At 71.0% G+C, this 56,820-nt stretch carries 50 protein-coding genes, 1 tRNA gene, 1 pseudogene and 1 riboswitch (1 of these 53 only partly in view); of the genes and pseudogenes, 30 read left to right on the top strand and 22 right to left on the bottom strand.

What is annotated here, in order from left to right; genetic code table 11:
- Positions 1–297: 297 nt before the first annotated feature.
- Both ABZ896_RS08280 and ABZ896_RS08285 read right to left on the bottom strand, forming a co-directional pair.
- Positions 298–951, bottom strand: a complete 654-nt coding sequence (locus ABZ896_RS08280) for a hypothetical protein (RefSeq protein ID WP_360923845.1) — start codon at positions 949–951, stop codon at positions 298–300.
- A 56-nt stretch (positions 952–1,007) separates the two neighbouring features.
- Entirely contained in the window at positions 1,008–1,673 is a 666-nt protein-coding gene (locus tag ABZ896_RS08285) for a bifunctional DNA primase/polymerase (protein ID WP_360923848.1), read from the bottom strand.
- A gap of 455 nt (positions 1,674–2,128) precedes the next feature.
- On the opposite strand from ABZ896_RS08285, the gene ABZ896_RS08290 reads away from it, so the two are divergent.
- From ABZ896_RS08290 to ABZ896_RS08305, 4 genes are all read left to right on the top strand, one after another.
- Entirely contained in the window at positions 2,129–3,754 is a 1,626-nt protein-coding gene (locus ABZ896_RS08290) for a PP2C family protein-serine/threonine phosphatase (protein WP_360923851.1), read from the top strand.
- An 83-nt stretch (positions 3,755–3,837) separates the two neighbouring features.
- Positions 3,838–5,307: an aminopeptidase P family protein gene (locus ABZ896_RS08295; protein WP_360923854.1), complete on the top strand. Its 1,470-nt coding sequence runs from the start codon at positions 3,838–3,840 to the stop codon at positions 5,305–5,307.
- Between the two features lie 9 nt (positions 5,308–5,316).
- Positions 5,317–6,654: a PLP-dependent aminotransferase family protein gene (locus tag ABZ896_RS08300; RefSeq protein WP_360923857.1), complete on the top strand. Its 1,338-nt coding sequence runs from the start codon at positions 5,317–5,319 to the stop codon at positions 6,652–6,654.
- 55 nt (positions 6,655–6,709) lie between these two features.
- On the top strand, positions 6,710–7,936 hold the full coding sequence (locus ABZ896_RS08305; RefSeq protein ID WP_360923860.1) for an MFS transporter: 1,227 nt from the start codon (positions 6,710–6,712) through the stop codon (positions 7,934–7,936).
- On the opposite strand, the gene ABZ896_RS08310 is transcribed toward ABZ896_RS08305, so the two are convergent.
- The 3 genes from ABZ896_RS08310 to ABZ896_RS08320 form a co-directional block, all read right to left on the bottom strand.
- The gene (locus ABZ896_RS08310) at positions 7,911–8,750 is read right to left on the bottom strand and encodes a triphosphoribosyl-dephospho-CoA synthase (RefSeq protein ID WP_360923863.1); all 840 of its coding nucleotides are present in this window, start codon (positions 8,748–8,750) and stop codon (positions 7,911–7,913) included. The genes ABZ896_RS08305 and ABZ896_RS08310 overlap by 26 nt on opposite strands.
- Before the next feature lie 9 nt (positions 8,751–8,759).
- Positions 8,760–9,698, bottom strand: coding sequence for an intradiol ring-cleavage dioxygenase (locus tag ABZ896_RS08315; RefSeq protein WP_360923866.1), 939 nt, complete (start codon positions 9,696–9,698; stop codon positions 8,760–8,762).
- 88 nt (positions 9,699–9,786) lie between these two features.
- Positions 9,787–10,224 carry an ATP-binding protein gene (locus ABZ896_RS08320; RefSeq protein WP_360923869.1) on the bottom strand — a complete coding sequence of 146 codons (438 nt, stop codon included), beginning with the start codon at positions 10,222–10,224 and terminating at the stop codon, positions 9,787–9,789.
- Positions 10,225–10,455: 231 nt separating this feature from the next.
- Here ABZ896_RS08320 and ABZ896_RS08325 point away from each other — a divergent pair, with 231 nt between their 5' ends.
- The 9 genes from ABZ896_RS08325 to ABZ896_RS08365 all read left to right on the top strand — a co-directional run bounded on the left by ABZ896_RS08325 (position 10,456) and on the right by ABZ896_RS08365 (position 20,480).
- On the top strand, positions 10,456–11,283 hold the full coding sequence (locus ABZ896_RS08325; protein WP_360923872.1) for a hypothetical protein: 828 nt from the start codon (positions 10,456–10,458) through the stop codon (positions 11,281–11,283).
- Between the two features lie 93 nt (positions 11,284–11,376).
- Entirely contained in the window at positions 11,377–12,111 is a 735-nt protein-coding gene (locus ABZ896_RS08330; protein WP_360923875.1) for a YcnI family protein, read from the top strand.
- 78 nt (positions 12,112–12,189) lie between these two features.
- Positions 12,190–12,843 carry an SCO family protein gene (locus ABZ896_RS08335; RefSeq protein ID WP_360923878.1) on the top strand — a complete coding sequence of 218 codons (654 nt, stop codon included), beginning with the start codon at positions 12,190–12,192 and terminating at the stop codon, positions 12,841–12,843.
- The gene (locus ABZ896_RS08340) at positions 12,840–13,295 is read left to right on the top strand and encodes a copper chaperone PCu(A)C (RefSeq protein WP_360923881.1); all 456 of its coding nucleotides are present in this window, start codon (positions 12,840–12,842) and stop codon (positions 13,293–13,295) included. The genes ABZ896_RS08335 and ABZ896_RS08340 overlap by 4 nt, the downstream gene beginning before the upstream one ends.
- Positions 13,296–13,309: 14 nt before the next feature.
- The gene (locus ABZ896_RS08345; RefSeq protein ID WP_360923884.1) at positions 13,310–15,256 is read left to right on the top strand and encodes a copper resistance protein CopC; all 1,947 of its coding nucleotides are present in this window, start codon (positions 13,310–13,312) and stop codon (positions 15,254–15,256) included.
- 8 nt (positions 15,257–15,264) lie between these two features.
- The gene (gene efeB, locus ABZ896_RS08350; protein ID WP_360923887.1) at positions 15,265–16,722 is read left to right on the top strand and encodes an iron uptake transporter deferrochelatase/peroxidase subunit; all 1,458 of its coding nucleotides are present in this window, start codon (positions 15,265–15,267) and stop codon (positions 16,720–16,722) included.
- A gap of 190 nt (positions 16,723–16,912) precedes the next feature.
- Positions 16,913–17,845 (top strand): prephenate dehydratase, encoded by a 933-nt coding sequence (gene pheA, locus ABZ896_RS08355; protein ID WP_360923890.1) that lies wholly within the window; start codon positions 16,913–16,915, stop codon positions 17,843–17,845.
- A gap of 530 nt (positions 17,846–18,375) precedes the next feature.
- On the top strand, positions 18,376–19,665 hold the full coding sequence (gene serS / locus ABZ896_RS08360; RefSeq protein ID WP_360923893.1) for a serine--tRNA ligase: 1,290 nt from the start codon (positions 18,376–18,378) through the stop codon (positions 19,663–19,665).
- The gene (locus ABZ896_RS08365) at positions 19,662–20,480 is read left to right on the top strand and encodes an HAD hydrolase family protein (RefSeq protein ID WP_360923896.1); all 819 of its coding nucleotides are present in this window, start codon (positions 19,662–19,664) and stop codon (positions 20,478–20,480) included. The genes serS and ABZ896_RS08365 overlap by 4 nt, the downstream gene beginning before the upstream one ends.
- A gap of 89 nt (positions 20,481–20,569) precedes the next feature.
- Here the strand turns inward: ABZ896_RS08365 and ABZ896_RS08370 are convergent.
- The 6 genes from ABZ896_RS08370 to ABZ896_RS08395 all read right to left on the bottom strand — a co-directional run bounded on the left by ABZ896_RS08370 (position 20,570) and on the right by ABZ896_RS08395 (position 24,830).
- Positions 20,570–20,657, bottom strand: a tRNA-Ser gene (locus ABZ896_RS08370).
- A gap of 268 nt (positions 20,658–20,925) precedes the next feature.
- Positions 20,926–21,162, bottom strand: coding sequence for a hypothetical protein (locus tag ABZ896_RS08375; protein ID WP_360923899.1), 237 nt, complete (start codon positions 21,160–21,162; stop codon positions 20,926–20,928).
- Between the two features lie 141 nt (positions 21,163–21,303).
- Positions 21,304–22,023, bottom strand: a complete 720-nt coding sequence (locus ABZ896_RS08380; protein WP_360923902.1) for an ABC transporter permease — start codon at positions 22,021–22,023, stop codon at positions 21,304–21,306.
- 26 nt (positions 22,024–22,049) lie between these two features.
- A complete protein-coding gene (locus tag ABZ896_RS08385) occupies positions 22,050–22,961 on the bottom strand; it encodes an ABC transporter ATP-binding protein (RefSeq protein WP_360923905.1) in 912 nt (303 codons plus the stop codon).
- On the bottom strand, positions 22,958–23,866 hold the full coding sequence (locus ABZ896_RS08390) for an ABC transporter permease subunit (RefSeq protein ID WP_360923908.1): 909 nt from the start codon (positions 23,864–23,866) through the stop codon (positions 22,958–22,960). Before ABZ896_RS08390 ends, ABZ896_RS08385 begins: the two co-directional genes overlap by 4 nt.
- Complete coding sequence (locus tag ABZ896_RS08395) at positions 23,856–24,830, bottom strand: ABC transporter ATP-binding protein (protein ID WP_360924113.1); 975 nt, start codon at positions 24,828–24,830, stop codon at positions 23,856–23,858. Before ABZ896_RS08395 ends, ABZ896_RS08390 begins: the two co-directional genes overlap by 11 nt.
- Positions 24,831–25,029: 199 nt before the next feature.
- On the opposite strand from ABZ896_RS08395, the gene ABZ896_RS08400 reads away from it, so the two are divergent.
- The 8 genes from ABZ896_RS08400 (at position 25,030) to ABZ896_RS08435 (ending at position 32,689) form a co-directional block, all read left to right on the top strand.
- The gene (locus ABZ896_RS08400; RefSeq protein ID WP_360923911.1) at positions 25,030–25,872 is read left to right on the top strand and encodes a M24 family metallopeptidase; all 843 of its coding nucleotides are present in this window, start codon (positions 25,030–25,032) and stop codon (positions 25,870–25,872) included.
- Positions 25,869–27,626 carry an SDR family oxidoreductase gene (locus tag ABZ896_RS08405; protein ID WP_360923913.1) on the top strand — a complete coding sequence of 586 codons (1,758 nt, stop codon included), beginning with the start codon at positions 25,869–25,871 and terminating at the stop codon, positions 27,624–27,626. Before ABZ896_RS08400 ends, ABZ896_RS08405 begins: the two co-directional genes overlap by 4 nt.
- Complete coding sequence (locus ABZ896_RS08410; protein ID WP_360923916.1) at positions 27,623–28,498, top strand: metal-dependent hydrolase; 876 nt, start codon at positions 27,623–27,625, stop codon at positions 28,496–28,498. Before ABZ896_RS08405 ends, ABZ896_RS08410 begins: the two co-directional genes overlap by 4 nt.
- Positions 28,495–28,644, top strand: coding sequence for a hypothetical protein (locus tag ABZ896_RS08415; RefSeq protein ID WP_360923918.1), 150 nt, complete (start codon positions 28,495–28,497; stop codon positions 28,642–28,644). The genes ABZ896_RS08410 and ABZ896_RS08415 overlap by 4 nt, the downstream gene beginning before the upstream one ends.
- Before the next feature lie 275 nt (positions 28,645–28,919).
- Entirely contained in the window at positions 28,920–29,858 is a 939-nt protein-coding gene (locus ABZ896_RS08420) for a MerR family transcriptional regulator (RefSeq protein ID WP_360923921.1), read from the top strand.
- A gap of 121 nt (positions 29,859–29,979) precedes the next feature.
- On the top strand, positions 29,980–30,528 hold the full coding sequence (locus ABZ896_RS08425) for an RNA 2'-phosphotransferase (RefSeq protein WP_360923924.1): 549 nt from the start codon (positions 29,980–29,982) through the stop codon (positions 30,526–30,528).
- Positions 30,529–30,791: 263 nt separating this feature from the next.
- Positions 30,792–31,694 carry an LLM class flavin-dependent oxidoreductase gene (locus ABZ896_RS08430; RefSeq protein WP_360923927.1) on the top strand — a complete coding sequence of 301 codons (903 nt, stop codon included), beginning with the start codon at positions 30,792–30,794 and terminating at the stop codon, positions 31,692–31,694.
- 110 nt (positions 31,695–31,804) lie between these two features.
- Positions 31,805–32,689 (top strand): Cof-type HAD-IIB family hydrolase, encoded by an 885-nt coding sequence (locus tag ABZ896_RS08435; protein ID WP_360923930.1) that lies wholly within the window; start codon positions 31,805–31,807, stop codon positions 32,687–32,689.
- Positions 32,690–32,706: 17 nt separating this feature from the next.
- On the opposite strand, the gene ABZ896_RS08440 is transcribed toward ABZ896_RS08435, so the two are convergent.
- The 6 genes from ABZ896_RS08440 to hisC form a co-directional block, all read right to left on the bottom strand.
- On the bottom strand, positions 32,707–33,774 hold the full coding sequence (locus ABZ896_RS08440; protein ID WP_360923933.1) for a M23 family metallopeptidase: 1,068 nt from the start codon (positions 33,772–33,774) through the stop codon (positions 32,707–32,709).
- A 78-nt stretch (positions 33,775–33,852) separates the two neighbouring features.
- A complete protein-coding gene (locus ABZ896_RS08445) occupies positions 33,853–35,502 on the bottom strand; it encodes a GAF domain-containing protein (protein ID WP_360923936.1) in 1,650 nt (549 codons plus the stop codon).
- Positions 35,503–35,565: 63 nt separating this feature from the next.
- The gene (gene cydD, locus ABZ896_RS08450) at positions 35,566–39,060 is read right to left on the bottom strand and encodes a thiol reductant ABC exporter subunit CydD (protein WP_360923939.1); all 3,495 of its coding nucleotides are present in this window, start codon (positions 39,058–39,060) and stop codon (positions 35,566–35,568) included.
- 12 nt (positions 39,061–39,072) lie between these two features.
- Positions 39,073–40,080: a cytochrome d ubiquinol oxidase subunit II gene (cydB, locus tag ABZ896_RS08455; RefSeq protein ID WP_360923942.1), complete on the bottom strand. Its 1,008-nt coding sequence runs from the start codon at positions 40,078–40,080 to the stop codon at positions 39,073–39,075.
- Positions 40,081–40,098: 18 nt separating this feature from the next.
- On the bottom strand, positions 40,099–41,607 hold the full coding sequence (locus tag ABZ896_RS08460) for a cytochrome ubiquinol oxidase subunit I (RefSeq protein WP_360923945.1): 1,509 nt from the start codon (positions 41,605–41,607) through the stop codon (positions 40,099–40,101).
- Between the two features lie 153 nt (positions 41,608–41,760).
- Positions 41,761–42,840, bottom strand: a complete 1,080-nt coding sequence (hisC, locus tag ABZ896_RS08465) for a histidinol-phosphate transaminase (protein WP_360923948.1) — start codon at positions 42,838–42,840, stop codon at positions 41,761–41,763.
- Between the two features lie 415 nt (positions 42,841–43,255).
- Here hisC and ABZ896_RS08470 point away from each other — a divergent pair, with 415 nt between their 5' ends.
- From ABZ896_RS08470 to ABZ896_RS08480, 3 genes are all read left to right on the top strand, one after another.
- Positions 43,256–44,368: a LacI family DNA-binding transcriptional regulator gene (locus ABZ896_RS08470; protein WP_360923951.1), complete on the top strand. Its 1,113-nt coding sequence runs from the start codon at positions 43,256–43,258 to the stop codon at positions 44,366–44,368.
- Between the two features lie 340 nt (positions 44,369–44,708).
- A complete protein-coding gene (locus ABZ896_RS08475) occupies positions 44,709–45,779 on the top strand; it encodes a metallophosphoesterase (protein ID WP_360923954.1) in 1,071 nt (356 codons plus the stop codon).
- Positions 45,780–45,972: 193 nt separating this feature from the next.
- A complete protein-coding gene (locus tag ABZ896_RS08480; RefSeq protein ID WP_360923957.1) occupies positions 45,973–46,830 on the top strand; it encodes a hypothetical protein in 858 nt (285 codons plus the stop codon).
- Between the two features lie 133 nt (positions 46,831–46,963).
- Here ABZ896_RS08480 and thiC read toward each other — a convergent pair whose 3' ends face one another.
- Complete coding sequence (thiC, locus tag ABZ896_RS08485) at positions 46,964–48,718, bottom strand: phosphomethylpyrimidine synthase ThiC (RefSeq protein ID WP_360923960.1); 1,755 nt, start codon at positions 48,716–48,718, stop codon at positions 46,964–46,966.
- Positions 48,711–48,900: riboswitch (TPP riboswitch) on the bottom strand. (Overlaps the previous gene by 8 nt.)
- A 614-nt stretch (positions 48,901–49,514) precedes the next feature.
- Here thiC and ABZ896_RS08490 point away from each other — a divergent pair.
- Positions 49,515–50,915: pseudogene (locus ABZ896_RS08490) on the top strand (YibE/F family protein); the annotation flags it as partial.
- A gap of 309 nt (positions 50,916–51,224) precedes the next feature.
- Here ABZ896_RS08490 and ABZ896_RS08495 read toward each other — a convergent pair.
- From ABZ896_RS08495 to ABZ896_RS08510, 4 genes are all read right to left on the bottom strand, one after another.
- Positions 51,225–51,662 carry an SsgA family sporulation/cell division regulator gene (locus tag ABZ896_RS08495; protein ID WP_360923963.1) on the bottom strand — a complete coding sequence of 146 codons (438 nt, stop codon included), beginning with the start codon at positions 51,660–51,662 and terminating at the stop codon, positions 51,225–51,227.
- Between the two features lie 99 nt (positions 51,663–51,761).
- Positions 51,762–52,559, bottom strand: a complete 798-nt coding sequence (locus ABZ896_RS08500; protein ID WP_360924116.1) for a helix-turn-helix domain-containing protein — start codon at positions 52,557–52,559, stop codon at positions 51,762–51,764.
- Between the two features lie 229 nt (positions 52,560–52,788).
- Positions 52,789–53,001: a DUF5326 family protein gene (locus ABZ896_RS08505; protein ID WP_360923966.1), complete on the bottom strand. Its 213-nt coding sequence runs from the start codon at positions 52,999–53,001 to the stop codon at positions 52,789–52,791.
- A gap of 145 nt (positions 53,002–53,146) precedes the next feature.
- The gene (locus ABZ896_RS08510) at positions 53,147–53,464 is read right to left on the bottom strand and encodes a cupin domain-containing protein (protein WP_360923969.1); all 318 of its coding nucleotides are present in this window, start codon (positions 53,462–53,464) and stop codon (positions 53,147–53,149) included.
- 57 nt (positions 53,465–53,521) lie between these two features.
- Here ABZ896_RS08510 and ABZ896_RS08515 point away from each other — a divergent pair, with 57 nt between their 5' ends.
- The 5 genes from ABZ896_RS08515 to ABZ896_RS08535 all read left to right on the top strand — a co-directional run.
- Complete coding sequence (locus tag ABZ896_RS08515) at positions 53,522–53,899, top strand: phage holin family protein (RefSeq protein ID WP_360923972.1); 378 nt, start codon at positions 53,522–53,524, stop codon at positions 53,897–53,899.
- A gap of 7 nt (positions 53,900–53,906) precedes the next feature.
- A complete protein-coding gene (locus ABZ896_RS08520) occupies positions 53,907–54,398 on the top strand; it encodes a low molecular weight protein-tyrosine-phosphatase (protein WP_360923975.1) in 492 nt (163 codons plus the stop codon).
- A complete protein-coding gene (locus ABZ896_RS08525) occupies positions 54,395–55,534 on the top strand; it encodes a cystathionine gamma-lyase (protein WP_360923978.1) in 1,140 nt (379 codons plus the stop codon). Before ABZ896_RS08520 ends, ABZ896_RS08525 begins: the two co-directional genes overlap by 4 nt.
- Before the next feature lie 219 nt (positions 55,535–55,753).
- Positions 55,754–56,668, top strand: coding sequence for a LysR family transcriptional regulator (locus tag ABZ896_RS08530; RefSeq protein WP_360923980.1), 915 nt, complete (start codon positions 55,754–55,756; stop codon positions 56,666–56,668).
- A gap of 112 nt (positions 56,669–56,780) precedes the next feature.
- Positions 56,781–56,820 carry the beginning of an NUDIX hydrolase gene (locus ABZ896_RS08535; RefSeq protein WP_360923983.1) on the top strand. The gene runs 443 nt beyond the window's last position, so 40 of the gene's 483 nt are visible here — the first part of the coding sequence; the start codon lies at positions 56,781–56,783; its stop codon lies off the right edge, out of view.

The following is a 56,820-nucleotide window of genomic DNA, read 5'->3' on the forward strand; positions in this document are numbered from 1 at the left end:
GTGCACCAGGTACAGGCCCATGCCGCCGATGAAGAACGGCGCGTACTCCGGCATGAGCACGATGGTCAGCAGCGGCTGTCAGCCGCCTCCGCCGCGCGGTCCACCGATCAACTCCCGCCAGAACAAGCCGAATCGGTGTCCGAATCGGTCGGGAAGGGCCGTGGTCGAATTTGCGAACGGCGGATCTCTTGTTACCGTTCGAGTAGCCCGGTTGCTGGTGCATCCCCCGTCGCCAGCAACCGGGTCTTTCTGTGTCCGGAGACCGTGGGCGTTTTCTTTACGGAACGGCGCCGACCGTCAACTGCCCGTGTCCGCACCGGAGTTGCTCCCGGACCTCAGCAGCAGCGGCCCGTCGTCGGCGCGGCCGGCGAACTCCGCGACCGCCGTGTACGCGTCCAGGTCGCCCCGGGTCCGCTCCCGGGTCGTCTCGCAGAGGTCCGGCTCGTCGTCGGCGCCGATCGCGCAGTGCATCTGCAGGGTGCGGTCGCGCGGCCCCATCAACGTCAGTACGGCGTCCAGCGCGCCGCCAGTGGCATTGCGGTAGTAGGTGCGCGCCCAGGTCTCCGCGCCCTGCGTGAGCACACAGGTCTGCGCCTCGATGCCGTCGGGGGAGGTCAGTTCGGGGCCGCAGCGGGCGGCGGTGGCCAGGCCCAGGCCGAGCAGCAGCGGGGACCGGCTCACGTCGGCGACGGGCTCCTTGTGGTCCTCGCCGCTCACCGACCGACCGTCGTCACCGGTCCCGGACCGCCCGTCCTCACGCTCACGCTCCCGCGCCGAGCGCGCGGACGGTCGTACGGAATCATCGTGGGCGAGCGGACCCGCCGCGGGGTGCACCAGATCGCGTACGACGGCGCGGCCCCCGTCGCCCACCTGTCCCGCGGAGGCCACGGCGAGCGGAAGCGCGACCGCGCACACCACGACGCCGGACAGGGCGAGCAACCGTAGGTTCATGCACCGGACGATAGCCAGGGGAGGCGGGCGGCCGGTTCCGCCCGCGCCCGACACCCCTAGAACTCGGGGGCGCTCACACCCGTACGAGTGAGGGCCTCGACGACGGCGTCCACCACGGCCTCGACGTCGGGCACCCAGGGGGAGGCCGAGCCGGGCAGCGGCGCGCGCTCCCAGGCGATGTCGCCGGAGCCGGTCTCGGAGGGCGGCAGGGCGAGGTAGCCGCCCTCGCCGTGGAAGCGGAGGGAGCCGGGGACGAAGTCCTTGGCGTACAGCAGTTCGCCCAGCTGCTCCATGGAGTACGGCTTGACGAGGATCGCCCAGCGGGTCGGCGAGGAGATCACCGGGCCCAGGCGCATGCCCTGCTGGTCGAGGGCGGCCAGGGCGTGGGCGGCGGGGCCGGCCGGCAGGCTCACCGCGCAGGGGGCCTTGCCGCCGGTGGCCAGGACGATCGGCGCGGCCGGGCGGTTGGTCCACCACCAGCGCACCATGCGCTCGTCGGTGGTGGCCGCGAGGAGGCCGGGGTCGAAGGGGTGGGCGCCGGGGACCGTGCACTCCGGGTCGGGGCAGCCGCAGCGGGCCCGGCCCTCGGGGTCCGGTGCCACGCCCGGGAGTACGGGCCACTGCCATTCCTTCGCGAAGGTCAGGGCCGCGCTGATCAGTTCAGGCCTCCCGTCGCTCTGCTGGGACAGGAGCCTGCGTCGCCTTCCGAGGATCTCGCGCATGAGCGCTCGTTCCTTTCCGTTGCACCGCTGGCAACACCGTGGACCACATCACACCATGTGTCGATCACTTCACTGTGCGTACCTGTTGGCGCATCACACCCTTGTCCCGGACAAGGGGAACCCCATACTGCTGCGTCTATCAAAAGCATGGGCGTGGCGCGGGGTGGCGAAGTCTGGCGTTTTTCCGTCCCGCGTATTTCTCTTCGCCGCCGCCACGAGAGGATGGGGCCCGGTCGTCGGTGGCTAAGACGCCCGGGTCGGTCACCAGGTTCCGGGTGGATGTACACCACCCCTGGCCCTTACCGAGTACGTACCCATCACGACCGCTGTGACGCTCTGTGGAGCAAGGCCAGTCGACCTCAATACACCGTAACCCGAGTCAGTTTTAAGCCAACTTTGCCCTACGCCACGAACGGCACTGGTGGCCCACGGACACCAGGAATCCCGGCAGGACAATGCTGGACATCCCCTCACGAGTGCGTGTACATGTGGAGACAGTGCTAGCGGCGCGGAATGACATGGGGGTTTGCGATGCTTTTGAGCAATACGCACCGGTCGGAAAGCCGGACGCCATGAACGCCCCCCACCCTCCGAAAGTGGCTGGAATCGATTCAACGGTTCCCGCACCCGCACACACTGTCGCGCCCGCGCCCCCTGTCCCGGGGACCCCGTCCGTGGCCACCCCCACCCCTCCCGGCGCCCTGCTCCAGGACCGTCTCGCCGGCTGGGTCTCGGATCTGACGACCCTCCACGAACTCACCGAACGTCTGAATCGCACGGCCGCACTGGACGAAGCGCTCCAGGAACTGCTGCGCGCCGGATCCGCCCTCGTGGGCGCCCGGCGCGGACTCGTCGTGCTGGAACCCGGCGACGGCCTCGGCCCCGACACCACCATCGGCCTCGGCCTCGCGCGCGCGGACCTCGGGCACATCGAGACGGTCCCGCGCAGCGCCATGTCGTACGGCAGGATCCTGGACGGACTCCCCGGCGGCGACGGCGAGATCGCCCAGCCCGACCTGCTCGCCGAGGACGCCCTCGACCCCCGCCACCGCGAGGTCGCCGCACGGCTGGGCTACGCGGCGAGCTACGCGCTCCCGCTGGTCGCGGAGACGGCCGGAAACGCCGGGGGTACGGGAGTCGCCGGTACGGCCGGGACCATCGGGATCGCCGGGGCCGTCGGGAACGCCGGAATCAGCGGGACCGCCGGGCTCGCCGGCACCGCCAGGACCGCCCGGCTCGGTGCCGCCGTCTGGCTCTACGACGAGCCCGCCGAGCCGTCCGAGCGGCAGCGGCACCTCGTCGGGCTGTACGTCCGGCACGCCGGCGAGCACCTGGCCCGGCTCCTCGAAGTGGAGCGCACGCGCGCGTGCATGGCGACGATGGCGGAGGAGCTGCTGCCGTCCCGGCTCCCCCGTGTCGCCGGCGTCCGGCTCGCCGCCCGGCACCGCACCGGCCCGCGCGGCGGCGGCGACTGGTACGACGCGCTGCCGCTGCCGGACGCGGCCCTCGGCCTCGCCGTCGGTTCCGTCACCGGCTCCGGCCCGAGCGCGATCGCCGCGATGGGACGTCTGAGAGCGTCGCTGCGGGCGTACGCCGTGATGGAGGGCGAGGACCCGGTCGCGGTCCTGTCCGACCTGGAGCTGCTGCTCCGCCTCACCGAGCCCGCCCGCTCCGCCACCGCACTGTTCGCCTACTGCGAGCCCGCGCTGCGCAAGATCACGCTGGCCGGGGCCGGGCACTGCCCGCCGCTGCTGATCGGAGAGCGGCGCACCGAGTTCGTGGAGACGTCCGTGTCCGCGCCGCTCGGCATGCTCGCGTGCTGGGAGGCGCCGAGCGTGGAGCTGCTCGCCGAACCGGGAGAGACGGTTCTGCTGTACACCGACGGGCTGCTGCACCGCACCGGCGACGCCACCGACCGCGCCTTCGCGCGGCTGCACGCGGCGGCCGCCGGGGTGCCGAAGGGGCTGCGCGACGACCCGGGCGCGATCGCCGACCACGTCCTGCGGACCGTGCTGCCGGACGGGCTCGACGGAGCCGACTCCGACGAGGACGTCGTGTTGCTCGCCGCACACTTCGAGTAGCAGGGTGTAACAGGTCCGACGCCCCTGGGCCCCCTTCCGTACGACCGTACGATGGAGGGGGTCCAGTGCCGTTTCGTAGGAGGATGACCGTGGCCGAAGAACTCACCCCGGAGACCCCGGAAGATGAGTCCGAAGAGCCCATCAAGCAGCGGAAGAACGGCCTGTACCCGGGCGTGACCGACGAACTCGCCGAGAACATGAAGTCCGGCTGGGCCGACACCGAGCTGCACGACCTGGAGCCGATCGCCCAGGCCACCGAGACCGCGGCCCGCCGTGCGGCGCTCTCCGCGCGCTTCCCGGGCGACCGGCTGGTGATCCCCGCCGGCAACCTGAAGACGCGTTCGAACGACACGGACTACCCGTTCCGGGCCTCCGTCGAGTACGCGTACCTCACCGGAAACCAGACCGAGGACGGCGTGCTCGTCCTGGAGCCGGTCGCCGCCGGCGGTCACAAGGAGACGCTGTACCTCCTGCCGCGCTCCGACCGGGAGAACGGCGAGTTCTGGCTGTCCGGTCAGGGCGAGCTGTGGGTCGGACGGCGGCACTCGCTCACCGAGGCGTCGACGGTGTACGGCCTTCCCGTGTCCGATGTGCGTGAGTTGGCGGACGCGTTGCATGAGGCCACCGGGCCGGTGCGAGTCGTACGTGGGTACGACGCGGGCATCGAGGCGGCGCTGACCGACAAGGTCACCGGCGAGCGGGACGAGGAGCTGCGGGTCTTCCTCTCCGAGGCGCGGCTGGTCAAGGACGAGTTCGAGATCGGGGAGCTGCAGAAGGCCGTCGACTCGACGGTCCGCGGCTTCGAGGACGTCGTGAAGGTCCTCGACAAGGCCGAGGCGACCTCCGAGCGGTACATCGAGGGCACGTTCTTCCTGCGGGCGCGGGTGGAGGGCAACGACGTCGGCTACGGCACGATCGCCGCCGCCGGGCCGCACGCGTGCACGCTGCACTGGGTGCGGAACGACGGGGCCGTGCGGTCGGGTGAGCTGTTGTTGTTGGACGCCGGGGTCGAGACGCACACGTACTACACCGCCGACGTGACGCGGACGGTGCCGATCAACGGGCGGTTCAGCGAGATCCAGAAGCGGATCTATGACGCGGTGTACGACGCTCAGGAAGCCGGGATCGCCGCCGTGAAGCCCGGTGCGAAGTACCGGGACTTCCATGACGCGGCTCAGCGGGTGTTGGCTGAGCGGCTTGTGGAGTGGGGGCTTGTTGAGGGGCCGGTCGAGCGGGTGCTGGAGCTGGGGCTACAGCGGCGGTGGACGCTTCATGGGACCGGGCACATGCTCGGGATGGACGTGCATGACTGTGCTGCGGCGCGGGTGGAGTCGTACGTCGATGGGGTGCTTGAGGCGGGGATGGTGCTGACCGTTGAGCCCGGGTTGTACTTCCAGGCCGATGACCTCACCGTTCCCGAGGAGTATCGGGGGATCGGGGTGCGGATCGAGGACGACATCCTGGTGACGGGTGAGGGGAACCTGAACCTCTCGGGTGGGTTGCCTCGGCAGTCTGATGAGGTCGAGGCGTGGATGGCCGGCCTTAAGGGTTGAGCAGGTCTCGTGGACCTTCATCTGGAAGCTGACCCTGGTGAAGGGCTTCGGGCTGGGCTTGAGCGGGCCCTTCGTGATGCTGTTCGCGAAGGGCGGCTTGTTGAAGGGGCTCGGCTGCCCGCTACTCGGGAGCTGGCCCGTGAGTTGGATGTTTCACGTGGAACAGTCAAGGCTGCCTATGACCAGTTGGTCGCTGAGGGGTATCTGACCGCTCGGCAAGGTTCCGGGACCGTTGTCGCGCCTCTGTCCATCGTTGGCAGTGCGCCGCGGGACGACCAGGCCCGCGCGCGTGTGCCGCTCTACGATCTGCGGCCCGGTAGTCCGGATGTGGGGGTCTTTCCCTCTGCCGCCTGGCTCCGGGCCGTTCGACGGGCCGTTGCCGACGCGCCCTCCTCGGCGTACGACTACGGCGACCCCCGGGGGCACATCGCTCTGCGAACCACCCTGTCCGACTATCTCGGGCGGGCCCGTGGAGTCGTCGCTCCGCCCGAGCGGATCGTGGTTGTCTCCGGGGCCGTGCAGGGGCTCTCCTTGCTTGCTCGGGTGCTCGACGGGGGGACCTTCGGTATGGAGGATCCCGGGCTGCCGTTTCATCGGGATGTCGTGCGGCGGGCCGGGGGGCGGGTCGTGGCCGTGCCGGTCGATGAGTGGGGGGTCGATGTCGACGGGGTTCAGAAGGTCGACGCGCTCGTCGTCACGCCCGCGCATCAGTACCCGACCGGGGTGACACTGCATCCCGCGCGGCGGCGGGCCGTCGGGGAGTGGGCACGCGCGTGTGGGGCGTTGGTCGTCGAGGACGACTACGACGGGGAGTTCCGGTACGACCGGCAGCCCGTCGGGGCGCTCCAGGGGATGACGCCGGGGCAGGTCGTGTATCTCGGGACCGCCTCCAAGACGCTCGGGCCCGCGCTGCGGCTCGGCTGGATGGTGCTGCCGCCGCACCTGGTCGACGCCGTCGTCGACGCCAAGCTGCACAGCGACCACAGCACCGAGGTCGTCGGACAGCTCGCCCTCGCCGACCTCATCACCAGTCATGCCTACGACCGTCATGTGCGCGCCTGTCGGCTGCGCTACCGGCGCCGCCGGGACCGGCTCGTGGCGCGGCTGGGAGAGCGGTGGCGGGTGCGGGGGATCGCCGCCGGGCTGCACGCGCTCGTGGAGGTCGACAGCGAGGAGCGGGTGCTGGCCCTCGCGGAGGCCGAGGGGCTCGCCGTGGGACGGCTCGGGGACCACTGGCACGGGGAGGCCAAGGGGCAGGGGCTCGTCGTGGGGTACGGGACGCCTCGGGAAGGCACGTATCCGGAGGCGCTGGAGATGCTCGCCCGGGTGCTCGAATTGGGTCACTGAACGGCCCCCTTATTGGGCCTGTCTCGCGGCCCAATGGCTCCCTAGTGTCGTTCTCATGACCTCCTCCCTCGTCCCGCCCGCGGGGCCGCAGCGGGTACTGGCGCTGGCCCAGCTGAGCAACTCCGTCGGTGACGGCGCCTATTACGTGACGTCGGCGCTCTACTTCACCCATGTCGTGGGGCTCGCCCCCGCGCGCGTGGGGCTCGGGCTGACCGTGGCCTGGGCGGTCGGGTCGCTGGTGGGGGTGCCGCTCGGGCGGCTCGCGGACCGGCGCGGGGCGCGGGGTACGGCCGTACTGCTGGCGTTGGCCACAGCGCTGGCCGTGGCGTCCTTCCTGGTGGTGCGGGGGTTCCTGCCGTTCCTGCTGGCGGCCTGCGCCTATGCCTCCGCGCAGTCGGGGCTCGCGGCGGCCCGGCAGGCGCTGCTCTCGGGGCTGGTGTCCGCCGGGGAGCGGACCGGGCTGCTGGCCCACCTCCAGTCGACGCTGAACGCCGGTCTGGCGGTCGGCGCCGGGCTCGGCGGGCTCGCGCTGAGCGCCGGGACGAGGGCCGCGTATCTCGGGGTGTTCGCGGTGGACGCGGTGAGCTTCCTGGTGTGCGCGGGGCTGTTGCTGAGGCTGCCCGCCGTGCGGTCCGTCGCAGCCGTCCCGGGGAACAGCAAGGGTGTGCTGCGGGACCGCCCGTACGCCGTGATCACCTTGCTGAACACCGTGCTGCTGCTGCGGATGCCCTTGCTGAGTCTGGGGATCCCGCTGTGGATCGCCGAGCGGACGGCGGCTCCCACCTGGGTGGTGTCCGCGCTGTTCGTCCTCAACACCGGGGCGGTGATGGCCTTCCAGGTGCGCACGGCCCGCGGGGTGACCGGGCTCGCGTCGGCCACGCGCGCGGTGCGGCGGGCGGGGTGGGTCATGCTGGCCGCGTGCGCGGTGTTCGCGCTGTCGGCGGGGGCCTCGCCGTGGGTGGCGGTGGGCGCGCTCGTCGTCGGGGCGGTGCTTCAGGTGGTGGCCGAGATGGGGCAGTCGGCGGGCTCCTGGCAGCTGTCCTTCGACCTCGCTCCGGAGGGACGGGTCGGCGAGTACCAGGGGTTCTTCGGGACCGGGGTGACCGTGGCGCGGACGCTGGGGCCGCTGGTGCTGACCACGCTGCTGGTGGAGTGGGGCACGCCCGGGTGGCTGCTGCTGGGCGCGGTGACGCTCGGGGCGTCGTACGCGATGGGGCCGGCGACCCGTCGGGCCGTCGGCCGGAGTGCGGCGCCGGTCAGGCGGCCTGCGCTCGTGAACTGACCGCCGTCGGAAGGGCGTCCACGAACAGCGCCCCCGCGAGCAGCCCCGCGCTGCCGCGGGGGCTCCACGCGCGCGCGTGCAGGTCGGCGTCGAGGGCGAGCAGGGCCTCGCGGCCCGCCTCGGTCGTCGTACCGCCCGCTTCGAGGACCTCGCGGGCGCCGGCCTGGACATGGCGCAGGCCCAAGGGGCCCGCCGTGTAGAGGAGTTCGGTGTCCTGGAGGGTGGACATCACCGTCAGGAGGGCGTCCAGGCGGGCCTCCGGCTCGGTGGCGCCCTTGCGGCGGGCTCCCGCCAGTGCGTCCAACGCCCGTCGTACGTGCGGGAATCCGGCCCGTGCCTCGCCGCGGGCGCCCGCGGCGCCGTACTTCGCGGACACCGAGGAGCCCCGGGAGGCCCGGCGCGGGGCGCGCTTGTCGGTGTGGGCGGCGATGCGCTTGGCCGCCGTACAGACGTCCTTCGAGCGGGCCGCCGGGTCCAGGGCCGAGGCGGCGACCAGCAGACCGAGGGTCCACAGGGCGCCGCGGTGGCCGCCGCCGGCCAGGCCCACCGAGTGCTCGGTGGACCGGCCGATCGCGCCGAGTTCGGCGCGCAGGGCGGGGGTGGGCTCGCCGGTGCGGCGGGCGGCGGCGGCCATCGCCGCGAGGCCGGGTGCGAGCGCCTTGGCCGACCAGCGCAGGGAACAGTGGTCCGTGCGGGTGGCGCGGGCGCCCAGGTCACGCGGATCGGGCAGGCCCGGCTTGGGAGCCAGGGCCAGCTGACCGGTCAGCGCCTGAACGGCGGCATGCGCCAGCGTCTCGTCCTCGCGGCTGCTCATGGCCGTACCCTACGAGGACGCGGAGGCCGAGGGACTGGCACTTTCGGACGGAGCGTCGCTCGGCGGTTCGCCCGTGGGAGCGCCGCTCGGGGGCGTGCCACCGCCGCCGCTGCCGGCGCCCGTGTTCTCGGCGTCCGGGTCGATGCCGAGGGTCAGGAAGCCCTTGTAGCCCTTGGACGGGTCGGCCTTGTGCACGGCCTTCAGGGTGAGCAGACCGCTGGAGGCGCCGCCGCCGTCGTACACCATGTCGTTGTCGAGGGTGGTGTAGCTGCCGGTGTGCTTGGAGTAGGGGTCGAGGGTGAAGATCTCCTCGGCGATGTCGTCGGCGAAGAAGAGCTGGCCGGTGTAGTTGACGATGCCGCCCTCGTAGGTGCCGTCCTCCTTCTCGCCGCCGGTGTGCACCTTCACGTGGATGTGGCAGGTGCGCGGGGTGTACCAGCCGGGGAAGATCGTCTCGAACTTGACGACCCCGTTGGCGTTGGCGATCTGGTAGCCGCGCAGGTAGGTGTTGTCGTTCGCGGAGTCGCCTTCCTCGCTCTCCGCGGGGGCCGAGCCGCCGGGGTTGGCGGTGGTGTAGCCCGAGTAGTAGCCCCAGGCGTCGCAGTGCCAGATCTCCACGGCCGCGCCCTTGACCGGGGTGCAGCCGTCGGTGGCGTCGACGACGGTCAGGCGCAGGGTGAGCGGGACGCCGCTCTTGCCCTCGGTGATGTCCTTTCTGACCAGGGCGCCGTCGAGGTAGTAGGGGCCTTCGGTGACGCTCGACATGAGCGTCATGCACTCACCGGTGCTGGTCGCCGAGGCGGTGGCCGTCGCGTCGGCGGCCGTCTCGGTGTCGGCGAAGGCCGACTGGTAGCCGGCGACCGCGATACCGCCGGCCGCGACCGTCCCGCCGGCGACCGCTATGGCGCGGCGCCGGGTGATGTTCGAATTCCTGTGGTTTCCCGTCATGATCAGGAAATTAGGAGCGTTGTCCGTCAGGACCTTGGGCGGACGCTGTGGACGGGCTGGGAATGCCCAGAAACCTGAACCGCGCGGCTCACACCGCCATCAGCGGGGCGTCCTTCTTCCACTTGAGCATCTTGTCGAAGCTCACCACCGCGCCCCGGCGGCCCGGCTTGTTGCCGATGTGGACGTGGTCGGCGAGCTCCTCGATGAGACAGAGGCCGCGACCGTGCTCGGCCTCCTCGGAGACGGGGCGCACGGACCGGGCGCGGGCGAACCCCGGTCCGGAGTCGGTGACTTCGATCCGGCACTTCTCGCCGTCGAGGTAGGCGGTGACCCGGTACGCCGTCGAGGAGTCCTGCCGGCCGCCGTGCTCCACGGCGTTGGCGCAGGCCTCGCTCAGGGCGAGGGAGAGGTCGTAGGAGACGTCCGGATCGACACCCGCGGTCTCCATGGTGCCGAGCAGCAGACGCCGGGCGAGCGGCACGCTCGCGGCTTCGCGCCTGAGATGGAGTGACCACCAGATGCTCATGCTCCAGCCTCCCGGCCGCGGCTCGACATACCGTTACCTATTGCCGCCCGTGCCGGGGTGTAAGCACACTGTTGACGTGATGCCGCCCATAAGGGGGATGTGCCGGGTGCGGTGATCGGTGTATGTGGGGTCACTTGTGGCAGATGGTGACCTTCCGGTCGTACCCCTCGTACGTCATCTTGTGGACCTGCCGTATGGCGGTCATAAGGCCAGTGCGATGATGAGCCCGCCATGACTGCCCCCCACGCACGCTCCGGAGCCGGTCTCCAGGTTCTGCGGGCCGCGGTGTTCGCCGCGGTCTGCGTCGTGCTGGCCGCGGCCGGTCACTCCATCGCCTCCTGTGTCGCCGTCCCGCTGTGGACGCTCGGCGCCGGGTTCGCGGGGGCCGTCCTGGTCGTGGCACCGCTCGCCGGACGGGAGCGCTCGCTGCCGGGGATCGCGACGCTGCTCGCGGCCGGACAGACCGTGCTGCACGTCCTCTTCGGGCTGGGGCAGCACGGGAGTTCGGTGAGCGCCGCGAGCACGGCCTCCGACGCCGCGCTCGTCGCCCGGGCCGCGCGGCTGCTGTGCGGGACGACCGCGGCGGCGATCAGTCCGGCGCAGGCGCAGAAGGTGCTCACCGACGCGCGGCTGTACTCCGGTACGGCGCCGGTGTACTCCGGTACGGCGCCGCACTCCGCGGATGCCATGACCTCCATGTCGATGCCCATGAGCGACACCGTGCCGCCGCTCCCCTCGCTGCCGATGGTCCTCGGGCACGTCCTCGCCGCGGTCGCGGCCGGATGGTTGCTGCGGCGCGGGGACCTGGCGCTGCTGCGGCTCGTGGAGCTCTCGCAGTACTCGGCGCGCACGGTCGCGGAGGGGGCGTTCGTACGGTCCCTGCGCGCGGCCTTCGCTCTGGTGCGTGCCCTGCGCGCCGGGCTGCCGGGGGCGCGTGCGGCCGGGCCGCGCGTTCTCTGTGCGCGGGAGCCCGTCGTGGCCGCCCCGCGCACCACCGCACTCCAGCACACGGTGATCCGGCGGGGCCCGCCGGTCGACGGGTTTCTCCTCGCCGCCTGACACGACGCCCCCTCTGGTGAGGGTCGCCGTCGTGCGGCACGCGCGCGTGCGCGTATCCCTCACCCGTCTCCGTCCAAGGGGAGTGCTCCTGCCATGAAGGCTTCTCGTCTCGCCGTCTCCGGCGCTCTGGCCGCCTCGGCCGTTGTTGTTCTGTCCTCGCCCGCCTTCGCCCACGTGAGCGTGGCCGCGGAGGGCACCGCCGCCAAGGGCGGTTACGCGGTCGTGGACTTCAAGGTCCCCAACGAGCGCGACAACGCCTCCACCACCAAGCTGGAGGTGAACTTCCCGACCGACCACCCGCTGGCCTCCGTGATGCCGGAGCCGATGGCGGGCTGGAAGATCGAGGTCACCAAGTCGAAGCTGGCCAAGCCGCTGACCCTGCACGGCGAGCAGATCAGCGAGGCCGTCTCCAAGGTCACCTGGACCGCCACGAGCGCCGCGAACGGCATCCAGCCCGGCTACTTCGAGAAGTTTCCCGTCTCCATCGGCGCCCTCCCCGAGGACGCCGACGAACTCGTCTTCAAGGCGATCCAGACGTACTCCAACAAGGAGGTCGTGCGCTGGATCGAGGTCCAGGAGGACGGCGCCGAGGAGCCGGAGACGCCCGCGCCGGTGCTCGCGCTGTCCGCCGCGTCCGAGGACGGGCACCACGGTGCCGCGGCGGCCGACGACGCCTCCGACACGACCGAGAACGCGGCCGCCGCGACCGCCGAGCCGGCCGACAGCAGTGACACCACCGCCCGCGTCCTCGCCGTGGTCGGCATCGTCGTGGGCGCGCTGGGCGTGGCGTACGGCGTGCTCGCCGGGCGTCGGCGCACCGAGGCCTGACCTTTTTAGCCAGGCGCGTGCCGGGGCCCGTACGGTCCCGGTGCGCGCCGGAACCCCTTACATCTGGGACATTTCGCTATGCGCAAGAAGACGTTCGCCGCGGCCGCGCTGCTCGCCGCCGCCACCCTGACCCTCTCTGCCTGCGGCAGCAGCGACAGCGGCTCACCGGTCTCCGTGGTCTCGGAGGAGGCCGGCGCGGACAAGGCCGCCACCGTCCTCGACCAGCCGTTCGAGAAGCCGGACCTGGTCCTCACCGACACCAAGGGCCAGAAGTACGACCTGCGGGCCGCGACCAAGGGCAAGCCGACCCTCATCTACTTCGGCTACACCCACTGCCCCGACATCTGCCCGCTGACGATGAGCAACATCGCCGTCGCGAAGAAGGCGCTGCCCAAGGCGGAGCAGGACGAGCTGCAGGTCGTGTTCGTCACCACCGACCCGGCCCGCGACACCCCCGCCGAACTCGGCAAGTGGCTCAAGGGGATCGACCCCCAGTTCATCGGCCTGACCGGCGACTTCGCCACCATCCAGGCGAGCGCCCGCACCCTCGGCATCTCCATCGAGCCGACCCACAAGGACAAGAAGACCGGCAAGACCGTCTCGGTGCACGGCACCCAGGTCGTCGCCTTCTCCCCCAAGACCGACGCCGGGTACCTGCTCTACGGCGAGGACGCGACCGTCGACGACTACACCAAGGACCTGCCGAAGATCATCAAGGGGCAGAACCCGTGAGGCGTACGGCGGTGTCGGCGGCCCTGGTGGCCGGGGCGCTGGCCCTCGTCGGCTGCTCGGACTCCGGCTCCGGCGGCTCCTCGGGAGGCCTCTCCGTCTCCGACGCCTACATCCCGCAGCCCGTCTCCGCGGACATGGCCGCCGGGTTCCTGACCATCTCCAACTCCGGCTCCTCGAAGGACGACCTGACCTCCGTCACCAGTGACGACGGCGAGGTCACCATGCACGAGACCAACGGCGGCGCGATGGAAGAGGTCTCCCGGCTGCCCGTCCCGGCCCACGGTCAACTCGTGTTCAAAAGCGGCGCCAACCATCTGATGTTCGACAAGCTGAAGCGCAAGCCGACGCAGGGTGAGACCGTCACCGTCGAACTGCACTTCGCCAAGGCCGACCCCGTCGTCGTGAAGATGCCGGTGAAGTCGGCCACCTACGTCCCGAAGACCGGACACTGAGGGAGGGGACCACCTTGACGCAGACCATCGCCCCCCGCGTCCGGACCCTGGTACTGCTGCTCCTGGCCGCCTGCGGCCTGCTGCTGACCACGGCCGGACCGGCCTCCGCCCACGCCGCGCTCACCGGCAGCGACCCCCAGCAGGGGGTGGTGGTCGACAAGGCACCCGACCAGGTCTCCCTGACCTTCTCCGAGAAGGTCGCCCTGTCGGACGACTCGCTGCGCGTGCTCGACCCCAAGGGCAAGGCCGTCCAACAGGGCAAGCCGTTCGAGGTGAGCGGCACGACGTACGGCGTGAAGCTGCACAGCGGCCTCGCCGACGGCACCTACACCGTCACCTACCAGGTCGTCTCCGCCGACAGCCACCCCGTCGCCGGCGCCTACACCTTCTCCATCGGCAAGGTCTCCGTCACCTCGGTCTCGGTCTCCGGGGAGACCGCGGGCGGCGGGGTCGTCGGCTGGCTGTACGGGTTCGGGCGCTACCTGTCGTACGCCGGGTACATCGTGCTGGTCGGCGGGGCCGCGTTCGTGCTGGCCTGCTGGCAGCGCGGTGCCGGGGTACGGCCGATGCAGCGGCTGGTGGTCGGCGGATGGCTCGCGCTCACCGCGTCCACCCTGCTGCTGCTCCTGCTGCGCGGCTCCTACACGGGCTCCGGGAAGGTCGGGGACGTCTTCGACCTGGACCTGCTCGGGAACGTGCTCCAGACCAAGGCCGGCGCGGCTCTCGTCTCCCGGCTGCTGCTGCTCGCGGCGGCGGCGCTGTTCATCTCCGTGCTCTTCGGCGCGTTCGACAAGCGGGAGGACGAGGAGAAGCAGGACCTCGTCCTCGGGCTCGCGATCGGCGGGACCGTGGTGGCCGCCGGACTCGCGGCGAGCTGGGCGATGGCCGAGCACGCGTCCGTGGGCATCCAGGCGGGCATCGCGATGCCGGTGGACGTCCTGCACCTGCTGGCGGTCGCCACCTGGCTGGGTGGACTGACCGCGCTGCTCGTCGCGCTGTACCGGTCCGAGGTGCCGATCGAATCCGCCGCCGTACGGCGGTTCTCGGCCGTCGCCTTCGGCAGTGTCGTCGCGCTGGTCGTGACCGGCGTCTACCAGTCCTGGCGGCAGCTCGGCTCCTGGTCGGCGTTCACCGGGACCCGGTACGGGCAGCTGCTGCTCGTCAAGATCGGGCTGGTGGCGCTGCTGGTGGGCATCGCGTTCATCTCGCGGAGGTGGACGGCACAGCTGGCCGACACCGTCGTACGGCAGAGCAAGAGGGTGGCGCAGAAGGAGCGGGTGGGGTCCGGGGCGAAGGCGGGTGCCGATTCCAAGGGCGCTGGTTCCAAGTCGTCCGGTTCCAAGGGGGCCGACTCCAAGGGGGCCGGTGGTTCCAAGCGGGACGCTCAGCTCGCCCGGCAGCGGGCCGCCGTCGACAGCGCTCGGCAGAAGCGGGAGCGGGACGCCGATCCGAACCGGTTCGGGCTGCGCCGCTCGGTGCTCGCCGAGGCGGGCGTCGCGGTGGTCCTGCTGGCGGTGACGACCGTGCTGACGCAGACCGAGCCGGGGCGTACCCAGGAGGAGGCCGACGCGGCCAAGGCGGCCGCCTCGTCGTCCTCGTCCTCGTCGGGCACGTCGGGCTCCGCGGTCACCCTGGACATGGCCTTCGACACCGGCGGCACGGACGGCAAGGGCGTCGTGTCGGTCGACCTCGACCCCGCGCGCGTGGGCGGCAACGAGATGCACGTCTACGTCACGCGTCCCAACGGCCGCGCCTTCGACATCCCCGAGGTGAAGGTCGCGCTCACCCTGGAGGCCAAGAAGATCGGGCCGCTGCCCGTGACTCCCGACCGCATCGCCACCGGCCACTGGTCGGCGAGCAACGTGCAGATCCCCATGGCGGGCGAGTGGAAGATCGCCGTGACCGTGCGGACCTCCGACATCGACCAGACGACCGTCTCCAAGAACACGCAGATCGGCTGAACCGCACCATGCCAGAACAGTCCATTCCCGTCGCCGACGGTACGGAGGGGGGCGGCGCGGGCAAGGGGGGCGCCGCCGGGAAGAAGGGGGTGCCCGCGTCTCAGGGGGGCGGGTCTGAAGGGGCCGTGTCTCAAGGGGGCGCGTCTCAGGGGGCCGCGTCTCAATGCACCGCTTCTCAGGGGGGCCCGTCTCAAGGCGCCGCGTCCTCGTCGAAGGGCCCCGCGTCCGAGGCGGCCGGCTCCGGCGGTGCCGGTATCTCACGGCGTGCCCTGCTCGGCACCGCCGGGGCCACCGGCATCGTGCTCGGCGCGGCGGGCGCGGCCGCCGGATACGCCGCCGCGCCCGCGCAGGCGACCCCGCTCTCCTCGCTCGGCAGCACCGAGGCGATGTTCCACGTGAAACATCAGCCCGGTATCACCCAGGGCCTCCAGGCCCGCGGCCACCTCGTCGCCTTCGACCTCGCGGCCGGCGCGGGCCGCAAGGAGGCCGCCGCGCTGCTGCGCCGCTGGTCGGAGACAGCACGGCGGCTGATGGCGGGGGAGGCCGCCGGGTCCGACGACACGGATGTCGCCCGGGACGCGGGCCCCTCCTCGCTGACGTTGACCTTCGGCTTCGGCCACAGTTTCTTCGCCCGCACCGGCCTGGAGAAGCAGCGCCCGGCCGCCCTCGACCCGCTGCCCGACTTCTCCTCCGACCACCTCGACAAGGCGCGCAGCAACGGCGACCTGTGGGTGCAGATCGGCGCCGACGACGCCCTCGTCGCCTTCCACGCCCTGCGCGCGGTCCAGAAGGACGCGGGCAGCGCGGCGAGGGTCCGCTGGCAGATGAACGGCTTCAACCGCTCGCCGGGCGCGACGCCCCACCCCATGACGGCCCGCAACCTCATGGGCCAGCTCGACGGCACGCGCAATCCGAAGCCGACCGAGTCCGACTTCGACGAGCGGATCTTCGTACCGGAGTCCGTGTCCAAGGACCCGTCGTGGATGGCGAACGGCTCCTACGCGGTCGTACGACGGATCCGCATGCTGCTGGACGACTGGGAGAAGTTGACGCTCGGGGCCCAGGAGGCCGTCATCGGGCGCCGGAAGGCGAACGGCGCGGCGCTGTCCGGGGGCACCGAGACGACCGCGATGGACCTGGAGAAGACCGACGCCCAGGGCGATCTCGTGGTCCCCATCAACGCGCACGCCCGGATCACCCGCCCCGACCAGAACGGCGGCGCCGCGATCCTGCGCCGCCCGTTCTCGTACCACGACGGCATCGACGCCGACGGGGTGCCGGACGCCGGCCTGCTGTTCGTCTGCTGGCAGGCGGACCCCCTGCGCGGTTTCGTCCCGATCCAACGCAAACTCGACCGCGGCGACGCCCTCTCCCCGTACATCCGCCACGAGGCGAGCGGGTTGTTCGCGGTGCCGGGCGGGGCGGCGGAGGGCGGGTACGTGGGGCAGGCACTGCTGGAGGGCTGACGGCGCGGGGAGCGTCGTACGCCAGGAAAGGGCTCGTCGGTGGCGTACGGCGCCGGGAAGGCCGTACGCCGGAAGAGGCTGAACTCGCGCGAACGCCGCGCGGCCGCTTCCGTCACGCCGGTTCACTCACCGGAGGGGCACTCGTGAGACGTGTGCGCCAAGGTTCCGCAAGGGCCATTAGGGTGAGGTCATGCCAGCGAGCTATGCGTATCTCGGTCCTGAGGGCACCTTCACGGAGGCCGCCCTGCGCACGCTTCCCGAGGCGGCCACCCGGGAGCTGATCCCGTACGTGTCCGTGCAGTCCGCGCTGGACGCGGTCCGCGGCGGCGAGGCCGAGGCCGCGTTCGTGCCGATCGAGAACTCCGTCGAGGGCGGCATCACCACCACCCTCGACGAGCTGGTCGCGGGCGCCCCGCTGATGATCTACCGCGAGGTGCTGCTGTCGATCACCTTCGCCCTGCTGGTCCGCCCCGGCACGGAGATCGGCGACATCAAGACGGTCTCCGCCCACCCGGCCGCCCAGCCCCAGGTGCGCAACTGGTTGAAGAAGAACCTCCCGGACGCCCACTGGGAGTCCGCCGCCTCCAACGCGGACGCCGCCCGTCTGGTCCAGGAGGGCCAGTACGACGCGGCCTTCGCCGGCGAGTTCGCCGCCGCGCTGTACGGCCTGGACGCCCTGGAGACAGGGATCCACGACGCGGAGAACGCCCAGACCCGCTTCGTGCTGGTCGGCCGTCCCGCCCGGCCCGCCGCTCCCACCGGCGCCGACAAGACCTCCGTCGTGCTGTGGCAGCGCGACGACCACCCCGGTGGACTGCGCGACCTGCTCGGCGAGTTCGCCACCCGCGGCATCAACCTGATGCTGCTCCAGTCCCGGCCCACCGGCGCGGGCATCGGCAACTACTGCTTCTGCATCGACGCCGAGGGCCACATCTCCGACCGCCGGGTCGCCGAGGCCCTGATGGGGCTCAAGCGGATCTGTCTGGACGTACGGTTCCTCGGTTCGTACCCGCGTGCGGACCTCGGTGTGGAGGACGTCAGCGCACCGCGGCGCGGCACCTCGGACGAGGAGTTCGTGGCGGCCTCGGACTGGGTGGCCCGCTGCCAGGACGGCCGTTTCTAGCCGGTCCTACCTGCTTATTTTAGTTATCCACAGGAGTTATCCACAGGTCCGCTTCTCGACCTGGGGACAAGTCGACACGACACGCCTACCTTGTCGACAAATCGGCCCTCAGCCTCTCCCGTCGTCCACCGGCGTGCACATCACCCTTCGTCCACTGTTTTCCCTTGGGTCATCCTTTGGAGCGACCGCTTTCCACCCGAAAGTGGGGATAGATTCGAGTTTGATACAGGAATCCGCCGTGTGATCCCCAGGTTTCGGAGTGATCAATTCCGAAATCCACAGATCCCCCGCACAGCCTGTGGATAACTCTTCGGGGGGTGTGGATCCCTGTGGACAACCGCACCCCAATTCCCGCTCCCCGCAAGGGAGTCGAGTCAACACGACTCCTCGGCCTTGCCCCGCCCGGGGATCCGGGGTCACCTTTATTGACACGTACGGCAATTCCCCCATAACGGAACGTAAGCCGCTAATCGCCGCACCCGCCAATAGTGAGTCGTGGGCCGTATCCCCACACCGGTAGCCTTGGCTCCGTGATTGACCTTCGCCTGCTCCGTGAGGACCCCGACCGAGTGCGCGCGTCCCAGCGCGCCCGTGGAGAGGACGTCGCGCTCGTCGACGCCCTCCTCTCTGCCGACGAGCGGCGCAGGTCCTCCGGCGTCCGCTTCGACGAGCTGCGCTCCGAGCAGAAGTCGCTCGGCAAGCTCATCCCCAAGGCCTCCGGAGACGAGAAGGCCGAGCTGCTCGCGAAGGCCGGCCGGCTGGCCGCCGACGTCAAGGCGGCCGACGCCGAGCAGAACGAGGCCGACGAGGAGACCAAGCGGCTCCTCCTCCAGCTCGGCAACCTCGTCCACCCCGACGTCCCCGTCGGCGGCGAGGAGGACTTCGTCGTCCTGGAGACGCACGGCACCATCCGCGACTTCGGCGCCGAGGGCTTCGAGCCGAAGGACCACCTGGAGCTCGGCGAGGCGCTGGGCGCCATCGACGTCGAGCGCGGTGCGAAGGTCTCCGGCTCGCGCTTCTACTACCTCACCGGTGTCGGCGCCCTGCTGGAGCTGGCGCTCGTCAACGCGGCGATCGCCCAGGCCACCGAGGCCGGCTTCATCCCGATGCTCACCCCCGCGCTGGTCCGCCCGCGCGCCATGGAGGGCACCGGGTTCCTCGGCCAGGCCGCGGAGAACGTCTACCACCTGGAGAAGGACGACTACTACCTGGTCGGCACCTCCGAGGTCCCGCTCGCCGCGTACCACATGGACGAGATCCTCGACGCGGACCAGCTGCCGCTGCGCTACGCCGGCTTCTCGCCGTGCTTCCGCCGCGAGGCCGGGACGTACGGCAAGGACACTCGCGGCATCTTCCGCGTGCACCAGTTCGACAAGGTCGAGATGTTCTCGTACGTCGCCCCCGAGGACGCCGAGAACGAGCACCGGCGGCTCCTGGAGTGGGAGAAGCAGTGGCTCACCGGTCTTGAGCTGCCGTTCCAGGTCATCGACGTGGCCTCGGGCGACCTCGGTGCCTCCGCCTCCCGCAAGTTCGACTGCGAGGCGTGGATCCCGACCCAGGGCAAGTACCGCGAGCTGACCTCGGCCTCCAACTGCGACGGCTTCCAGGCCCGCCGGCTCTCCGTCCGCATGCGCGACACCGGCGACGGCAAGAACAGGGTGCAGCCGCTGGCGACGCTCAACGGCACGCTGTGCGCGGTCCCGCGCACGATCGTGGCGATCCTGGAGAACCACCAGCAGGCCGACGGCTCGGTGTACGTGCCGCCGGTGCTGCGGCCGTATCTGGGCGGGCGTGAGGTGCTGGAGCCGGTCGCCAAGTGACTGCGGCGTCTGGCTCCGGAAGCTTCCCCTATCGGCTGATCGCGACCGACCTCGACGGAACGCTCCTGCGCTCCGACGAGTCGGTCTCGCCGCGCACCCGTGAGGCGCTCGCCGTGGCCACCGCGGCGGGCGCCGCCCACATCGTCGTCACCGGGCGCGGCGTCCGGTGGACGCGGCACATCCTCGACGACCTCGGCTACCGGGGCCTCGCGGTCTGCGGACAGGGCTCACAGGTGTACGACGCCGGCGAGCACCGTCTGCTGACGTCGGTGACGTTGGACCGGCAGCTGGCCGCGGTGGCGCTCGCGAAGATCGAGGCGGAGACCGGCCCGCTGTTCCTGGCGGCGAGCCGCAGCGGCCTCGACGGCGACGTGCTGGTCGGGCAGGGCTATGCGGTCACGGGTGCGCTGCCGTACGTGCCGCTCGCGGACGCGTCCGACCTGTGGGCGGAGCCGCTGAGCAAGATCTACATCCAGCATCCGGAGCTGTCGGACGACGAGTTGGCGGAGGCGTCCCGGCAGGCGGCGGGCGGTTTCGTGACCGTCGCGATGGCGGGTCCGGGCATCGTCGAGCTGCTGCCGCTGGGGTTGTCGAAGGCGACGGGTCTGTCCCTGGCCGCGCGACGGCTGGGGCTGAAGGCCGCGGACACGATCGCCTTCGGCGACATGCCGAACGACGTGCCGATGTTCAAGTGGGCGTCGTACGGGGTGGCGATGGGCGGGGCGCACGAGGAGCTCAAGGCGGTGGCCGACGAGGTGACCACTTCGAACGAGGAGGACGGGATCGCGGTGGTCGTGGAGCGTCTGCTGGGTTGAGATTGTGGTGAACCGCGGGCCGGTGGGGGCTGGTCGCGCAGTTCCCCGCGCCCCTGGGTGGGTTCAGTCGCCCTTGCTTGAACAGTTTGCGGAGGATGCACGGATCGAACGTGCGCGGGCTTTCCAGGCCCGACCTAGGCTTAGCAAGCCTGTGCCTTACCACTCGGCCAATCCTCCGGGTGGGCGGCCTCACGCGAGAGCGACATCGCGTGCTCGAAGCGGCCGCCCGGGCAGTTTCCTGCGGGTGGGTGGACTCGACGGTGGCGTAACTACACCGGAGCCCTCCGAGGACTGCCCTGAAGGGAGTTCGACGGACTGTCGTGCATGGACATCGCCGGACTCCTCCCCAGTACGTGGCGCCGGTCCGACCCGGCGTCCTGGACACAACCATCGTGCCTGTACGCCGAGTTGGACGCCACCGAATTAATCCGGCCGAGTGTTCGAACTACCGGCGTCCCCACCGCCGCCGGCGCTTGCTGAAGAACCACCCCGCGGGCGGCTCGTCGGAGCGCCAGGGCTGCGGCTCGGGGGACTCCCGGCGCCAGCGCGCGGCGAGCATACGGGCGCGGGCGGACGGCTCGGAGGTCTCGGCGGAGCGTATGAAGTCCTCGTCCAGCACGAGGTCGTCCCACACGTCCCCGCCCTGTCCGCGACCGTCCTGCCGTGCTGTCTCGTCCGCCATCCCCGTCCTCCAGCCGTCCGTCCGTTCCCGTACTTCCCGTGCTTCCCCACGCCCGCCGCTTCCCCGTGCGTCCCCGTATGTCCAGTCTGCCCCGACAGGGGTGAAGTCCCTGTCAATAAGCCCGGCGTCAGGGGCGCCCCCTTACTCCTCGCCCGCCAGCGTCAGCGTCCGCAGCTTCTGTCCCGCGTACCAGGTGGCGAGGACGGTCACGACGACCAGCAGCACCGTGGCCGTGGGCAGGGAGACGTCCGAGGTGACCAGGTCCCCGCCCGCCACCTTGTGGGCGACCGCCAGCGACCACTGCTGGACGCTCAGCGTGCGCGCCCCGGAGACCAGGGAGCCGAACAGGGCCTCCCAGACCAGCGCGTAGACGAGCCCGAAGACCACCGCGTGCCGCGACACCGTGCCAAGGAGGAGGAAGAGCGCCGCGTAGGCGATCGAGGAGACCAGCGCGGCCACCGTGTAGGCGACGGCGATCTGCTGGCCGTTGCCGTTGAGGATGAAGCCGGCGACGAGGGTGGGCAGCGCGGAGAAGACCATCGTCACCGCGATCGCCACGATCAGCTTGGTGAAGATGATCGTCGGCCGCTTCACCGGCTTGGACAGCAGGTAGACCACGGAGCCGTCGTCGATCTCCGGACCGATCGCGCCGGTGCCCGCGATGACGCCGATGATCGGCACCATCGTGGCGAGCGCGAGCCCGCCCAGCAGGTCGGACGCCGTCTGGTCGTCGGCGCCGACCAGGGCGCGCACGATCACGGAGATCAGGATCAGCAGCAGCGGCAGCGCGCCCAGGATGAGGGCGCGGCGGCGGCCGAGCAGGGCCCGGTAGGTGAGCCGGGCGACTGTGGGGTCGTACATCTTCGGACTCCTAAGCCGGTGTGCCGCTACGCCGCGACGAGATACGAGAAGACGGACTCGAGGGACTCGTCCGACGGCGAGACCGTGAGCAGCCGGATGCCGTGGTCGCGGGCCACCTTCGGCAACAGCGTGGTGAAGCGGCCGAAGTCGACGGCCTGGACGCGCAACGCGCCCTCGGCTAGGTCCACTTCGATGCCGGAGGTCGACGGGTCGGCGATCAGCGCGGCCGCGAGCGCGCGGTCGTCGCTGGAGCGCACCAGGTAGCGGTGCGGTCGGTCGGTCATCAGGCGGCGGATCTTGCGGAAGTCACCGCTGGCCGCGTGCCTGCCCGCCACCACGACCTCGATGTGCCAGGCGAGTTGCTCGACCTCTTCGAGGATGTGGGACGAGAACAGGACCGTACGGCCCTCGTCGCCCATGCGCCGCAGCAGGTCCATGAGCTGCATGCGCTGGCGCGGGTCCATGCCGTTGAAGGGCTCGTCCAGCAGGAGCAGTGAGGGGTTGTGGACCAGCGCGGACGCCATCTTCACGCGCTGGCGCATGCCCTTGGAGTACGTCGAGATCTTGCGGTCCTGCGCGTACTCCATCTCGACCGTGGCCAGCGCCTGCCCGGCCGCCTTGGCGCCCAGGCCGTGCAACTCGGCGTTGGCGACCACGAATTCACGGCCGGTGAGGAAGTCGTACATCGCCTCGCGCTCGGGGACGATGCCGATGTGCCGGTAGATGGACTCGTTGCGCCACACCTGCTCGCCGTCGAGGGTGACGGTGCCGGTGGAAGGGGCGAGGAAGCCGCCCATCATGTTGATCAGCGTGGACTTTCCGGCGCCGTTGGGGCCGAGGAGTCCGGTGACGCCGGGGCCGATCGTCATGGTGACGTCGTTGACGGCGACCACGTTGCCGAACCAGCGGGAGACGTGGTCGATCTGGAGCGTGGTCACAGGCCCACCTTCTTGTAGCGGCGCAGCATGAGGCCGTAACCGGCGGCGATCAGGCCGAGGGTGACAAGGACGTACACCACGCCCTGGCCGGTCGAGGGGCCGTGGCCGCCCGGGAGCGAGGGGGTCGCGCCGAGGAAGGCGCTCTGTACGCCGTCGATCAGGGTGACCGGCGAGAAGAGGCCCATCCACGGGATGGCGGAGGTGCTGCCCTGGGCGTCGGCGATGGCCTGAAGGGTCGTGACGGCGCCGTAGGAGATGGTGAAGACGGCGATGACGGCCGCGATGCCGAAGCCGCGGCGCGGGGTGACCGCCGCGATGACCAGGCCGATGCCGGCGAACAGCAGCGAGAGCAGTGCCACGGAGACGAGTCCCTGCGCGAATCCCTTGGTCTGGTCGGTGAAGTCCAGCTTGGCCAGCAGCGCGCCCACGTAGAGGACGATCAGGGGGGCCGCGGTCAGGATGAACATCGCCGAGGCCAGCGCCGCGTACTTCGCGCGGACGTAGTCGGCGGTCTCGATGGGGCGCGAGAAGTACAGCGGAACGGTCTTGAAGCGCAGGTCGCGCGAGACGGACTGGGGGGCCTGCGAGGCGACGTACAGGCAGATCACGGACTGCATGATGATCGCGTAGCGCGTGTAGTCGACGGGCAGGTCGTTGGCCTTGGTGGCGACCGCGACGGCCACCATGATGGCCGCGGGCACGCACATCACGGCGAACAGCAGCATCGGCAGCACCTTGGACTTGACCGAGCGGCCTAGGCCGTAGGCGCCGCGCAGGGACTGCGAGTAGAGCGAGCGGGTCGCGTAGGAACGGCCCAGGCGCGGGCCGTCGTAATTGCGGTAGCCGATGTTGTGGATGCGGGTCTGGTCGCCCTGCGTCCCGGCTACGGGATGCTCAACCGCCATGGCCGACGGCCTCCTTCCGCTGCTCGTCGCTGTTCCCCTCGTCCTTGAAGACCTCGGAGATGTGGTGCCGGCGCTGCTCCATGCGCACCAGGCCGAGCCCCAGGTCCGCGACGGCGTCCCGGACGACGTCGTAGGTCTCCTCGCCCTGCGCGGTCAGCAGCAGGATGTGGCCGGCGCCCGGCAGACCGCTCGCGGAGTCGAGGACGTCGACCCCGCGCGCGTGCAGCGCCTCGCGGACCGCCTTGGTGCCGTTCGGGTGCTCGTCGCTGTCGGTGACCTCGATCGCGAGGGTGGTGGTGGTCTGGGTGAAGTCGGTGGTGGAACTGGAGCGCAGGAGCTTGCCGCCGTCCACGACCACGACGTGGTCGCAGGTGCGCTCCAGTTCGCCCAGGAGGTGGGAGGTGACCAGGACCGAGATGCCGAAGTCCGTATAGATGCGGCGGATCAGGCCGAGCATCTCGTCGCGGCCGACCGGGTCGAGGCCGTTGGTCGGCTCGTCGAGGAAGACCAGCTGCGGGTCGTGCACCAGGGCCTGCGCCAGCTTCACGCGCTGCTTCATGCCGGTGGAGTAGCCGCCGATGGGGCGGTAGCGCTCCTCGTACAGGCCGACATGGCGCAGGGTGTCCGCGGTGCGCTCGCGCGCGGCGGTGGGCGGCAGCCCGGACATGCGCGCCATGTGCACGACGAACTCGGTCGCCGAGACGTCCGGCGGCAGGCAGTCGTGCTCCGGCATGTAGCCGACCCGCTCGCGGATGGCGGCGCCCTTGGTGGCGACGTCGAGGCCGAGCACCTCGGCGCGGCCCTCGGTGGCGGGGGACAGACCCAGCAGGATCTTGATCAACGTGGACTTGCCGGCTCCGTTGGCACCGACGAGTCCGGTCACACCGGGTCCGACGTCCACGGAGAGCCGGTCAAGCGCGGTCACCCTGGGGAACCGCTTGCTCAGGCTTTCGGTCGCGATCACAGTCACGTCGTCGACAGTAGTGACGTGGGCCACCCCGGTCGTCACTCCGGAGAGCTGTCTCGGCATCAGACTCCAGTTGTACGGGCACCTAGGGGTCACCCTGAGGTCTCATACCGGCTATTGACGCAGCCTCTAACAACTGTCACATTCGGCAGTGTCAAGTTACGGACACGTACCGCGGTCGACGGGGACGGGCGGCATGACGACAGCAGTGAACAGCGAACTCTCCGCGAGGCTGCGGGGATTCCGGCAGGTCCAGCGGCTGGCGTACGAGTGCGCGCAGGCGGTCGCGGCCCGGCTGGAGCCGGGGGTCACCGAGCGCGAGGCGGCCCGGATGCAGCGCGAGTGGCTGCGCGAGCGCGGGGTGCGGGACTGGTTCCACCTGCCCTTCGCCTGGTTCGGCGACCGCACCGCGTTCGCGGGATTCCGCGTTCCGCTCCAGTTCTTCCCCACCGGCCGCCGCCTGGAGCCCGGGATGCCGTTCATCCTGGACATGGCGCCCGTGTACGAGGGGTACACCGCCGACATCGGCTACTCCGGCTCGCTCGGCGCCAACCCCGTCCAGGACCGGCTGATGGCCGACCTGGAGACGCACCGCGAGCTGATCCTGCGCGAGGTGCGCGAGCGCCGGTCGCTGCGCGCGATCTACGAGGACGTGGCCCGCCTCATGGTCCGCCAGGGCTACGCCAACCGGCACCGCGCCTACCCCTTCGGCGTGATCGCGCACAAGGTCGACCAGGTCAAGGAGCGCCGCTGGTCACCGCACGTCTTCGGGTTCGGCGCCCAGTCCCTGAAGGGACTCGCGGCCGACGCCCTGCACGGCCACCGCGAGGGCTGGTCGCCCCTGTGGTCGCCGTACCGCTTCTCCAACCACCCGCCGCAGCCGGGCCTGTGGGCGGTCGAACCCCATCTGGGATTCCGGGGGACCGGCGCGAAGTTCGAGGAGATCCTGGTCGTCACCGACTCGACGGATCCCGAGGAGAGCGCCTTCTGGCTGGACGACGATCTGCCGCACGTGCGGCGCTGGGCGGAGGCGAAGTGACAGTGCTCGAGGGTGCGCGCGAGCGCCGGGTGCGGACCGGCGACGTGGAGCTGTGCGTCGCCGAACTGGGCGACCCGGCCCGGCCGACGGTCGTCCTGGTGCACGGCTACCCGGACAGCAAGGAGGTCTGGGCCCAGGTGGCCGCCCGCCTCGCCGGCCGCTTCCACGTCGTGCTCTACGACGTCCGCGGCCACGGCCGCTCCACCGCGCCGAAGCCGCTGCGCGGCGGGTTCACCCTGGAGAAGCTCACGGACGACTTCCTGGCCGTCGTGGACGCCGTCAGCCCGGAGCGCCCGGTGCATCTGGTCGGGCACGACTGGGGATCGGTGCAGTCCTGGGAGTTCGTCACCGTGAAGCGCACCAAGGGCCGTATCGCCTCCTTCACCTCCATGTCGGGACCGTCCCTCGACCACTTCGGGCACTGGATCAACACCCGCCTCAGGCGCCCCACTCCACGCCGGGTGGGTCAACTCCTCGGCCAGGGCGCCAAGTCCTGGTACGTGTACGCGCTGCACACCCCGAAGCTCCCCGAACTGGCCTGGCGCGGCCCCCTCGGCAAACACTGGCCGCGCCTGCTGGAGCGCGCCGAGAAGGTCCCCGGCGACGGCTACCCCACCGCGTCGCTGCCGAGCGACGCGGCCCACGGCGCCTGGCTGTACCGCGACAACGTCCGCGCCCGGCTGCGCCGCCCCCGCACCGACGCGCACGCACACGCGCCCGTGCAGCTCATCACGCCCCTGGGCGACGCCTTCCTCTCGGAGAGGCTCTACGACGGACTGGAGCAGTGGGTTCCGCGGCTGACCCGGCGCACGCTCCCGGCCAAGCACTGGATCCCCCGCTCCCGCCCCGACCAACTGGCGTCCTGGATCACCGAGTTCGTCACCTCTGTCGAGGGCGGCCAGGAGACGACCAAGGCGACCGGCAGGTACGCCGACCGGTTCGGCGGACAGCTCGTCCTGGTCACCGGCGCGGGCAGCGGCATAGGGCGGGCCACCGCGTTCGCCTTCGCCGAGTCCGGCGCGCGCGTGATCGCCGTCGACCGGGACGCCGAGGCCGCCGCCCGCACCGCCGAACTCTCCCGCCTCCTCGGTGCCCCCGCGTCCTGGGCGGAGACCGTCGACGTCTCCGACGAGCAGGCCATGGAGAAGCTCGCCGACAAGGTCGCCGCCGAGTACGGCGTGGTGGACGTCCTGGTCAACAACGCCGGCATCGGCCTGGGCGGCTCCTTCTTCGACACCACCACCGAGGACTGGAAGAAGGTCCTCGACGTCAACCTGTGGGGCGTCATCCACGGCTGCCGCCTCTTCGGGAAGCAGATGGCCGAGCGCGGCCAGGGCGGGCACATCGTCAACACCGCCTCCGCGGCCGCCTACCAGCCCTCCAAGGCACTCTCCGCGTACGGCACCTCCAAGGCGGCCGTCCTGATGCTCAGCGAGTCCCTGCGCGCCGAACTGGCCGGACAGGGCATCGGAGTCAGCGCGATCTGCCCCGGCTTCGTCAACACCAACATCACCTCCACCGCGCGCTTCGCGGGCGTCGACGCCGAGGAGGAGAAGCGGCGCCAGAAGCGCACGGCCCGCCTCTACGGACTGCGCAACTACCCGCCGGAGAAGGTCGCCGACGCGATCCTGCGCGCCGTCGTCCGCAACCAGGCCGTCGTCCCGGTCACCCCCGAGGCCCGCGGCGCGCACGCCCTGGCCCGCTGGGCGCCCAGAGCGCTCCGGGCCCTCGCCCGCCTGGAGCCGCCGCTGTGACGCCCTCGTCCGGGATCGCCCCGCGCCGCGTCTCCTTCGACTGGTCCGCCACGCCCCTGCACTGGATCCCGGGCGAACCGACCGCGACCCACGTCATGAACGTGCTGCATCTGCTGCTGCCCGCGGGGGAGCGGTGGTTCGTGAAGGTCTTCAAAGAGGGCCTGCCGCTGGTCCGGGACCCCGAACTGCTCGCCGACGTCAAGGGGTTCATGGGGCAGGAGGCCACCCACAGCGTCCAGCACGCGCACGTGCTGGACCACCTCGCCGCACAACACCTCGACACCGCCGACTTCACCCGCCACGTCGACTTCCTCTTCGAACGCCTCCTCGGTGACCGCCCGCCGCTCAACACGCCCATCCCCAGGCGCGAGTGGCTGCGCTTCCGGCTGTCGGTCATCGCCGCGATCGAGCAGTTCACCGCGGTGCTCGGCGACTGGATCCTGACCGCCGACGCCCTCGACCGGGCCGGCGCCGACGCGATCATGCTCGACCTGCTGCGCTGGCACGGCGCCGAGGAGGTCGAACACCGCGCGGTCGCCTTCGACATGTACCAGCACTGCGGCGGCCGCGGCACGGCCCGCTACGCCCGCCGCGTGGCCGGCATGACGGTGACCGCGCCGGTGATGCTCGCCCTGTGGCTCTGGGGCACGGCGTATCTGACGCGCCGGGACCCGCAGCTCGCGGGCCGGCTGCGCTACTCCCTCGCCGAGCACGAAAAGGCCGTACGCAAGGGCCTGTTGCCCGCGTGGAGAGAGCTGGGCGCTGCGATCCCCCGCTATCTGCGCCGCTCCTACCACCCGTCGAGGGAAGGGTCGTCGGCCCGGGCCAAGGAGTACCTCCGCCGGTCACCTGCGGCGAGGGGCGCCGCGTGAGCGGGGGCATCGGCCGGCGGCGGGCCGGGCAGCAGCGTGGGCGGGGCATGGCCGGCGGCGTGCCGGGCAGCCGCGTGAGCCGGGCATCGGTCACCGGCGGGCAGCCGCGTGAGCCGGGCATCGGTCACCGGCGGGCAGCCGCGTGAGCGGGGCATCGGTTACCGGCGGGCGGGCAGCCGCGGAAGGAGCACGCCCACCGGATGTGGCCTCATGAGGCGCACGCCTACCGAACGCGGCCTCATGAGGCGCATGCCCACCGAACGCGGCCTCATGAGCAGCGCACCCATCACCCGCGGCCAGGACAGCCGCACGAGCAGCGCGCGGGGCCACCGGCACCGAGGCGGACCCATGAGCAGCGTGCCGGTCACCACCGAGGCGGCCCCATGAGCAGCGCACCGACCACCGACACCGAGGCGGACCCATGACCGACGCCCCCGCCTACCGCATCGAGGAGCTCGCCCACCGCAGCGGCGCCACCGTCCGCACCATCCGTGCCTACCAGGACCGCGGCCTGCTCCCCCGCCCCGAACGCCGCGGCCGGGCCAACGTCTACGGCGACGCCCACCTCGCCCGGCTGCACCAGATCGCCGACCTCCTCGACCGCGGCTACGCCCTCGCCGCCATCAAGGAACTCCTGGAGGCCCATGACTCCGGCCGCGGCCTCGGCGGCATCCTCGGGCTGGTCGCCGAGGTCGACGGCCCCTGGACCGACGAGGAGGCGGCCCGGATCTCCCGCGCCGAGCTGACCGAACGCTTCGGCGGCGCCCCCGACGAAGGGGCGGTCGCCGACGCCGTGGAACTCGGCGTACTGGAACCGGTCGCCGGCGACGAGGACACCTTCCTCGTGCCGAGCCCCCAAGAGCTCGCCGTCGCCGTCGAGTTGCACTCCGCCGGGGTGCCGCTGTCCGCGATCGCCGGTCATCTGCGGGAGTTGAGGGGCCAGGTCGAGCACATCGCCGCCCGTTTCCTGGAGTTCACCACCGAGCACGTCTTCGCCCGCTACCTCGACGGCCCCCACCGCCCGACCGACGCGGACGCGGCCGAAGCCGCCTTGCTCGTACGACGGCTGCGGCCGCTCGCCCGGCAGACGGTGGACGCGGAACTCGCCCGCGCGATGCGGCTGTTGGCGGTACGACAGCTGCGGCAGACGCTGGGGAGCGGCGAGGCGCCGGAGAACCGTCCCTCGTCACGTTCCGTGGCCGTGCCCGAGGAGACGATGCGGGCCGTGGAGGGGCTGGTTGGGGCGGAGCGGGCGGCGGAGTTCTTCGTGCTGGCGGCCGAACGGGAGGTGCGGGCAAGGGCGTTGGATGGGCTCATGCCAAATGCGAGGCCCCCCGTCGATCTTGACGAAGGGGGCTGACATGTCAGGGAGTTGTCCACAGAACCGTCAATTGGCCTGTGGATAACTACAGTTGGTTGTGGATCAAACCTCGGATCAAAAAAATTGGCGTGACGCGCGTCTCTCCCCTCATGCTGATCGGATGGACGAAAGACGCACCGTCAAGGTGTCGAAGTACCTCTCGAAACATCTGCGCCACCAACCGGAACGCATCGGACTGACCCTCGACGAGGGCGGCTGGGTCGAGATCGACGAGCTGATCGCCGCGGCCACCGCGCACAACTTCCGGTTCACCCGCGACGAGCTGGACCATGTGGTCGCCGCCAACGACAAGCAGCGCTTCGCGATCGAGGGCACCCGCATCCGCGCCAGCCAGGGCCACAGCATCGACGTCGACCTTGGCCTCGCCCCCGCGACCCCGCCGCCGTACCTCTACCACGGCACCGTGGCCCGCTCCCTGGACGCGATCCGCGCCGAGGGGCTGCGCCCCATGAACCGGCACGCCGTCCACCTCTCGCCCGACCGCGAGACGGCCACCCGCGTCGGCGCCCGCCGCGGCCGCCCCGTCGTCCTCTCCGTGGACGCCGGCACCATGCACCACGACGGCCACGTCTTCCACGTCAGCGCGAACGGGGTATGGCTGACCGAGGCCGTACCGCCGACCTACCTGCGCTTTCCCGAGGCGCACTGAGCCACATCCATCAGCTGCGGGACGGGAGACGATCGGCCGCAGTCACCGCCCTCCGTCCCCTCGCAGAGGAGTACGGCCTCGCGATCGAGGTGACCCACGACATCGGCGCCATCAGACCTCCCGCCGGACCTCCGCGGGCATCGGCGTCACCACCGACCCGGCGTACGTCACGCTCGGCCTCAGCCCCTGGCTCAGCGAGCGGGCGCGATGACACTCGGTGACTGTTTCACGTGAAACACGGTCCGGCGCATACGCTCGGATCCATGAGTCTGCGTCTGAGCACCGTGATCCTCCCGTACCGCCGCTGGAGCGAGGGGGGCCGTGGGGCATGGCAGCGGGCGGAGCAGCTCGGGTTCCATACCGGGTACACCTACGACCACCTCTCCTGGCGCACCTTCCGTGACGGCCCGTGGTTCGGTGCCGTGCCCACACTGACCGGAGCCGCCGGTGTCACCGACCGGCTGCGCCTCGGCACGCTCGTGACCTCGCCGAACTTCCGGCACCCGGTGACGCTCGCCAAGGAGCTGATCACCCTCGACGACATCTCCGGCGGCCGGGTCACCCTCGGCATCGGAGCGGGCGGCACCGGCTTCGACGCCACCACGCTCGGCCAGGACCCCTGGACCCCGCGCGAGCGTGCCGACCGGCTCGCGGAGTTCGTCCCGCTGCTCGACCGGCTGCTCTCCCAAGACTCCGTCTCCTACGAGGGCGACTTCTACTCGGCCCACGAGGCCCGCAACATCCCCGGCTGTGTGCAGCGCCCCCGGCTGCCGTTCGCCGTGGCCGCCACCGGCCCTCGCGGCCTCAGGCTCGCCGCCCATCACGGACAGGCCTGGGTGACCACCGGCGACCCCAAGCTGTACGAGAACGGCACCCCCGAGCAGTCGGTCCAGGCCCTGCGCGGCCAGATCGAGAAGCTCGCGGACGCGTGCGCGGCCCTCGGCCGGGACGCGGGCACGCTGGACAAGATCCTGCTCACCGGCTTCACCCCGGACCGCACCCGCCCGCTGGAGTCCCTGGACGCGTTCGTCGACTTCGCCGGCCGCCACCGCGACCTCGGCTTCACGGAGATCGTGCTGCACTGGCCGATCCCCGACTCGGACTTCGCCGTAGACGAGAAGGTCTTCGAGCAGATCGCCATGGAGGCACCGGCCCAGCTGGGCTGACATGACACCGGCCCGGTTGCCGCCACGGAGGCACCGGCCCGGTCGTCCCGGCCCCGCCCGACGTCATCTGTGTCTCATCTGTGCGCCCGGCCGCCCGGTCGTGCGGGCATATGCGGGAGAATGAGGGGGTGACCTCAGCGACTCGACAGCCCGAGACCCCGGCCGCCGCGATACCGCCCCGCCTGATCGCCACGGATCTGGACGGCACCCTGCTGCGCGACGACAAGTCGGTGTCCCCGCGCACGGTCGCGGCCCTCGCCGCCGCCGAGGAGGCGGGCATCGAGGTCTTCTTCGTCACCGGCCGCCCGGCCCGCTGGATGGACGTCGTCAGCGACCATGTCCACGGCCACGGCCTGGCGATCTGCGGCAACGGCGCCGCGGTGGTCGACCTGCACGGCGGCCCCGGTTCCCACCGGTTCGTGAAGGTGCGCGAGCTGGCCAAGGAGAACGCCATCGACGCCGTCGGCCTGCTGCGGGACGCGGCGCCGGGCACGGTCTACGCGATCGAGCAGACGTACGGCTTCCACCAGGAGCCGGACTACCCCAAGCTGCACATGGAGATCCCGGACCACCTCGCGTCCGCCGAGGAGCTGCTGGCGCCGGGCGGGGTCGCGGCCGACGAGCCGGTCCTCAAGATCCTCGCCTTCCACCCGACGATGGACCCGGACGCCTTCCTCACCCTGTCCCGGCTCGCCATCGGCGACCGCGCGAGCGTCACCCGCTCCAGCCCCAGCGCCCTGCTGGAGATCAGCGGCCCCGATGTCTCCAAGGCGAGCACGCTCGCCCTGTGCTGCGCCGAGCGCGGCATCTCGCACGAAGAGGTCGTCGCCTTCGGGGACATGCCCAACGACGTCGAGATGCTCACCTGGGCGGGACGGTCGTACGCCATGGGCAACGCCCACCCGGACGTGATCGCCGCGGCCTCCGGCCGGACCGTCGCCAACAACGACGACGGGGTGGCGGTCGTGATCGAACAACTGCTGGCGGAGCGCTAGACACCGGCTCCCGGCCCTCAGCCGAGCGGCACCCCGCGTGCCGCCAGCCACGGCACCGGATCCACCGCCGAACCCGTCTCCGGGGTGACCCGGACCTCGAAGTGCAGATGCGGACCGGTGGAGTTACCGCTCGTGCCCGACTGGCCGATCCACTGCCCGGGGACCACGTTCTCCCCCTGGTCGACGGCGACGGCGGCGAGATGGGCGTACTGCGTGTAGTAGCCGCCCGGGTGTCCGATCACGATCTCGATGCCGAAGGGGCCTCCGCAGGACACCTTCACCACCCGGCCCGCGCCCGCCGCCCGCACCGGCGTGCCGATCGGCACCGCGAAGTCCTGGCCGGTGTGCCGGTTCGCCCACCGCGCCCCGCCGCTGCCGAACCCCGCCGACAGCTCGTACCCCTCGACCGGCGCGACCCACGCGCCCGCCCCCGGAGCCTGCGGTGGCTGGTCCAGTCGTACGGCACCACGGCACGCACCGGCGGCCACGGAGGCGCCCGCCTGCCCCTGCAACTGCCACCGGGCCTCGTCGAGCTTCTGCTCGATGCCCTTCTTCAGTACGGCGAGTTCGGCGCTCCGCCGCTCCAGCGCCCGCCACGCCCCGGCGGCCCTGGCCTCGTCCGCCACGAGCCGCGCCTCGGCCCGCCGGCTCTTGTCGATCGCGTTGTCGACCGCCAACGCCGTCCGGGAGAAGACGTGCTGACCCCGCATCAACTCGTCCGGGCTGCCGGCGAGGATGATCTGCGCCGCGAGCGGCAGCCCACCGCCGTCGCGGTACTGGGCCCGTGCGATCCGGCCGACATCCTCGTTCAGCACGGCGATCTCCCGCCGCTCCCGGGCCAGGAGTCCGTCCAGGCGCTGCGCCCGCGCCCGCTGCGCCTCGGCCTCGCGGTGCCCCTTCTCGTACTGCCGGCTCGCCACCGCCGCGTCCTGGTAGAGCCGTGCCACCTGCGCGCTGATCCCGAAGTCGTCGTCGCCGCGCCGGCCCGCGCCGTCGTCGGCGGCGTCCGTGGGACGGGCCGCGAGCACCGCCAGCCCGCACAGCAGCGCCGGAACGAGCAGTGGGTGACGGCGAGGTGAGCGCATGTCAGCGATCCTGGCCGGGTCACCCGGGCCCGGTCCTGTTGAGCGCGTACGCCCGGGGGACGCGTTGCTGCGGACGGGTCACCCGTGGGGTGCCTCCCACAGGAGCGTGGTGCCACCGCCGTCCGTCCCGAGACCCGGTCCGTACCCGCTGGAGCCGCCCAGGGACTCCGCTCGCCGCGCGAGGTTGCTCAGGCCGCTGCGCCGGCCGCCCTCGGGGATGCCGACCCCGTCGTCCGCGACGGTCAGCCGGACACCGGGACGGCCGTCCGGCAGCGTCACGGTCGCGTCCACGACGACGTCGATCCGGGAGGCCCGGGCGTGCCGGAACGCGTTGGACAGGGCCTCGCGCAGGGCCGCGACCAGGTTCTTCCCGACGAGGTCGCCGACAGCGGTGTCGACGGGGCCGACGAAGCGGTGGGACGGCCTGAACCCGAGCGGCACGGCGGCCAGGGTGATCTCGCGCAGCACCCGCGTCCGCAGCCCCGCCGGAGCCTCGGCCGGACCCTGCTCCAGGGCGAAGATCGCGGTGCGGATCTCCTGGATGGTGACGTCGAGCGCGTCGACCGCCCTGCCGATCCCGTCCCGCACCTGGGGCACCTGCGACCGGCGCTGCGCGCTCTCCAGCGTCATCCCGGTGGCGAACAGCCGCTGGATGACGAGGTCGTGCAGGTCACGGGCGATCCGGTCACGGTCCTCGTAGACCGCGAGCCGCTCCCGGTCGCGCTGGGTCTCGGCCATCATCAGCGCGAGCGCGGCCTGCGAGGCGAACTGCACCGCGAGCATGCGCTCGTCCTCCGTGAACGGCCGCTCCCCGCGGCCGCGCGGGGCGACGAGCGCGCCGAGCACCCGGCCGTCGCTCTCCAAGGGGAGCATCATGATCGGCCCGCAGACGCCCAGCGGATCACCGGTCACCCGTGGGTCGGTGGCCGCGTCCTCGACGAACACGGCCCGTCCGGCGAGGAGTTCGGCGACCACCTCGTGCTCAGGGCCGACGACCCGGCCGAGGACGTCCGACGGCTCCTCCGAGGCCACAGCGACGATCTCCAGGCCGCCCGCGTCGGCGGGCAGCAGCACGATGCCTGCCGCCGACCGGGACAGCCGGCGGGCCCGCTCGGCGACGACCTGGAGGGCCTCGTCCACGTCGCCGCCGGACAGCAGCGCGGTGGTCACGGCGACCGAGCCGTCGATCCAGCGCTCGCGCTGCTGGGCCGCCTCGTACAGGCGGGCGTTGCCGACGGCGATGCCCGCCTCCGTGGCCAGCACCCGCACGATGTCGAGATCGTCGTCGTCGAACGGCCCGCCCCCGTGCTTCTCCGTGAGGTACAGGTTGCCGAAGACCTCGCCCTGCACACGGATCGGCAGCCCCAGGAAGGAGCGCATCCGCGGATGGTGGGCGGGAAAGCCACACGCGCGCGGATCCGTGGTCAGGTCCGCGAGCAGCACCGGCTCCGGATCCCGGACGATCGCCCCGAGCAGCCCGCGATGCCCATCGGGCAACCGGCCGATGCGGCGGGCGGTCTCCTCGTCGCCCCCGTGGAAGACGAAGTCGGCCAGCCCGTCCCCGCTCTCGTCGACGACCCCGATGGCCGCGTACCGGGCGCCGGTCAGCTCCGCCGCCGTCTCGCAGATACGCTCCAGCGTGGAGTGCAGCTCCAGCCCGCTGCCGACGCACCGCATCGCCTCCAGCAGCTGCGGCACCCGGGCGACCAACTCGGCTTCTGCGGACATGAACCGAGCGTAATAAGCACCCTTTGTTCCAGAAAGTCGAGTCGCTCAAGAGAGGCGAGTCGCTCACGAAGGCCGGGCGCCCACCAGCAGGTCCGCCTGCTCCTCCCGCTCGGCCATCCTCCGCAGCGGCCCTTCGACGGCCGCCAGTTCCGCGTACGCCCCCCGCTGCACAACCCGCCCCCCGTCGAGCACGACCACCTCGTCCACCGCCTCCAATCCGGCCAGTCGGTGGGTGATCAGCAGGGTCGTGCGGCCCTCCGTCGCGGCCAGCAGGTCCGTGGTCAGCGCGTCCGCGGTGGGCAGGTCGAGATGTTCGGCCGGCTCGTCGAGGACGAGCACGGGGAAGTCCGCGAGCAGCGCCCGGGCCAGCGCCAGCCGCTGCCGCTGCCCGCCGGACAGCAGCGCCCCGTGCTCTCCTACGAGGGTGTCGAGCCCGTCGGGCAGGCCGTCCGCCCAGTCCAGCAGCCGGGCCCAGCGCAGCGCGTCCCGCAGCTCGTCCTCGGTCGCGTCCTTCTTCGCGAGGAGCAGGTTCTCGCGCACCGAGCTGTCGAAGAGGTGCGCGTCCTGCGCGCACAGCCCGACCAGCCGCCGTACGTCGTCGCCGTCCAGCTGTCGGGCATCCACACCGGCGAGCGTGTAGGTGCCCGCGTCCGGGTCGAGGAAGCGCAGCAGCACCTGCGCGAGAGTGCTCTTGCCGGAGCCGGACGCGCCGACGACGGCGACCCGCCGACCCTGCGCGAGGGTCAGGTCCAGCCCGGCGAGGGCGTCCCGCCGCTGCCCCGCGTACCGGGCGGACAGGCCCTTCACGACGACGGGGAACGGCGACACGGGCGCCTGCCGGGGCCGCTCGGGCTCCCGGACGGGCTCGGGCGCGTCCAGCACCTCGTACACACGCTCGGCGCTGCGGCGGACCCGCTGGCGGTACTGCACGGCGAGCGGCAGCCCCAGGACCGCCTCGAAGGCGGCCAGCGGGGTGAGGACGACGACCGCCATGGCGACCCCGCTCAGCCGTCCGGCGGCCACCGCCTGGGCTCCGGCGAGGGCGGTGGCGGTGACGGTCAGGCCGCAGACCAGCGCGGTCAGCCCGTCGCCGAGGGCGGTGGCGGTGGCGGCGCGCGAGGCGATCCGGGTCAGCACGGTGTCGGCCCGCCGGGCCTCGGCGGTACGGGCGGGCAGGGCGCCGGCGACGGTCAGTTCGGCGGTGCCGGTGAGCAGGTCGGTCACCCTCGTCGCCAGTTCGCCGCGGGCGGGGGACAGCCTGCGCTCGGCCCTGCGGGAGACCGCGCCGGTGAGAAGCGGGACGCCCGCGCCGGCGGCCAGCAGGCCCACGGCGAGCGCGGCACCGGCCTCGGGCAGCAGCCACGCCGTGAAACCCACGGAGGCGGCGGAGACCGTCACGGCGGCGCCGACCGGCAGCAGCCAACGCAGCCAGTAGTCCTGGAGCGTGTCCACGTCGGCGACGAGCCGGGACAGCAGGTCGCCCCGGCGGGTCGTACGCAGCCCCGCGGGCGCCAGCCGCTCCAGGCGCCGGTAGACGGCGACCCGGGTGTCGGCGAGCATCCGCAGCACGGCCTCGTGCGACACCAGCCGCTCCGCGTACCGGAACACGGCCCGCCCGATCCCGAAGGCCCGGGTCGCCGTCACGGCCACCATCAGATACAGCACGGGCGGCTGCTGCGAGGCCCGCGAGATGAGCCACCCCGAGGTCGCCATCAGCCCGACGGCACTGCCGAGCGCGAGACTCCCGAGCAGCATGGCGAGCGCGAGCCGGCCGCGCCGGGGGCCGGACATGGCACGGACCCGGGCGAGGACACCGCCTGTGCGTGCCGGCGGTGCGGTGGTCCCGGGATCGTCGGAATCGGGGGCACCTTCCTCGACGGTGGGAGCCCCAGCCGCCCTGGCCACCACCTCCGCCGGCAGGTGCGCCGCCGGTTCGGCCAGCCGCACCACCCGGTCCGCCACCCCCAGCAACGCCGGCCGGTGCACGACGAGCAGGACCGTCCGTCCCACCGCCAGCCGCCGTACCGCCGCCACGACCTCCGCCTCGGTCGCCCCGTCCAGCGCCGCCGTCGGTTCGTCGAGGAGGAGCACCGGCCGGTCCGCGAGGAACGCCCGGGCCAGCGCGAGCCGTTGCCGTTGCCCGGCGGAGAGCCCGGCCCCGTCCTCACCGAGCACGGTGTCGGCCCCGAGCGGCAGCGCGTCCACGAACTCCAGCGCCCCCGCGTCCCGCAGCGCCTGCCGTACGGCGGACTCGTCGGCGTCGGGACGGGCCAGCCGTACGTTCTCCGCGATCGTGCCCGCGAACAGCTGCGGCCGCTGCGGCACCCAGGCGATCCGGGACCGCCACGCCGCCGGGTCGACCTCGGCGAGATCGACGTCCCCGATCCGCACCCGGCCTGCGGACGGCCGTACGAAACCCAGAAGGACGTTGAGCAAGGTCGACTTGCCCGCGCCGCTGGGGCCGACCAGCGCGACCGTCTCGCCGGGCTCGACCGTGAAGGAGACGTCCGCCACGGCGTCCTCGGCGCGTCCCGGGAAGCGGACCGTGACGCCCTCGAAGGCGAAGCCGCCCTCGGGCACCGCGCGGGTCCCCGGCTCCGGTACCGGCGTCTCCAGGACCTCGAAGATCTCCTCGGCGGCCGCCAGTCCCTCCGCCGCCGCGTGGTACTGCGCGCCCACCTGACGCAGCGGCAGGTACGCCTCGGGCGCCAGGATGAGGATGACGAGACCGTCGTAGAGGTGCATCTCGCCGTGGACGAGCCGCATGCCGATCGTCACGGCGACCAGCGCCACCGAGAGGGTCGACAGCAGCTCCAGGGCGAAGGAGGAGATGAAGGCGATCCGTAGCGTCCGCATGGTCGCCTGGCGGTACTCGCCGGTGATGCGCCGGATCGACGCGGCCTGCGCCTTGGCCCGGCCGAACACCTTGAGCGTCGGCAGGCCCGCGACCACGTCCAGGAAGTGCCCCGACAGCCGGGACAGCAGCCGCCACTGACGGTCCATCCGGGACTGGGTGGCCCAGCCGATCAGCATCATGAAGACCGGGATGAGCGGCAGGGTCCCGACAATGATCGCCGCCGACACCCAGTCCTCGGTCACGATCCGCGCGAGCACCGCCACCGGCACGACCACCGCGAGCCCCAACTGTGGGAGGTAGCGGGAGAAGTAGTCATCGAGGGCGTCGATCCCCCGGGTGGCGAGGGCGACCAGCGAGCCGGTGCGCTGTCCGCTCAGCCACCCGGGCCCCAGAGCCGTGGCCCGTTCCAGCAGCCGTCCCCGCAGCTCCGACTTCACCGCCGCGCTCGCGCGGTGCGCGGCGAGTTCGGTGAGCCAGGAGACGAGCCCGCGCCCGACGGCCACGGCCGCCAACAGCAGCAGGGGAGTACGGAGTTCGGCGGCCACGAGACCGTGCTGGAAGGCGCCGACCACGATCTCGGCGATGAGCATCGCCTGGGCGATGACCAGCAGGGCCCCGACGGCGCCCAGGCCGACCACGGCCCCCATGAAGAGGCGGGTGGCCCGGGCGTAGCGCAGCAGACGCGGATCGATTGGTTTCACGTGAAACACACCTCAGTGCGTGACGTCGGCGGCGATGTGCTGGGTCCCGATGCGCTTGCGGAAGACCCAGTAGGTCCAGCCCTGGTAGAGCATGACCATCGGTGTGGCGATCACCGCCAGCCAGGTCATGATCTTCAGGGTGTACGGGCTCGACGAGGCGTTGGTGACCGTCAGGCTCCAGTCCGGGTCGAGCGTGGACGGCATGACGTTCGGGAACAGCGTCAGGAAGAGCATCGCCACCGCGGCCACGATGGTGACCCCGGACAGCGCGAACGACCAGCCCTCACGCCCCGCCTGATTGGCCACCAGGGCGGCGACGAGCGCACCCACGGCGACCACCATGGCGACCAGGCTCTTGCCGTCGCCGCTGTCGACCTGGGTCCACAGCAGGAAGACCAGCGCGAGGACGGCGGTGACGAGACCGACCCGCAGGGCCAGTGTCCGCGCCCGCTCCCGGATCTCCCCGACCGTCTTGAGGGCCGTGAAGACCGTGCCGTGGAAGGTGAACAGGGTCAGCGTCACCAGGCCGCCGAGCAGGGCGTACGGGTTGAGCAGGTCCCAGAGGCCGCCGACGTACTCGAAGTTCCGGTCGAGCTTCACGCCGTGCACGATGTTGCCGAAGGCCACGCCCCACAGGAACGCGGGGAGCAGCGAGGTCCAGAAGATCGCGGTCTCCCAGGTGCGTTGCCAGTTCTCCTCGGGCCGCTTCGCCCGGTACTCGAAGGCGACCCCGCGGACGATCAGGCAGACCAGGATGACCAGCAGCGGCAGATAGAAGCCGGAGAAGAGGGTGGCGTACCACTCGGGGAAGGCGGCGAAGGTCGCACCGCCGGCGGTGAGCAGCCACACCTCGTTGCCGTCCCAGACGGGACCGATGGTGTTGATCAGGACGCGCTTCTCGACCCGGTTCCGGGCGAGCAGTTTGGTGAGGACGCCGACCCCGAAGTCGAAGCCCTCCAGGAAGAAGTAGCCGGTCCACAGGACGGCGATCAGGACGAACCAGACGTCGTGAAGTTCCATGACTCGCTCTCCCTCGGCCTAGTACGAGAAGGCCATCGGCTTGTCGGCGTCACGCGCGTCCCCGCCGATCTTCGTGGGCGGGTTGAGGTCGGCCTCGGTGAGTTCGGGCGGGCCGAGCTTCACGTACTTCAGCATCAGCTTGACCTCGACGACGGCGAGGATCGCGTACAGCGCGGTGAAGGTGATCATCGAGATGAGGACCTCGGTCTGCGAGACGCCGGGGGAGACCGCGTGCCGGGTCTGCAGGACGCCGTAGACGACCCACGGCTGGCGGCCCATCTCGGTGAAGATCCAGCCCCAGGAGTTGGCGATCAGCGGGAAGCCGAGGGTCCAGATGGCCACCAGCCAGTAGAGCCGGCCGAGCTTGGGGCTGAGGGCCTTGTTCCTGAAGAGGACCAGGTTCGGCACCTCGTCCTCGCCGACCCGCAGGTGCTGGGGCAGCAGGAACTTCTTGCGGGTCAGCCAGAGTCCGAGCATGCCGACTGCGAGGGACGCCATGCCGAAGCCGATCATCCAGCGGAACGCCCAGAAGGCGACGGGGGTGTTGGGCCGGTAGTCGCCGGGGCCGTACTTCTCCTGCTCGGCCTTGTTGGTGTCGTTGATGCCGGGCACGTACGAGGTGAAGTCGTCGTCGGCGAGGAAGGACAGCACGCCGGGCACGGACAGCTCGACGGTGTTGTGGCCCTTGCTGACGTCGCCGTAGGCGAAGATCGAGAAGGGCGCGGACTTCTGGCCGTCCCACAGGGCCTCGGCGGCGGCCATCTTCATCGGCTGCTGCTTGAACATGACCTTGCCGAGGGTGTCCCCGCTGATCGCGGTGAGCAGACCGGCGACGACCACGGTGATCAGGCCGAGGCGCAGCGAGGTCTTCATCACCCTGATGTGCTTCTTGCGGAACAGATGGAAGGCCGCGATGCCGACCATGAACGCGCCACCGGTCAGGAAGGACGCGCTGAGCGTGTGGAAGGCCTGGGCGAGCGCGGTGTTCTGGGTCAGTACCAGCCAGAAGTCGGTGAGTTCGGCCCGGCCCTTCGCCTCGTTGATCCGGTAGCCGACCGGGTGCTGCATCCACGAGTTCGCCGCGAGGATGAAGTACGCCGACAGGATCGTGCCGATCGAGACCATCCAGATGCAGGCCAGGTGGATCTTCTTGGGCAGCTTGTCCCAGCCGAAGATCCACAGGCCGATGAAGGTGGACTCGAAGAAGAAGGCGATCAGGGCCTCGAAGGCGAGCGGGGCGCCGAAGACGTCGCCGACGAAGCGCGAGTAGTCGGACCAGTTCATGCCGAACTGGAACTCCTGCACGATGCCGGTGACCACGCCCATCGCGATGTTGATCAGGAACAGCTTGCCCCAGAACTTGGTGGCCCTGAGGTACTTCTCCTTCTCGGTGCGCACCCACGCCGTCTGCAGTCCGGCCGTCAGGGCGGCGAGCGAGATCGTCAGCGGGACGAAGAGGAAGTGGTAGACGGTGGTGATGCCGAACTGCCATCGCGCCAGGGTCTCCGGCGCCAGAGCCAGGTCCACGGCCGCTCCTTAACTACGCGCTTGTGAAAGCGTTCACATTCACAAGCTAGTATGCCGCACCTCCTTTCGACAGACGAAGGGGGGTCCCGATTACCGCCGGGAACCCCCCTGTGATCCTGACCCTGACCAGCGAGAACGCGCGGCCGGTGTGAGCTAGAGCTCCTTTCGGAAGCCCTCCGCCACCTTCAGGAAGATGTCGTTCGCCTCGGCCTCGCCGACCGTGACCCGCACGCCCTCGCCCACGAACGGCCGTACGACCACGCCGTGCTCCTCGCAGGCCGCCGCGAAGTCGACCGTGCGCTCCCCCAGCCTCAGCCACACGAAGTTGGCCTGCGTCTCGGGCACCGTCCAGCCCTGGCCGCGCAGTCCCTCGACCACCCGGGCCCGCTCGCAGACCAGGGAGCCGACCCGCCCCAGCAGTTCGTCCTCGGCGCGCAGCGAGGCGATCGCCGCCTCCTGGGCGAGCTGGCTCACCCCGAACGGCACCGCCGTCTTGCGCAGCGCCGCGGCCACCGGCTCGTGGGCGATGGCGAAGCCGACCCGGAGGCCCGCGAGGCCGTACGCCTTGGAGAAGGTGCGCAGCACACAGACGTTGGGCCGGGTGCGGTACAGCTCCACGCCGTCCGGGACCTCGGGGTCGCGGATGAACTCGCGGTAGGCCTCGTCGAGCACCACCAGCACGTCGCTCGGCACCCGGTCGAGGAAGCGCTCCAGCTCGGCCCGGCGCACGACCGTGCCGGTCGGGTTGTTGGGGTTGCAGACGAAGATCAGGCGCGTGCGGTCGGTGATCGCGTCGGCCATCGCGTCCAGGTCGTGCACATCGCCCTCGGTCAGCGGCACCCGCACCGACCGCGCGCCGCTGATCTGCGTGATGATCGGGTACGCCTCGAAGGAGCGCCAGGCGTAGATCACCTCGTCGCCCGGTCCCGAGGTCGCCTGGATCAGCTGCTGCGCGACGCCGACCGAGCCGGTGCCGGTGGCCAGGTGGGAGAGCGGGACGCCGAAGCGGTCGGACAGTTCGTTCATCAGGCCGGTGCAGGCCATGTCCGGGTAGCGGTTGAACGAGGAGGCCGCGGCCGTGACCGTCTCCATCACGCCGGGCAGCGGCGGATAGGGGTTCTCGTTGGAGGACAGCTTGTAGGCCACCGGGCCGTCGGCGGCGGCCGGCTTGCCGGGCTTGTAGGTGGGGATACCCTCCAGCTCGGCGCGCAGCCTGGGGCTCGTCTCGCTCACCGCAGTCCTCCTCGTGGCGTTTTCAATACTGCTCACCTTAAGAGGATTGGGCGGTCGTGCGTACCGACCCGGTTCGATGTAACCGCTGGTAGCACCTGAACCTCATCAGCCCCACCGGCATCACGGGCATCACCGTACGAAGGCAGACGAATCCAGGGGCGCGGATACATATATCTACGCGCCGGTGGTGCGCGCCGTGGCGCGCATCGCCCGTGAAGGTGAGTTGAGACCTCTTCGAAACATGAGGGACTTGGCAGGCTTGTGCGGGCCGACAAGTCACGTATTGGCATTGAACCGTTCAACTCCCTTGCTTTCCCAGGAGTTTGACACCTGATGACCTTGCAGAAACGTGTCTGTCAACGCGTGCATATGCGTCCGCCCTACCCCACCGCATGAGCCCTACTATCGGCTCGCCATGACAGCAGCAGGGAAGCACCAGGTGAGCCGCGCGGAAACCTCACGTCGAGGCAGCCGGCCGGGTCGGGCGGGCATCAGAGACGTGGCCGCCGCCGCCGGAGTCTCCATCACGACCGTGTCCGACGCCCTGAACGGCAAGGGCAGGCTCCCGGACGCCACCCGCCGCCATGTCCGCGAGGTCGCCGACAGACTGGGCTACCGCCCGTCGGCCGCGGCCCGAACCCTCCGTACCGGCAAGTCCGGACTGATCGGTCTGACCGTGACCACGTACGGGGATGAACCTTTCACCTTCACGGAGTTCGCGTACTTCGCCGAGATGGCCAGGGCCGCCACCTCGGCCGCGCTCGCCCGCGGCTACGCGCTCGTCATCCTCCCGGCGACCTCGCGCCACGACGTGTGGTCGAACGTCGCCCTGGACGGCACCGTGGTCATCGACCCCTCCGACCAGGACCCGGTCGTCAGCGAACTGGTCCGGCAGGGTTTACCGGTCGTCTCCGACGGCCGCCCGGCCGGCGCGCTGCCGGTCACCGCGTGGGTCGACAACGACCACGAGGCCGCCGTCCTCGGCATCCTCGACCACCTGGCCGACGCCGGCGCCCGCCGCATCGGCCTGCTGACCGGGACCACCACGGACACGTACACGCATCTGTCGACCACCGCGTATCTGCGCTGGTGCGAGCAGGTCGGCCAGGATCCGGTGTACGAGGCCTATCCGGCGCACGACCCGTGCGCGGGGGCCGTCGCCGCGGACCGGCTGCTCGCCCGGCCCGACCGCCCCGACGCCGTCTACGGCCTCTTCGACCCCAACGGCACCGATCTGCTGGCCGCCGCCCGCCGCTACGGGCTGCGGGTGCCGGACGACCTGCTGATCGTGTGCTGCTCCGAGTCCACGGTGTACGCCAGCACCGAGCCGCCCGTCACCACGCTCTCCCTGAAACCGCGTCGCATCGGCACCGCCGTCGTGCAGTTGCTCATCGACGCCATCGAGGGGGTCGAGTCGGACCAGCCGGTCGAGCAGGTGATACCGACGGAGCTGATCGTGCGGACCTCGTCGCAGCGGCGGGCGCCACGGACGACGGTGAGTCCGCCGCGGTCGCCCGAGAAGGGGTGAGCGGGGGCGGTACGGGGTGAGTGGGAGCGGTACGGGGGTGCTTGTCGCGCTCCCCGGCGGGCGTGGCGGTGTGCTCCGCAGGGTGCCGCGGTGTGGGTCATCGCACTGCGGGCCGCCGTTCGAAGGGTCGTAGGACGGTCGAAGAGCCGTGGCCCGAGGGACGAAGCCCGGCCCAATCGGGGCGAATGCCGCGGTGAACAGGAGCCTTGCTCCGATTCACCACCCCTGGGTCATCACATGGCGCGATCCGCATTCCTATGATGGGCCCACGACACCGCGGGGCCGCTGCGACCAGGCAGTCCGAAGCGGTGCAGATGCGGCGCGATGGTGGAGGGGTCTGATGACTCAGGGGGCCGGTCAGGGACCCGAGGTGGAGCGGACGACGACGTTCCGCGACTTCCGGGTGCCCGCGTATGTGCACGAGACCGGTCCGTACGGCCATGACACCCACCCCGGCGATGTCGCGCCGCCCCATGAGGAGGCGTACTCCGAGGAGTACACGCCCACGGAGCGGGACCTTCCGGTCGTCGACCCCGCGTCATCGGCTTCGACCGCGCCCTCGGTCTCAGCCTCTGCCTCGGCCGAGGAGGGTGTCGGGCCGCTGTTCGTCGTCGGTGACGTCCACGGCTACCTCGACGAACTGATGGCCGCACTCCAGGAGAAGGGCCTCGTCGACGCGGACGGCAACTGGTGCGCGGGCACCGCCCGGCTGTGGTTCCTCGGCGACTTCACCGACCGCGGCCCCGACGGCATCGGCGTCATCGACCTCGTGATGCGGCTGTCCGCGGAGGCGGCCGCGGCCGGCGGCTACTGCAAGGCCCTCATGGGCAACCACGAACTGCTGCTGCTCGGCGCCAAGCGGTTCGGCGACACCCCCGTCAACTCCGGCGCGGGCACCGCCACCTTCCAGGCGGCCTGGCTGCTCAACGGCGGCCAGAAGACCGACATGGACCGCCTCCAGGACCACCACCTGCAGTGGATGTCCCGCCTCGACGCGGTCGAGGAGGTCGACGGTCACCTCCTCGTCCACTCCGACACCACCGCCTACCTCGACTACGGCGACTCGATCGAGGCGGTCAACGACACCGTCCGCGAGACGATCACGCGCAACGACGCGGACGAGGTGTGGGACCTGTTCCGCAAGTTCACCAAGCGCTTCTCCTTCCGCGACGAGGGCGGCGCCGACCATGTGCGTTCCCTGCTCGATACGTACGGCGGCACTCGCATCGTTCATGGGCACAGCCCGATTCCCTACCTTCTCGGTGAGGTGGGTTCAGAGGACGGAGAGGATGGTTCCGGTCCGGTCGTCGACGGGCCGCATGTCTACGCGGGAGGACTCGCCATCGCGATGGACGGCGGCGTGACCATGGCCGGAAAGCTGCTGGTCCAGCAACTGCCCCTGGATATCTGACCCTTCCGGGGGCAGATGTGACCCCATGCCGGACTGAGTCGCGACAGCCCAGGCCAGAGGCCAATTTCTGGAAACCCCCTGTCACCCTGTGCCGTCGCCGCTCTACCATCGGCTTATCCGTAGCAGGCTCCCCTCCGTTTCTGCCCGACGGCTCGTTGGCATGCGAGCCCCAAGCCCTACGGAGCATCGGGGGATGCACATGAACAGCGTTCCGCAGCACCTGCACACCGAGGACCGCCAGGAGTACGAGCGGATCCTCGATGAGGCGCTGCGCTCCGCACCACAACGCCCTGATCTGGCCGCTGTCGGACAGCGGCTGAACGCCGAACAGCTGCGCACCATGGCGCTCAACGCCACCGCGATCATCACGGCGGCCGCGGCGACCGAGTACCAGCACTACGTGAAGGTCCGCGAGGAACAGCGCCGCCCGGCGCCGTCCACCCTGTCGCCCGTGCACGAACCCGGCCCCGCCGAGTCGGGTACGAGCGCGATGGGGCTCGCCGCCACCATGGGGGAGGTCACCGAGACCGCCGGCGCGGGTGCCGTCGCCGTCGCCGCGGTCCTCACCCCCGTCCTCGCCGGCATAGCCGCGGCGATCTTCCTGCTCGTGGGCTACCTCCTGAAGATGCTGAACCCGGACGCGACCCTGGCCAAGGCCATGATCACCTTCGGCTGGGTCTTCGGTGCCCTGACCGCGGCCGCGATCCTGGTCGCCGCCGTCGGACTGCTGCTCACCGCCCTGCGCAACCGGCCCTCGCCGGACAAGGAGTACGGCGAGCCGCACGGGGAGGTGGCGCAGGCCAGGGACGCCTGGCGCGAGGCCCTGCTGGAGCGGGGCATCCTGCCGTTCCTCCGCGAGGCCCTGGCCGACCCCGGCACCGCCGCGCTGCACCACACGGCACCGCCGGCTCCCAGCCGTATGCCGAACCTCGGCTACGGCCGTCCCGGCTTCACCAGCCCCGACGAAGGAGCCGGCGGCGCCCGGCCGAGCTTCACCAGCCCGGACTACACCAGCCCGGACTTCGGGGGGCCGGAACACCAGCCGGACTGACCGACCCCCCGGCTTGCGCCCCTCACTTCGGGGGAGCGCAAGCCGGATGTCCGTGCGAGGCCGGTCGGCCGGGGCGGGGTCAGCGAGACCCCCAGGTCGCCCCCGCTCCTCGCACGCTCCGACCGGACAACGGTCAGTCCGCGATCGGCAGATAGACCCGGTTGCCCGCTGCCGCGAACTCCTTCGACTTCTGGGCCATGCCCTGCTCGATCTCCTCCTGGCTGTCGCCGTGGCGGCGGCGGATGTCCTGGGAGATCTTCATCGAGCAGAACTTCGGTCCGCACATGGAGCAGAAGTGGGCCGTCTTGGCCGGCTCGGCCGGGAGCGTCTCGTCGTGGAACTCCCGGGCCGTGTCCGGGTCGAGGGCCAGGTTGAACTGGTCCTCCCAGCGGAACTCGAAGCGGGCGTCCGACAGGGCGTCGTCCCACTCCTGTGCGCCAGGGTGTCCCTTGGCGAGGTCCGCCGCATGGGCCGCGATCTTGTAGGTGATGACGCCGGTCTTGACGTCGTCACGGTTGGGCAGGCCCAAGTGCTCCTTGGGCGTGACGTAGCAGAGCATCGCCGTGCCCCACCAGGCGATCATCGCGGCGCCGATGCCGGAGGTGATGTGGTCGTACGCCGGAGCGACGTCCGTGGTCAGCGGGCCGAGCGTATAGAACGGAGCTTCATCGCAGATCTCCTGCTGAAGGTCGATGTTCTCCTTGATCTTGTGCATCGGGACATGTCCCGGGCCCTCGATCATGGTCTGTACGTTGAAACGCTTGGCGATCGTGTTGAGTTCCCCGAGCGTCCTCAACTCCGCGAACTGCGCCTCGTCGTTGGCGTCCGCGATCGAGCCGGGCCTGAGGCCGTCGCCGAGCGAGTACGTCACGTCGTACGCGGCGAGGATCTCGCACAGTTCCTCGAAGTTCTCGTAGAGGAACGACTCCTTGTGGTGCGCCAGGCACCAGGCCGCCATGATCGAGCCGCCGCGCGAGACGATGCCCGTCTTGCGGTTCGCCGTCAGCGGGACGTACGGCAGCCGCACGCCCGCGTGGACCGTCATGTAGTCCACGCCCTGCTCGGCCTGCTCGATGACCGTGTCCTTGTAGATCTCCCAGGTCAGCTCCTCGGCCCGGCCGTCGACCTTCTCCAGGGCCTGGTAGAGCGGCACCGTGCCGATGGGGACGGGGGAGTTGCGCAGCACCCACTCGCGGGTGGTGTGGATGTTGCGCCCTGTGGACAGGTCCATGACCGTGTCGGCGCCCCAGCGGGTCGCCCAGGTCATCTTCTCCACCTCCTCCTCGATGGAGGAGGTGACCGCGGAGTTGCCGATGTTGGCGTTGACCTTCACCAGGAACCGCTTCCCGATGATCATCGGCTCGATCTCCGGGTGGTTGACGTTGGCCGGCAGCACCGCGCGGCCCGCCGCGATCTCCTCGCGCACCACCTCGGGGTCGACGTTCTCGCGGACGGCCACGAACTCCATCTCGGGCGTGATCTCGCCCCGGCGCGCATACGCGAGTTGTGTGACCGCACTGCCGTCCCGACTGCGGCGCGGCAGCCGGGGGCGGCCGGGGAACACCGCGTCGAGGTTGCGCAGGTTCCCGCCGCGCGGCGAGGTGTGCTTGATGCCGTCGTCCTCGGGACGGACGGGGCGGCCCGCGTACTCCTCGGTGTCGCCGCGGGTGACGATCCAGTTCTCCCTGAGCGGGGTGAGACCCCGGCGGACGTCCGTCTCGGTGAGGGGATCGGTGTACGGGCCCGACGTGTCGTACAGCGTGACCGACTGCCCGTTGGTGAGGTGCACCTGACGGACCGGCACCCGCAGATCGGGGCGCGATCCCTCCAGATACCCCTTGTGCCAGCCCAAGTTGGAGGCAGGCGTGCGCGCGTCCTTGATGGTCATGAGACCTACTCCCTACGCCGGCATTACCCGGTAACAGGTTCGGCGGTCGACGCAGCGGTTTCCGTCTGCCGACGTTTCGTGGGGAACATCACTCGGCTTCGGTGATGTTCCACGTGAAACATCGCTGGGACGGAGGTCAGCGCCCTCTCAGCCCGGTGCTCCGAGCTCCCGCGTGTACAAAGGTGGCTCAACGCTAGCGTCAATTCGGGCGCGGTGAACAGAGGGCCCCTGCCGTTCTTGCGATGATCGGGCGGTGACCACCCCACATCAGCCCCCGTACCCCCCGTCCGAGCCCCCGCGCCGGCCGGGCGCCGGAAACGGCAGCCCTGGAGGGGGCAACGGCCGAGGCGCCGGACCCGACACCGGTGGCTGGGACGCGTTCGGACACGGGCAGGGTCCCGGCCCGGGGCGGGACCAGGGGCAAGGCCCGGACCAGGGTCCGGGCCGCCCGCAGGGGCCGAGGCAGGTTCAGCGGCCGGGACCGGGCCCGAGGCCGGAGCAGGGGGCAAGGCCGCCGGGACCGGCGCAGGGGTACCCGCAGGAGTACGGGACCGTCGGCAGTGGTCCCGGACATGGTTACGGCGGTCAGGGGCAGGGCCCCGGCAGTGTCCCTGGTCGCAACCCCAGCGACGGGCGGGGGCAGGGACACGGACACGGTCCCGATGACGGTCATGGACACCACCCCGGTAGCGAGCACGGCCACCACCACGGATCCGGCGACGGCCCGGGCCACGGAGGAGCCCCAGGCCACCGAGGCGACGGCGCTCGCGGAGACGACGGCGGCCACAAAGACGATGGCGGTCACGGAGACGGCGGTGGTCACGGAGACGGCGGCCACGGCCATTCGCACGGCCACAGTCACAGTCACGGCCCGGCGGCCCCCGTCTCCCAGCACCTGCGCAAGGTCATCGCGGCGATCCTCATCCCGTTCGGCGCGGCGGTCCTGGTCGGGCTCGCCGTGCTCTGGCCCGGCGGGGCCCCGGCGCACGAGCGCACCGGCGTCGGCTTCGACCGCCAGACCCAGCAGGCCACGGTCTCCAAGGTCGTGAGCGTCAGCTGCAAGTCGGTGAACGCCTCGGGCGGGAACGCGATCGGGGACACCTCCAGCGGCTCCTCCACGCAGCAGCAGGCGAACTCCACCTGCAAGAAGGCGACGGTCCGGGTCGACACCGGCAAGGACAAGGGCCGTACCTTCACGGAGATCGTCCAGCCGGACCAGTCGCGGCAACTGCACGAGGGCGAGAAGGTCGTGGTCGCCTACGAGCCCTCCGCGCCCAGGGACCTGCAGTACTCGGTCACCGACGTCAACCGCAGGTTCCCGATGGCCCTGCTCGCCGGCATCTTCGCGCTCGCCGTCGTGGTCGTCGGACGGATGCGCGGTGTCATGGCGCTGATCGCACTGGCCGTCAGCTTCCTGCTGCTGAACTTCTTCGTCCTGCCCGCGATCCTCCAGGGCTCGAACCCGCTGCTCGTGGCGGTGGTCGGGTCGAGCGCCATCATGCTGATCGCCCTCTACATGTGCCACGGCCTCTCGGCCCGCACCTCCGTGGCGGTGCTCGGCACCCTGATCTCCCTGGTGCTGATCGGCTTCCTGGGCTCGCTGTTCATCGGCTGGGCCGCGCTCACCGGCAACACCGACGACAACACCGGGCTGATCCACGGGCTGTACCCGTCGATCGACATGAGCGGTCTGCTGCTCGCCGGCGTCATCATCGGCTCGCTCGGTGTCCTCGACGACGTGACGGTCACACAGACGTCCGCGGTCTGGGAGCTGCACGAGGCCAACCCGACGATGGGCTGGCGCGGGCTGTACCGGGCCGGCATCCGGATCGGCCGCGACCACATCGCGTCCGTCGTCAACACGCTCGTGCTCGCCTACGCGGGCGCCGCGCTGCCTCTGCTGCTCCTGTTCTCGATCGCGCAGTCCAGCGTGGGCACGGTCGCCAACAGCGAGCTGGTCGCCGAGGAGATCGTCCGCACCCTGGTCGGCTCGATCGGCCTGGTCGCCTCCGTGCCCGTCACCACGGCCCTGGCGGCCCTGGTGGTCTCGGCGGACCGGCCGGGCACGAAGCCGGCTTCGGCGGGAACGGGTTCGGGGGCGCCGGTACCGGTCGGCGCCACGAGCGTGAGCGCCGGAACGGCCGACGGCCGCCCGGCGCAGGGCCGCGGCGGAAAGGGCCGCCGCCGCAGGCACTGAGGACTGCCTCACGCAGGGTGGCACGACCGCACGGCTCCCCGCGCGCACCGGCACAGGTGGCCGGAGCGCACCGGCAAGACCCGGGCGGGCATCCACAGGCTGTGGACACACCATCGCGGGCGCGGAACGCCACGACCTGGCTCCGGGTACGGCTAGGGACACCCTGGACCGAACCCACCCCGGCAACGGCTTCCCAATCCCCGGCGACTTCCTCGCCCCCGGCACCATGTAGCCGCCAGCCCGGCAGAAGCGTTCCTGCACCTCCCCGAACCGCGACGAAGCGTTACGCCCGCACCCTGCCGAAACGCTTCACCCCGCGCTCTGTTCCTCCGCCAGGATCCGGTCCAGCGCCTCGTCGAGGTGTGCGTCGAAGTCGGCCATCGCAGCCTCCTGCCCCAACGGCACCAGTTTGTCCGTGCGGTCCAGGAAGGCGATGATCGGCGCCGTCGACGACCTGAACAGCGCCTGGTCGCCGCCGACCTGAAGCCTGATCAGCACGTCCCCCAGCAGGTCGGAGCCGGCGGGCGCGACCCGTACGTCTCCCTCCCCGCACGGCCGCCCCACCCCGTCGATCAGCAGCTCACGGCCGAACGCCCAGGTCACCGGAGCGTCACCGGGCAGATGGAAGGTCAGCCGGACGGCATAGGGGTCGCACGCCTCGTACCGCAGCTCGACCGGAATACGGAAGGAGAGCTCCTCGGAGACGAGAAAGCTCATCATGACCTCTGCCTGTACGGACTCGCGCATGGCCTACCCCGTGATCTGCCGTCGACTGGCCGGGAATCATCCCTCTGACACTGGTGGCATCTTGCTGAAAGTATGCGACAGATCACAAGGAGTGAGTTTTCAGATACTGATAGAGATCGCCAGCGACCCCATCAGTCGCCCGATTTCCCCTTGCAGTTGCCGGGCCGCCGCCAGCAGCCGGTCCGCCTGATGGGCTGGAAGGGAGATCGCCATCGTGGCCGCAGTGTCACCCACCGTGATCGGGATCGCCGCGCAGACCGTACCGAGCGCGTACTCCTGACGCTCGATCACCGGCTCCATCCGGCCGGTCCGTTCGAGCCGTCGTAGCAAATGGTGGCTGTCGCGCACGGTGTAGGGGGTGATGGACTGGACGGGATAGCGGTCGAGGTGATCGCGCCGGGCCTCCTCGTCCAACTGGGCCAGCAGACACTGCCCGATGGCGTGCGCGTGCCCGGTCTCGCGGAAGTCCGCCCACTCCTCCACGGCCGGGTTGCCCGGGGTGTCGGAGACGCAGACGACGTCGATCTCGCCGTCCCGGTAGAGCGCGTAGTAGACGGGTACGCCGATCACGTCGCGCCAGTGCGCGAGCGCCTCGACGACCGTGCTGCGACGTTTCTCCTGTGCTCCGCTGCTGCTCAGCCGTTCGGCGGCCTCGCCGAGGAAGAACAGGCCCTTGTCGCGCCGCAGATAGCCCTCGTGGACCAGGGTGCGCAGCAGGTGGTAGGCCGTGGGCAGGGCCAGCCCGGTCTCGCGGGCGAGCTGCTTGGCGGGGGCGCCGTGCTCGTGCTCCGCGACGGATTCAAGGAGCCGCATTGCTCGCTGGACGGACCCGATCAGGGTCACGGAGTGGGGCTGCTCGGACTGGGCGGACGCCGCCGCCTGGACGGGTACGTGGATCTCCGCGGGTGCGGTGTCAGCCGTGGCCAAGGGTCACTCCCGGAGCGCGAGGGGGCAGCCCGTGCGGGGAACACGGGAGGGTGTGGACTCCGCTCGCGGGGGTCGCCCCCGCGTCGAATTCCGGACTCTAACGCTCCGCCACCGCACGCATACGGGCTGTCCAGGAAACTTCCCCCGCCCGAGGGAACAGGTCTTTCCTGTTACCGGTCGCCCCACCCGCTCCGGCGACTCACCAGTCGCTGCGCGAGGTGGAACTCGACATGAACTTCCGTACGACGTAGATCAGTCCGCCGACCAGGGCCACGAAGATCAGCGCCTTGAAGAGCAGGCCGATGACGAAGCCGACGACCGTCGCTATCAGCCCGCCGAACACGACCAGGGCGATGATCGGCACCGCGACCCACTTCACCCACCACGGCAGCCCGGAAAAGATCTCTCCCATCGCCCTTACCTCTCTGAAGTCCGGCACTCTGTCGCCGGATCACCGATGTCTGCCTTCGATGCTAGGGCCGGGAGGGGGTCCGGCGGGGGCCTCGCATCCCTTGTCCTCCCCTGACCGAACCCCTAGGGAACCCCGAGGTCCGAGGTCAGCTCTCCGGGGGAGAGAACACCACCATGACCCGCAGGTCCTCGCTGATGTGGTGGAACTTGTGGGCCACCCCGGCCGGCACGTAGACCACGCTGCCGCGGGCCACCTGGGTGGTCTCCATGCCCACGGTGATCGCCGCGCGGCCGCTCACCACGAAGTACACCTCGTCCTGGTGGTGCGGCTGCTGCGGGTCCTGGGTGCCCGCGTCGAGCGCGTACAGGCCGACCGACATGTTCCGCTCCCGCAGGAACTGCAGGTAGGCGCCGTCGTTGGCGGCGCGCTCCGCCTCCAGTTCGTCCAACCGGAATGCCTTCATCGACTTCTTCCGCCCTCGCCGTACTCGTGGCCGATCTCTTCTGCCACGATCAGACACATGAAGAATTTCGTAGTCAAGACGATCGCCAACGCGGGCGCCCTGGCGGTCGCGGTCTGGCTGCTCGACAAGATCACCCTGACCGGTGACAGCACGGGCAAGAAGGTCTGGACGCTGATCCTCGTCGCGCTGGTGTTCGGCCTGGTCAACTTCCTGGTCAAGCCGATCGTGAAGGTGCTCGCCTTCCCGGTGGTCATCCTCACGCTCGGCCTGTTCACGCTCGTCGTCAACGCCCTGATGCTGCTGCTCACCTCGTGGCTCGCCGACAAGCTGGACCTGAGCTTCCACGTGGAGGGCTTCTGGACCGCGGTCCTGGGTGGCCTGATCATCTCGATCGTGTCCTGGGCGCTGCACATGGTGCTGCCCGACGAGGACTGAGCACGCGGTGACCTATCGCGTGTGCTTCGTCTGCACCGGCAACATCTGCCGTTCGCCGATGGCCGAGTCCGTCTTCCGCGCCCGGGTCGCGGAGGCCGGTCTCGACGGCCTGGTCGAGGTCGACAGCGCCGGCACGGGCGGCTGGCACGAGGGCGACGGCGCGGACCCGCGCACGGTCTCGGTCCTGGAGGAGCACGGCTACGACGGCGCCCATACGGCCCGGCAGTTCCAGCCGTCGTGGTTCTCCCGCCTCGACCTGGTCGTCGCCCTCGACACCGGCCACCTGAAGGCTCTGCGCCGCCTCGCGCCCACTCCCGAGGACGCCGACAAGGTGCGCCTGCTGCGTTCCTACGACCCCGCGGCGGGCGGCGACCTCGACGTCCCGGACCCGTACTACGGGGGCCGTGACGGCTTCGAGGAGTGCCTTGAGATGGTGGAGGCGGCGAGCGAGGGGCTGCTCGCCGAGGTGAGCGAGCACGTGGAGGGGCAGGCGGCATGAGCGACAGGGCGTCCGGGACCGGGGAGGGCACGCGCGCGGTACGGGCCGGGCTGCCCGAACCGGTGAAGAACGAGCCGACCCTGCCCGGCCCGGCCTTCGCCGCGCACTTCCACCTGCCCGGCGAGGTCGAGGGCCCGAACACCTATGGCCGCGACACCAACCCGACCTGGACGCTCCTGGAGAGCGCCATCGGCGAGTTGGAGGCGCCCGGACAGGACGGCGTCGAGACGCTCGTCTTCGCCTCCGGCATGGCCGCCGTCTCCGCGGCGCTGTTCTCACAGCTGCGCGCCGGGGACACGGTCGTCCTGCCCGAGGACGGCTACCAGGTGCTCCCCCTCGTCCGTGCGCAGCTGAAGGCGTACGGCGTCCAGGTGCGCACCGCCGCGACCGGGGGCGACGCCCAGCTGGACGTCCTGGACGGCGCGCGGCTGCTGTGGATCGAGAGCCCCTCCAACCCCGGGCTCGACGTGTGCGACATCCGGCGGCTCGTCGAGGCGGCACACGCGCGTGGTGCCCTCGTCGCCGTCGACAACACGCTCGCCACACCGCTCGGACAGCGCCCGCTGGAGCTCGGCGCGGACTTCTCCGTCGCCAGCGGCACCAAGCAGCTCACGGGGCACGGAGACGTCCTCCTGGGGTACGTCAGCGGCCGCGCCGGCGAGGCCATGGACGCCGTACGCCGCTGGCGGAAGATCGTCGGGGCGATTCCGGGGCCGATGGAGGCCTGGCTCGCACACCGTTCGATCGCCACGCTCCAGCTGCGGGTGGACCGGCAGAACGCGACCGCGCTGGTCCTCGCCGAGGCCCTGCGGAAGCGGTCCGAGATCACCGGGCTGCGTTATCCGGGGCTGCCGGACGATCCCTCGCACGAGGTCGCCTCGCGGCAGATGCGGCGCTACGGCTGCGTGGTCTCCTTCACGCTGCCCACGCGCGCGCGTGCCGACCGTTTCCTGGACGCGCTGCGGCTCGTGGACGACGCGACGAGCTTCGGCGGGGTGCGCTCGACCGCCGAGCGGCGCCGACGCTGGGGAGGCGACGACGTACCGGAAGGCTTCATCCGCTTCTCGGTCGGTGCCGAGGACCCCGAGGACCTGGTGGCGGACGTGCTGCGGGCGCTGGACGAGTCGGCCGACTGAGGCGCTGCGGGCGGGGCACGGCTACGTACAACGGACGGTCCGAGCCTCCCCCCTCGTGGCTCGGACCGCCCTCGGTTCGCGCGCGTTGAACCGCGCGAACCAGGCTAGTTGACTCTGTGTCAGTGTCCAATCACAGTAGCGACAGAGACCTATCGACATATTTATAGTTGGGCCCTGCCTCGGGGCCGGGAGAAGGGCAGGGAGAGGGAGGGCGTCACGATGGATCTGGCCTTGCTGCGCACCTTCGTGACGGTGCACCGGGCCGGCTCCTTCACCCGCGCCGCCGCCCTCCTGGGCCTCTCGCAGCCGGCCGTGACCTCGCAGATCCGCACGCTGGAACGGCAGTTGGGCCGCCCCCTGTTCCTACGGCAGCCCCGTGGTGTCACTCCGACGTCCATCGGCGACGAACTCGCCCACAAGGCCGCGCCCCATCTCGACGCCCTGGTCGAGATCGCCGAGACCGGCCTCGACGACGAGTCCTCCCTGCGCACCCTGCACCTCGCGGGACCGCCCGAGTTCACCGCCGAGCGGGCGCTGCCGGCGCTCACCGAGCTGACCGGCGAGGACGGCCAGGGTTTCGCCCTGCGGGCCTCCTTCGGGAATGCCGAGGAGACCCTGGAGGGCCTCGCCGCCGGGCATCACGATCTGGCCATCAGTACGGCCCGTCCGCGGGGCGCGCTGCTCACCGCGGGCACGCTCTGCGACGAGGAGCACGTCCTGGTGGGCTCTCCGCAGTGGGCCGAGCAGATCGGCGGTGGGAGTGAGCCTCTCCCCGCGGACAAGGCGGCTGCGGCGCTCGAGAGCCTTCCCGTGATCGAGGTGCACGAGTCGCTGCCCTTCGTCTCGCGCTACTGGGCCTCCGTCTTCGACTCGTGCCCGGCCGCCCCGGGGACCGTCGTCGTCCCCGATCTGCGCGCGGTGCTCGCGTGTGCGGTCGCGGGCGCCGGGCTCGCGGTGCTGCCGCGCTATCTGTGCGCGGAGGCTCTGGAGCGCGGTGAGGTGGTCGCCCTGCACGAGCCCGCGGTGCCACCGCTGCGGACGTACTTCCTGGTGGTGCGCAGCGGAACGCTCGCCATGCCGCACATCGCACGGGCCCACGAGTGGCTGCTGCGGGCGGCCACCGACTGGTGCTGAGCCGCTGCTCACGCGGTAGTCCGTGGGCTGCCGATCCACTGCTCACGCGGTGAGTCCGACCGGTCACGACAGGCGATGTTTCACGTGGAACCATCCGGGCCACATTCCCCCCATGACCGTCCGACCCGTGGTCAAGCGCACCGCCCGTGCCG

Source organism: Streptomyces sp. NPDC047072 (assembly GCF_040643855.1).
In the GTDB taxonomy this organism is placed as follows: domain Bacteria; phylum Actinomycetota; class Actinomycetes; order Streptomycetales; family Streptomycetaceae; genus Streptomyces.

Coding starts and splice junctions, on each gene's coding strand:
- ABZ896_RS08280 (WP_360923845.1), bottom strand. CDS start 951: ATGAACCTACGGTTGCTCGCCCTGTCCGGCGTCGTGGTGTGCGCGGTC.
- ABZ896_RS08285 (WP_360923848.1), bottom strand. CDS start 1,673: ATGCGCGAGATCCTCGGAAGGCGACGCAGGCTCCTGTCCCAGCAGAGC.
- ABZ896_RS08290 (WP_360923851.1), top strand. CDS start 2,129: ATGCTGGACATCCCCTCACGAGTGCGTGTACATGTGGAGACAGTGCTA.
- ABZ896_RS08295 (WP_360923854.1), top strand. CDS start 3,838: ATGACCGTGGCCGAAGAACTCACCCCGGAGACCCCGGAAGATGAGTCC.
- ABZ896_RS08305 (WP_360923860.1), top strand. CDS start 6,710: ATGACCTCCTCCCTCGTCCCGCCCGCGGGGCCGCAGCGGGTACTGGCG.
- ABZ896_RS08310 (WP_360923863.1), bottom strand. CDS start 8,750: ATGAGCAGCCGCGAGGACGAGACGCTGGCGCATGCCGCCGTTCAGGCG.
- ABZ896_RS08315 (WP_360923866.1), bottom strand. CDS start 9,698: ATGACGGGAAACCACAGGAATTCGAACATCACCCGGCGCCGCGCCATA.
- ABZ896_RS08320 (WP_360923869.1), bottom strand. CDS start 10,224: ATGAGCATCTGGTGGTCACTCCATCTCAGGCGCGAAGCCGCGAGCGTG.
- ABZ896_RS08325 (WP_360923872.1), top strand. CDS start 10,456: ATGACTGCCCCCCACGCACGCTCCGGAGCCGGTCTCCAGGTTCTGCGG.
- ABZ896_RS08330 (WP_360923875.1), top strand. CDS start 11,377: ATGAAGGCTTCTCGTCTCGCCGTCTCCGGCGCTCTGGCCGCCTCGGCC.
- ABZ896_RS08335 (WP_360923878.1), top strand. CDS start 12,190: ATGCGCAAGAAGACGTTCGCCGCGGCCGCGCTGCTCGCCGCCGCCACC.
- efeB (WP_360923887.1), top strand. CDS start 15,265: ATGCCAGAACAGTCCATTCCCGTCGCCGACGGTACGGAGGGGGGCGGC.
- pheA (WP_360923890.1), top strand. CDS start 16,913: ATGCCAGCGAGCTATGCGTATCTCGGTCCTGAGGGCACCTTCACGGAG.
- ABZ896_RS08375 (WP_360923899.1), bottom strand. CDS start 21,162: ATGGCGGACGAGACAGCACGGCAGGACGGTCGCGGACAGGGCGGGGAC.
- ABZ896_RS08380 (WP_360923902.1), bottom strand. CDS start 22,023: ATGTACGACCCCACAGTCGCCCGGCTCACCTACCGGGCCCTGCTCGGC.
- ABZ896_RS08390 (WP_360923908.1), bottom strand. CDS start 23,866: ATGGCGGTTGAGCATCCCGTAGCCGGGACGCAGGGCGACCAGACCCGC.
- ABZ896_RS08400 (WP_360923911.1), top strand. CDS start 25,030: ATGACGACAGCAGTGAACAGCGAACTCTCCGCGAGGCTGCGGGGATTC.
- ABZ896_RS08420 (WP_360923921.1), top strand. CDS start 28,920: ATGACCGACGCCCCCGCCTACCGCATCGAGGAGCTCGCCCACCGCAGC.
- ABZ896_RS08425 (WP_360923924.1), top strand. CDS start 29,980: ATGGACGAAAGACGCACCGTCAAGGTGTCGAAGTACCTCTCGAAACAT.
- ABZ896_RS08430 (WP_360923927.1), top strand. CDS start 30,792: ATGAGTCTGCGTCTGAGCACCGTGATCCTCCCGTACCGCCGCTGGAGC.
- ABZ896_RS08435 (WP_360923930.1), top strand. CDS start 31,805: ATGCGGGAGAATGAGGGGGTGACCTCAGCGACTCGACAGCCCGAGACC.
- ABZ896_RS08440 (WP_360923933.1), bottom strand. CDS start 33,774: ATGCGCTCACCTCGCCGTCACCCACTGCTCGTTCCGGCGCTGCTGTGC.
- ABZ896_RS08445 (WP_360923936.1), bottom strand. CDS start 35,502: ATGTCCGCAGAAGCCGAGTTGGTCGCCCGGGTGCCGCAGCTGCTGGAG.
- cydB (WP_360923942.1), bottom strand. CDS start 40,080: ATGGAACTTCACGACGTCTGGTTCGTCCTGATCGCCGTCCTGTGGACC.
- ABZ896_RS08470 (WP_360923951.1), top strand. CDS start 43,256: ATGACAGCAGCAGGGAAGCACCAGGTGAGCCGCGCGGAAACCTCACGT.
- ABZ896_RS08475 (WP_360923954.1), top strand. CDS start 44,709: ATGACTCAGGGGGCCGGTCAGGGACCCGAGGTGGAGCGGACGACGACG.
- ABZ896_RS08480 (WP_360923957.1), top strand. CDS start 45,973: ATGCACATGAACAGCGTTCCGCAGCACCTGCACACCGAGGACCGCCAG.
- thiC (WP_360923960.1), bottom strand. CDS start 48,718: ATGACCATCAAGGACGCGCGCACGCCTGCCTCCAACTTGGGCTGGCAC.
- ABZ896_RS08495 (WP_360923963.1), bottom strand. CDS start 51,662: ATGCGCGAGTCCGTACAGGCAGAGGTCATGATGAGCTTTCTCGTCTCC.
- ABZ896_RS08505 (WP_360923966.1), bottom strand. CDS start 53,001: ATGGGAGAGATCTTTTCCGGGCTGCCGTGGTGGGTGAAGTGGGTCGCG.
- ABZ896_RS08510 (WP_360923969.1), bottom strand. CDS start 53,464: ATGAAGGCATTCCGGTTGGACGAACTGGAGGCGGAGCGCGCCGCCAAC.
- ABZ896_RS08515 (WP_360923972.1), top strand. CDS start 53,522: ATGAAGAATTTCGTAGTCAAGACGATCGCCAACGCGGGCGCCCTGGCG.
- ABZ896_RS08525 (WP_360923978.1), top strand. CDS start 54,395: ATGAGCGACAGGGCGTCCGGGACCGGGGAGGGCACGCGCGCGGTACGG.
- ABZ896_RS08530 (WP_360923980.1), top strand. CDS start 55,754: ATGGATCTGGCCTTGCTGCGCACCTTCGTGACGGTGCACCGGGCCGGC.